53 protein-coding genes, 1 rRNA gene and 3 pseudogenes (1 of these 57 only partly in view) are annotated in these 55,353 nt (G+C 71.5%); 24 read left to right on the top strand and 33 right to left on the bottom strand.

What is annotated here, in order from left to right:
• On the top strand, positions 1 to 37 hold the end of the coding sequence (locus AC07AZ_RS06005) for a DUF7848 domain-containing protein (RefSeq protein WP_478844281.1). It extends 608 nt beyond the left edge of the window; the window shows 37 of its 645 coding nt (coding positions 609-645); its start codon lies off the left edge, out of view; it ends in the stop codon at positions 35 to 37.
• A 7-nt stretch (positions 38 to 44) separates the two neighbouring features.
• Here AC07AZ_RS06005 and AC07AZ_RS06000 read toward each other — a convergent pair whose 3' ends face one another.
• On the bottom strand, positions 45 to 812 hold the full coding sequence (locus AC07AZ_RS06000; RefSeq protein WP_478844279.1) for a CDP-alcohol phosphatidyltransferase family protein: 768 nt from the start codon (positions 810 to 812) through the stop codon (positions 45 to 47).
• A gap of 331 nt (positions 813 to 1,143) precedes the next feature.
• Here AC07AZ_RS06000 and AC07AZ_RS05995 point away from each other — a divergent pair, with 331 nt between their 5' ends.
• From AC07AZ_RS05995 to AC07AZ_RS05985, 3 genes and pseudogenes are all read left to right on the top strand, one after another.
• Positions 1,144 to 1,602 carry a nucleoside deaminase gene (locus AC07AZ_RS05995; RefSeq protein WP_478844277.1) on the top strand — a complete coding sequence of 153 codons (459 nt, stop codon included), beginning with the start codon at positions 1,144 to 1,146 and terminating at the stop codon, positions 1,600 to 1,602.
• Positions 1,601 to 1,738: pseudogene (locus AC07AZ_RS05990) on the top strand (isopenicillin N synthase family dioxygenase); the annotation flags it as partial. The gene AC07AZ_RS05995 and the pseudogene AC07AZ_RS05990, both read left to right, overlap by 2 nt.
• Positions 1,738 to 2,007 (top strand): annotated as a pseudogene (locus AC07AZ_RS05985) (hypothetical protein); the annotation flags it as partial. The pseudogenes AC07AZ_RS05990 and AC07AZ_RS05985, both read left to right, overlap by 1 nt.
• 76 nt (positions 2,008 to 2,083) lie before the next feature.
• Here AC07AZ_RS05985 and ccsB read toward each other — a convergent pair.
• From ccsB to hemL, 7 genes are all read right to left on the bottom strand, one after another.
• A complete protein-coding gene (gene ccsB, locus AC07AZ_RS05980; protein WP_478844275.1) occupies positions 2,084 to 3,178 on the bottom strand; it encodes a c-type cytochrome biogenesis protein CcsB in 1,095 nt (364 codons plus the stop codon).
• Positions 3,175 to 4,944: a cytochrome c biogenesis protein ResB gene (gene resB / locus AC07AZ_RS05975; protein ID WP_478844836.1), complete on the bottom strand. Its 1,770-nt coding sequence runs from the start codon at positions 4,942 to 4,944 to the stop codon at positions 3,175 to 3,177. The genes ccsB and resB overlap by 4 nt, the downstream gene beginning before the upstream one ends.
• Positions 4,945 to 4,959: 15 nt before the next feature.
• The gene (locus tag AC07AZ_RS05970) at positions 4,960 to 5,724 is read right to left on the bottom strand and encodes a cytochrome c biogenesis CcdA family protein (RefSeq protein WP_478844273.1); all 765 of its coding nucleotides are present in this window, start codon (positions 5,722 to 5,724) and stop codon (positions 4,960 to 4,962) included.
• A 1-nt stretch (position 5,725) separates the two neighbouring features.
• Positions 5,726 to 6,367 (bottom strand): TlpA family protein disulfide reductase, encoded by a 642-nt coding sequence (locus AC07AZ_RS05965; RefSeq protein ID WP_478844271.1) that lies wholly within the window; start codon positions 6,365 to 6,367, stop codon positions 5,726 to 5,728.
• Between the two features lie 66 nt (positions 6,368 to 6,433).
• Positions 6,434 to 7,723 (bottom strand): polysaccharide deacetylase family protein, encoded by a 1,290-nt coding sequence (locus AC07AZ_RS05960; RefSeq protein WP_478844269.1) that lies wholly within the window; start codon positions 7,721 to 7,723, stop codon positions 6,434 to 6,436.
• A 199-nt stretch (positions 7,724 to 7,922) separates the two neighbouring features.
• The gene (locus AC07AZ_RS05955) at positions 7,923 to 8,642 is read right to left on the bottom strand and encodes a histidine phosphatase family protein (RefSeq protein WP_478844267.1); all 720 of its coding nucleotides are present in this window, start codon (positions 8,640 to 8,642) and stop codon (positions 7,923 to 7,925) included.
• On the bottom strand, positions 8,639 to 9,958 hold the full coding sequence (gene hemL, locus AC07AZ_RS05950) for a glutamate-1-semialdehyde 2,1-aminomutase (protein ID WP_478844265.1): 1,320 nt from the start codon (positions 9,956 to 9,958) through the stop codon (positions 8,639 to 8,641). Before hemL ends, AC07AZ_RS05955 begins: the two co-directional genes overlap by 4 nt.
• Before the next feature lie 314 nt (positions 9,959 to 10,272).
• Here hemL and AC07AZ_RS05945 point away from each other — a divergent pair, with 314 nt between their 5' ends.
• From AC07AZ_RS05945 to AC07AZ_RS05920, 6 genes are all read left to right on the top strand, one after another.
• Positions 10,273 to 10,899, top strand: a complete 627-nt coding sequence (locus tag AC07AZ_RS05945) for a hypothetical protein (protein WP_478844263.1) — start codon at positions 10,273 to 10,275, stop codon at positions 10,897 to 10,899.
• Positions 10,900 to 11,018: 119 nt separating this feature from the next.
• On the top strand, positions 11,019 to 11,441 hold the full coding sequence (locus AC07AZ_RS05940; RefSeq protein WP_478844261.1) for a DUF6153 family protein: 423 nt from the start codon (positions 11,019 to 11,021) through the stop codon (positions 11,439 to 11,441).
• Positions 11,442 to 11,531: 90 nt separating this feature from the next.
• The gene (locus AC07AZ_RS05935; protein WP_478844259.1) at positions 11,532 to 12,170 is read left to right on the top strand and encodes a DUF305 domain-containing protein; all 639 of its coding nucleotides are present in this window, start codon (positions 11,532 to 11,534) and stop codon (positions 12,168 to 12,170) included.
• A gap of 150 nt (positions 12,171 to 12,320) precedes the next feature.
• Positions 12,321 to 12,797, top strand: a complete 477-nt coding sequence (locus AC07AZ_RS05930) for a DUF4396 domain-containing protein (protein ID WP_478844834.1) — start codon at positions 12,321 to 12,323, stop codon at positions 12,795 to 12,797.
• A gap of 192 nt (positions 12,798 to 12,989) precedes the next feature.
• Positions 12,990 to 13,595, top strand: a complete 606-nt coding sequence (locus AC07AZ_RS05925; RefSeq protein ID WP_478844257.1) for a LuxR C-terminal-related transcriptional regulator — start codon at positions 12,990 to 12,992, stop codon at positions 13,593 to 13,595.
• 243 nt (positions 13,596 to 13,838) lie between these two features.
• Entirely contained in the window at positions 13,839 to 14,216 is a 378-nt protein-coding gene (locus AC07AZ_RS05920) for a hypothetical protein (RefSeq protein ID WP_478844255.1), read from the top strand.
• 49 nt (positions 14,217 to 14,265) lie between these two features.
• Here the strand turns inward: AC07AZ_RS05920 and AC07AZ_RS05915 are convergent, their stop codons facing one another.
• The 4 genes from AC07AZ_RS05915 to AC07AZ_RS05900 all read right to left on the bottom strand — a co-directional run bounded on the left by AC07AZ_RS05915 (position 14,266) and on the right by AC07AZ_RS05900 (position 18,302).
• Positions 14,266 to 15,693, bottom strand: a complete 1,428-nt coding sequence (locus tag AC07AZ_RS05915) for a HAMP domain-containing sensor histidine kinase (RefSeq protein ID WP_478844253.1) — start codon at positions 15,691 to 15,693, stop codon at positions 14,266 to 14,268.
• Positions 15,694 to 16,458, bottom strand: a complete 765-nt coding sequence (locus AC07AZ_RS05910; RefSeq protein WP_478844251.1) for a response regulator transcription factor — start codon at positions 16,456 to 16,458, stop codon at positions 15,694 to 15,696.
• Positions 16,459 to 16,575: 117 nt separating this feature from the next.
• Complete coding sequence (locus AC07AZ_RS05905) at positions 16,576 to 17,211, bottom strand: CE1759 family FMN reductase (RefSeq protein ID WP_478844249.1); 636 nt, start codon at positions 17,209 to 17,211, stop codon at positions 16,576 to 16,578.
• Positions 17,208 to 18,302, bottom strand: coding sequence for an LLM class flavin-dependent oxidoreductase (locus AC07AZ_RS05900; RefSeq protein ID WP_478844247.1), 1,095 nt, complete (start codon positions 18,300 to 18,302; stop codon positions 17,208 to 17,210). Before AC07AZ_RS05900 ends, AC07AZ_RS05905 begins: the two co-directional genes overlap by 4 nt.
• 171 nt (positions 18,303 to 18,473) lie before the next feature.
• Here AC07AZ_RS05900 and AC07AZ_RS05895 point away from each other — a divergent pair, with 171 nt between their 5' ends.
• The 3 genes from AC07AZ_RS05895 (at position 18,474) to AC07AZ_RS05885 (ending at position 19,839) form a co-directional block, all read left to right on the top strand.
• Positions 18,474 to 18,809 (top strand): YnfA family protein, encoded by a 336-nt coding sequence (locus AC07AZ_RS05895; protein WP_478844245.1) that lies wholly within the window; start codon positions 18,474 to 18,476, stop codon positions 18,807 to 18,809.
• Positions 18,810 to 18,916: 107 nt separating this feature from the next.
• A complete protein-coding gene (locus AC07AZ_RS05890; protein ID WP_478844243.1) occupies positions 18,917 to 19,693 on the top strand; it encodes an SDR family NAD(P)-dependent oxidoreductase in 777 nt (258 codons plus the stop codon).
• On the top strand, positions 19,597 to 19,839 hold the full coding sequence (locus AC07AZ_RS05885) for a hypothetical protein (protein ID WP_478844832.1): 243 nt from the start codon (positions 19,597 to 19,599) through the stop codon (positions 19,837 to 19,839). The genes AC07AZ_RS05890 and AC07AZ_RS05885 overlap by 97 nt, the downstream gene beginning before the upstream one ends.
• Before the next feature lie 24 nt (positions 19,840 to 19,863).
• Here AC07AZ_RS05885 and AC07AZ_RS05880 read toward each other — a convergent pair whose 3' ends face one another.
• Positions 19,864 to 21,057, bottom strand: a complete 1,194-nt coding sequence (locus AC07AZ_RS05880; RefSeq protein WP_478844241.1) for an RtcB family protein — start codon at positions 21,055 to 21,057, stop codon at positions 19,864 to 19,866.
• Positions 21,058 to 21,285: 228 nt separating this feature from the next.
• Between AC07AZ_RS05880 and AC07AZ_RS05875 the strand changes: the two genes are divergently transcribed.
• The 3 genes from AC07AZ_RS05875 (at position 21,286) to AC07AZ_RS05865 (ending at position 24,762) form a co-directional block, all read left to right on the top strand.
• A complete protein-coding gene (locus AC07AZ_RS05875) occupies positions 21,286 to 22,173 on the top strand; it encodes a DUF3558 domain-containing protein (protein ID WP_478844239.1) in 888 nt (295 codons plus the stop codon).
• Positions 22,174 to 22,306: 133 nt separating this feature from the next.
• The gene (locus AC07AZ_RS05870; protein ID WP_478844237.1) at positions 22,307 to 23,257 is read left to right on the top strand and encodes a DUF3558 family protein; all 951 of its coding nucleotides are present in this window, start codon (positions 22,307 to 22,309) and stop codon (positions 23,255 to 23,257) included.
• Positions 23,258 to 23,439: 182 nt separating this feature from the next.
• A complete protein-coding gene (locus tag AC07AZ_RS05865) occupies positions 23,440 to 24,762 on the top strand; it encodes a DUF2637 domain-containing protein (protein ID WP_478844830.1) in 1,323 nt (440 codons plus the stop codon).
• A 103-nt stretch (positions 24,763 to 24,865) separates the two neighbouring features.
• Here AC07AZ_RS05865 and lysS read toward each other — a convergent pair whose 3' ends face one another.
• Positions 24,866 to 26,629, bottom strand: coding sequence for a lysine--tRNA ligase (gene lysS, locus AC07AZ_RS05860; RefSeq protein WP_478844235.1), 1,764 nt, complete (start codon positions 26,627 to 26,629; stop codon positions 24,866 to 24,868).
• A gap of 146 nt (positions 26,630 to 26,775) precedes the next feature.
• Here lysS and argS point away from each other — a divergent pair, with 146 nt between their 5' ends.
• On the top strand, positions 26,776 to 28,542 hold the full coding sequence (gene argS / locus AC07AZ_RS05855; RefSeq protein ID WP_478844828.1) for an arginine--tRNA ligase: 1,767 nt from the start codon (positions 26,776 to 26,778) through the stop codon (positions 28,540 to 28,542).
• Between the two features lie 74 nt (positions 28,543 to 28,616).
• A complete protein-coding gene (locus AC07AZ_RS05850; protein WP_478844233.1) occupies positions 28,617 to 29,507 on the top strand; it encodes a DUF4253 domain-containing protein in 891 nt (296 codons plus the stop codon).
• A 56-nt stretch (positions 29,508 to 29,563) separates the two neighbouring features.
• On the opposite strand, the gene AC07AZ_RS05845 is transcribed toward AC07AZ_RS05850, so the two are convergent.
• Entirely contained in the window at positions 29,564 to 30,772 is a 1,209-nt protein-coding gene (locus tag AC07AZ_RS05845) for an aminotransferase-like domain-containing protein (RefSeq protein ID WP_478844231.1), read from the bottom strand.
• Positions 30,773 to 31,239: 467 nt separating this feature from the next.
• Here AC07AZ_RS05845 and AC07AZ_RS05840 point away from each other — a divergent pair, with 467 nt between their 5' ends.
• The gene (locus AC07AZ_RS05840; RefSeq protein WP_478844229.1) at positions 31,240 to 32,688 is read left to right on the top strand and encodes an FG-GAP and VCBS repeat-containing protein; all 1,449 of its coding nucleotides are present in this window, start codon (positions 31,240 to 31,242) and stop codon (positions 32,686 to 32,688) included.
• A gap of 29 nt (positions 32,689 to 32,717) precedes the next feature.
• Here the strand turns inward: AC07AZ_RS05840 and AC07AZ_RS05835 are convergent, their stop codons facing one another.
• The 3 genes from AC07AZ_RS05835 to AC07AZ_RS05825 form a co-directional block, all read right to left on the bottom strand.
• Positions 32,718 to 33,620, bottom strand: a complete 903-nt coding sequence (locus AC07AZ_RS05835; protein WP_478844227.1) for an SAM-dependent methyltransferase — start codon at positions 33,618 to 33,620, stop codon at positions 32,718 to 32,720.
• A gap of 465 nt (positions 33,621 to 34,085) precedes the next feature.
• Positions 34,086 to 35,084, bottom strand: coding sequence for a porphobilinogen synthase (gene hemB / locus AC07AZ_RS05830; protein ID WP_478844225.1), 999 nt, complete (start codon positions 35,082 to 35,084; stop codon positions 34,086 to 34,088).
• Positions 35,085 to 35,138: 54 nt separating this feature from the next.
• Complete coding sequence (locus AC07AZ_RS05825; RefSeq protein ID WP_478844223.1) at positions 35,139 to 36,272, bottom strand: helix-turn-helix domain-containing protein; 1,134 nt, start codon at positions 36,270 to 36,272, stop codon at positions 35,139 to 35,141.
• 328 nt (positions 36,273 to 36,600) lie between these two features.
• On the opposite strand from AC07AZ_RS05825, the pseudogene AC07AZ_RS05820 reads away from it, so the two are divergent.
• Positions 36,601 to 37,071, top strand: a pseudogene (locus tag AC07AZ_RS05820) (DUF5753 domain-containing protein); the annotation flags it as partial.
• Positions 37,062 to 37,274, top strand: a complete 213-nt coding sequence (locus AC07AZ_RS05815) for a DUF397 domain-containing protein (RefSeq protein ID WP_478844221.1) — start codon at positions 37,062 to 37,064, stop codon at positions 37,272 to 37,274. The pseudogene AC07AZ_RS05820 and the gene AC07AZ_RS05815, both read left to right, overlap by 10 nt.
• A 282-nt stretch (positions 37,275 to 37,556) precedes the next feature.
• Here the strand turns inward: AC07AZ_RS05815 and AC07AZ_RS05810 are convergent, their stop codons facing one another.
• The 5 genes from AC07AZ_RS05810 to AC07AZ_RS05790 form a co-directional block, all read right to left on the bottom strand.
• Positions 37,557 to 39,260 carry a bifunctional uroporphyrinogen-III C-methyltransferase/uroporphyrinogen-III synthase gene (locus AC07AZ_RS05810; RefSeq protein ID WP_478844219.1) on the bottom strand — a complete coding sequence of 568 codons (1,704 nt, stop codon included), beginning with the start codon at positions 39,258 to 39,260 and terminating at the stop codon, positions 37,557 to 37,559.
• The gene (hemC, locus tag AC07AZ_RS05805; RefSeq protein ID WP_478844217.1) at positions 39,257 to 40,294 is read right to left on the bottom strand and encodes a hydroxymethylbilane synthase; all 1,038 of its coding nucleotides are present in this window, start codon (positions 40,292 to 40,294) and stop codon (positions 39,257 to 39,259) included. Before hemC ends, AC07AZ_RS05810 begins: the two co-directional genes overlap by 4 nt.
• The gene (locus AC07AZ_RS05800) at positions 40,291 to 42,018 is read right to left on the bottom strand and encodes a glutamyl-tRNA reductase (RefSeq protein ID WP_478844215.1); all 1,728 of its coding nucleotides are present in this window, start codon (positions 42,016 to 42,018) and stop codon (positions 40,291 to 40,293) included. The genes hemC and AC07AZ_RS05800 overlap by 4 nt, the downstream gene beginning before the upstream one ends.
• A complete protein-coding gene (locus AC07AZ_RS05795; RefSeq protein ID WP_478844213.1) occupies positions 42,015 to 42,776 on the bottom strand; it encodes a redox-sensing transcriptional repressor Rex in 762 nt (253 codons plus the stop codon). The genes AC07AZ_RS05800 and AC07AZ_RS05795 overlap by 4 nt, the downstream gene beginning before the upstream one ends.
• Before the next feature lie 340 nt (positions 42,777 to 43,116).
• Positions 43,117 to 43,407, bottom strand: a complete 291-nt coding sequence (locus AC07AZ_RS05790; protein WP_478844211.1) for a glutaredoxin family protein — start codon at positions 43,405 to 43,407, stop codon at positions 43,117 to 43,119.
• A gap of 175 nt (positions 43,408 to 43,582) precedes the next feature.
• Between AC07AZ_RS05790 and AC07AZ_RS05785 the strand changes: the two genes are divergently transcribed.
• From AC07AZ_RS05785 to AC07AZ_RS05775, 3 genes are all read left to right on the top strand, one after another.
• The gene (locus tag AC07AZ_RS05785) at positions 43,583 to 44,509 is read left to right on the top strand and encodes an HAD family hydrolase (protein WP_478844209.1); all 927 of its coding nucleotides are present in this window, start codon (positions 43,583 to 43,585) and stop codon (positions 44,507 to 44,509) included.
• Between the two features lie 519 nt (positions 44,510 to 45,028).
• Positions 45,029 to 45,799, top strand: coding sequence for an ECF subfamily RNA polymerase sigma factor, BldN family (locus AC07AZ_RS05780; RefSeq protein WP_478844207.1), 771 nt, complete (start codon positions 45,029 to 45,031; stop codon positions 45,797 to 45,799).
• Between the two features lie 233 nt (positions 45,800 to 46,032).
• Positions 46,033 to 47,268 (top strand): DUF5667 domain-containing protein, encoded by a 1,236-nt coding sequence (locus AC07AZ_RS05775; RefSeq protein ID WP_478844205.1) that lies wholly within the window; start codon positions 46,033 to 46,035, stop codon positions 47,266 to 47,268.
• A gap of 121 nt (positions 47,269 to 47,389) precedes the next feature.
• On the opposite strand, the gene AC07AZ_RS05770 is transcribed toward AC07AZ_RS05775, so the two are convergent.
• The 10 genes from AC07AZ_RS05770 to rrf all read right to left on the bottom strand — a co-directional run.
• Positions 47,390 to 48,463: a lysophospholipid acyltransferase family protein gene (locus AC07AZ_RS05770; RefSeq protein WP_478844203.1), complete on the bottom strand. Its 1,074-nt coding sequence runs from the start codon at positions 48,461 to 48,463 to the stop codon at positions 47,390 to 47,392.
• 14 nt (positions 48,464 to 48,477) lie between these two features.
• A complete protein-coding gene (locus AC07AZ_RS05765; RefSeq protein WP_478844201.1) occupies positions 48,478 to 49,539 on the bottom strand; it encodes an NAD-dependent epimerase/dehydratase family protein in 1,062 nt (353 codons plus the stop codon).
• 237 nt (positions 49,540 to 49,776) lie between these two features.
• Positions 49,777 to 49,875: a 30S ribosomal protein bS22 gene (locus AC07AZ_RS05760; protein WP_003948845.1), complete on the bottom strand. Its 99-nt coding sequence runs from the start codon at positions 49,873 to 49,875 to the stop codon at positions 49,777 to 49,779.
• A gap of 156 nt (positions 49,876 to 50,031) precedes the next feature.
• Positions 50,032 to 50,244, bottom strand: coding sequence for a helix-turn-helix domain-containing protein (locus tag AC07AZ_RS05755; RefSeq protein WP_004984898.1), 213 nt, complete (start codon positions 50,242 to 50,244; stop codon positions 50,032 to 50,034).
• 129 nt (positions 50,245 to 50,373) lie between these two features.
• On the bottom strand, positions 50,374 to 51,189 hold the full coding sequence (locus AC07AZ_RS05750) for a phosphatase (protein WP_478844199.1): 816 nt from the start codon (positions 51,187 to 51,189) through the stop codon (positions 50,374 to 50,376).
• A gap of 145 nt (positions 51,190 to 51,334) precedes the next feature.
• Positions 51,335 to 52,507: an acetoin utilization protein AcuC gene (locus tag AC07AZ_RS05745; RefSeq protein ID WP_478844197.1), complete on the bottom strand. Its 1,173-nt coding sequence runs from the start codon at positions 52,505 to 52,507 to the stop codon at positions 51,335 to 51,337.
• Positions 52,458 to 53,672, bottom strand: coding sequence for an MFS transporter (locus tag AC07AZ_RS05740; RefSeq protein ID WP_478844195.1), 1,215 nt, complete (start codon positions 53,670 to 53,672; stop codon positions 52,458 to 52,460). The genes AC07AZ_RS05745 and AC07AZ_RS05740 overlap by 50 nt, the downstream gene beginning before the upstream one ends.
• Before the next feature lie 66 nt (positions 53,673 to 53,738).
• Complete coding sequence (locus AC07AZ_RS05735; protein WP_478844193.1) at positions 53,739 to 54,452, bottom strand: VC0807 family protein; 714 nt, start codon at positions 54,450 to 54,452, stop codon at positions 53,739 to 53,741.
• A gap of 93 nt (positions 54,453 to 54,545) precedes the next feature.
• On the bottom strand, positions 54,546 to 55,190 hold the full coding sequence (locus tag AC07AZ_RS05730) for an HAD family hydrolase (RefSeq protein WP_478844191.1): 645 nt from the start codon (positions 55,188 to 55,190) through the stop codon (positions 54,546 to 54,548).
• Positions 55,191 to 55,262: 72 nt separating this feature from the next.
• Positions 55,263 to 55,353 (bottom strand): 5S ribosomal RNA (gene rrf, locus AC07AZ_RS05725); the annotation flags it as partial.

Raw genomic sequence — 55,353 nt, 5'->3', positions numbered from 1 at the left:
CTTCGCGGACTACGCCGTACTGGAGCGGATGGGGTGAGCGCGGCTCACCGCAGCCGGGACGACGACAGGATCGACAGCAGGTGCGCCGGGACCATCACCCAGGTGATGACCGCGAGCGCGCCCAGCGCCCAGCGGGTGGGCTCGATGCCGCCGGTGACCTGGTCGGCGACGGCGGCGACGAGCAGCACGAGGGACGCCTCGATGCCGTTGGTCACGCGGTGGATCCTGAACGCGGCGGCGAGGCGCCGGACGGTGGCGACGCCCTGCGAGCGGGGCCGGGTAGCCTCGTCGCCGACGACGGTCAGTCCGCGGCGGGCGCGGGCCACGTCCACGAGGTCGGTCGACGCCTTCAGCAGGACCACGCCGAGGGAGGTCGCGACACCGATCGACAGCCATCCGCCGACCCCGGATTCGGCGGCGCGATAGCCGGCCCCGGCCAGCAGGGCCGCGTCCGCGAGGTAGGCGCCGAGCCGGTCGACGTAGATGCCGGCGGCGCTGTTCTGCCCCTTCCAGCGGGCGACCTCGCCGTCCACGCAGTCGAAGAGGAGGAAGAGCTGCATCAGGACGACGGCCAGTACGGCGCCGGTGAGGCCGGGGATCATCAGGGCGGCTCCGGCCGCGACCCCGCACACCACCATGGTCCAGGTCAGCTGGTCGGGGGTGACCGGGGTGCGGACCAGCTGGCGGGTGGCCCGCAGCGAGATCCTGCGCATGTAGAGCCGGCCCGCCCAGTGTTCTCCGTTGCGGCTCGCGAGCTTGGCCTGCGGCTGGCAGACCTCCCGCAGCTCCTCCAGAACCGGAGCAGCACCCATGACCTGTCCTTCCGCCCGAGGCTCAACTGCCGCGCGCGCGGCGGTGATCGGCACAGGCTACAGAGCCGGTCGGCGGACCCGTCCCGCAGGCCACCGTCCGCGGTCCGCCGGGGACCGCGGCCGCCGTGCCGCGCACGACCCGGTGGGCGCAGGCCGCCGCCGGCGAGCAGTCCGGGCTCGGCGGCACACACAGGATCGAGGACCAGGACTTCACGGAGGGTGAGTGCGGCACGGGAACCTCCAGGGCGCCGGCGGTTCGTCCGGCTGCGGGTTGCCGGGAGAGTGCTCTCCGCACGTTGCCCTCGTGTTCCGGCCACCCCAGAGTGGGACCATGCAGCACATCGACCGGGCACAGGCACGCGCATGGCTCGCCACCGCCGTCGCCGAGGCCCGCACGGGTCTCGCCGAGGGCGGCATCCCCGTCGGCGCCGCCCTCTACGGCCCCGACGGCACCCTCCTCGGGCGCGGGCACAACCGCCGCGTCCAGGACGACGACCCCTCCACGCACGCGGAGACGGCGGCCTTCCGGGCGGCCGGACGGCAGCGGTCGTACCGCGGGACGACCATGGTCACCACGCTCTCGCCGTGCTGGTACTGCAGCGGGCTGGTCCGCCAGTTCGGCATCTCGCGGGTGATCGTCGGCGAGGCGGCCACCTTCCACGGAGGGCACGACTGGCTGGCCGGGCACGGCGTGGAGATCGTGCTGCTCGACGACCCCGGGTGCGCCGCGATGATGCGCGACTTCATCGGGAAGAACCCCGCACTGTGGAACGAGGACATCGGTGACTGACGCCCCCGCCACCCCCGCGCCCCGCATCCCGACCGTCGACCTGGCCCGCTGGACCGGCGACCGCTGGCGCTCGGGCCGGCACCGGGTGCTGCCGCCGCCCGCGGACGCCCCGGCCGAGGAACTGATGTCCCTGGTCGGCTGGCCGTGCACGGCATCCGCGAGGCCACACCGGAAGGCCGGACCGTCCCGCCTCTCGCCGTCGTGGGCCTGCAGTGGCCGCAGGTCAAGGGCTCGCTGCGGGTGGACGGGGCGAGCGGCTGGATCTGCCTGGACGTGCACGGCAACCCCTACGACAAGGCCGTACCGATCGTGGAACTGAGCCCGGAGGGCGGCTCCCGCTTCGTCAGGATCGCCTGGCCGGAGGGCAGGCCGCCGGCCGGGGAGTGCCTGCCGCCGTCGTCATAGGCCGTGCGACGGCGAAGGCCGGTTTCCGTGACCCGGGTCACGGAAACCGGCCTCACCGTACATGCACGTACGAGGGTTACACGCCCGCGTACGAGTGCTTGCCGGAGACGAAGATGTTGACGCCGTAGTAGTTGAACAGCCAGCAGCCGAAGGCGATCAGGGCCAGGTAGGCGGCCTTGCGGCCCTTCCAGCCGGCCGTGGCGCGGGCGTGCAGGTAACAGGCGTAGGCGACCCAGGTGATGAACGCCCAGGTCTCCTTCGGGTCCCAGCCCCAGTAGCGGCCCCAGGCGTCGCCCGCCCAGATCGCGCCCGCGATGATCGTGAACGTCCACAGCGGGAAGACGGCCGCGTTGACGCGGTAGGAGAACTTGTCGAGGGACGCCGAGGAGGGCAGCCGCTCCAGGAACGAGGTGGCGAACCTGCCGGGCACGCCGCCGCCCGCCAGCTTGTTCTCGTACGAGTCCTTGAACAGGTAGAGGATCGTGGCGACCGCGCCGACGTAGAAGACCGCGCCGCACAGGATCGCCGTCGACACGTGGATGTACAGCCAGTACGAGTGCAGCGCGGGAACCAGCTGGTCGCTCGCGGTGTACAGGACGGTGACGGCGATGCCGAGGTCGAGCAGGACCGTCGTGATCAGGAACAGGCCGAGCCAGCGCACGTTCTTCCGCAGCGCCAGCAGCGTGAGGTACACGCCGACGGCGACCGTGGAGAAGGTGATGTTGAACTCGTACATGTTGCCCCACGGCGCCCGCTCCACCGAGGCAGCGCGGGCGACGACCCCGGCCAGCTCGACGAGGAAGGCGAGCACGGTGAGGGACACGGCGATCCGGCCGTAGAGGTCACCCTGTTCGTCGCCGCCGTGCGCGCCGGGTCCGTCGGGCACGTCCCGCGCGCCGGCCGCCGCCCGCACGACGACCTTCGGCCGCTCCAGCACGGTGGTGCCGCCGGCCTTCTGCACGGTGACGGCCGGGCCCTTGGCCTTCTGTGCCGGGGTCAGCGCGGCGGCGGTGCGGCCGATCCTGCTGCGGCTACCGAAGATCCATTCGGTGATGTACGCGAAGAAGGCCAGGGTGTAGACGGCCATCGCGGAGTAGATGAGCGTGTTGCTCAGGCTCGCCAGATGTTCGTTGGTCGCGACGGCGAGGTCGGTCACGGCGGCGGAAGTCACTTCGTCTCAGCCCCTTCGGAGGGTGCCACTGGGGGTTCGGGAACGGGGGTGTCGTCGCCCGGCTCCGAAGCGGGGTCGGGGGAGTCCGAGGAGTCGGTGTCGGGTTCGGGGGCGCCCGGTGCCTGGTCGTAGAGGATGCCGGCGAGGTCGCCGAGCTCCTCGGGCACCTTGGCGGACTCGCTGCGGCCGAGGCCACCCATCTCCACGAGGGTGACGCCGTCGGCGCCCCGGACCGCCCGCACCCACACCCGGCGGCGCTGGATGAACAGGGACGCGGCCAGACCGAAGATCGCGGTGACCGCGCCGCCCAGGGCCCAGCCGCTGCCCGGCTGCCGGGTGACCTGGAACCCGGCCCACTCCTCGACCTTGTCGAAGGTGACCGAGCCGGCGCCACCGGGGAGCTTCATGGTCTCGCCCGGCTTCAGGTTCTCCCGCAGCTGCTGGCCCCTGGAGTTCCTGAACCCCTTCAGGTTGGTCTTGTCCAGCTGGTACACGCTCTGCGGGATGCCCGAGTCGACACCGAGGTCACCGTGGTACGCCGCCAGGTTCAGGACCGGGTTCAGCAGCGCCGGGAACTGCGAGACGACCGCGGTGTTCGCGCCGCCGTACGTCGGCAGGAAGGCCGCCTGGAAGCCGAGCTGTTCCTTGACGCCCCGCGCGTCGCGGTAGCCGTCCATGACCTTGGCGGCGCCGGTGGAGGTGACGTTGGCGTCCAGCGGCAGCAGCGGTACGGCGTCGTGGTAGACGATCTTGCCCTTGCCGTCGCGGACGGTGAGCACCGGCGCGTAGCCGTGGCTGACGAGGTAGACCTTCGAGTCGCCGATCCGCAGCGGCTCGTTGACCTTGATGGTGGTCCGCCTCTCCTTGCCGTAGGCGCCCTCGCTGTAGGAGAGGTCGGCCTGGAAGGTGCGCGGGGTGCCCCGGTTGGGGCCGGTGAGCTCGTAGGTCCCGGTGAAGTTCCTCAGGGTGAAGCTGAAGGGGTCCAGGTCGTCCTGGCTGAAGAGGCTGCCGGACTTGAAGTCGTCGTACTGGGTGAGGGTGTTGGAGAACCCGTCGCCCTCCACGATCAGCTTGTCGCCCTCCGACTTGTACAGCTGGCCCCAGGCGAACGCCGTCAGCATCACGATGAGCGCGATGTGGAAGGCGAGGTTGCCGACCTCGCGCACATAACCCTTCTCGGCGGCGACGGCGTCACCGGCGAGGTGCGCCCGGAAGCGGCGCCTGCGCAGCAGCGTGAGCGCCGCCTCACGGACCTGCTCGGGTTCGGCCGCGGTGCGCCAGGAGGTGTAGGCGGGCAGCCGGGTCAGGCGCCGCGGGGCGCCCGGCGGACGGCCGCGCAGCTGGCCCACGAACTGCCAGGTGCGGGGCACGATGCAGCCGATGAGCGAGACGAACAGCAGGATGTAGATCGCGGAGAACCACACCGAGCTGTAGACGTGGAACAGGCCCAGCTTGTCGTAGACGGGCGCGAGGAAGGTGTGCCGGTTCTCGAAGTCGGCGACCTTCGAGGCGTCGACGTTGGTCTGCGGGATCAGCGAGCCGGGGATCGCGCCGAGCGACAGCAGCAGGAGCAGCAGCAGCGCGACCCGCATCGAGGTCAGCTGCCGCCAGAACCAGCGGAGCCAGCCGACGAACCCGAGAGCGGGCACGCCCGCCGTCTCCTCCTGGGGGGCGGTGGACAGCTGGGAACCGGCGGCGCCGAGGTCCTGCTCGTCGGCCCGCTCCGCCGCCGCGTCGGCGTCGGCAGCGCCGGGGCCTGTCTTCATCGTCCCGCTCATGGTTCAGATCCCCACAGTGAAGCCGTTGGACCAGGTCTGCATCTCCTGGACGATCCGGTCCCACGCGCCGGTCAGCAGCAGCACGCCGGTCAGGATCATCATGGTGCCGCCGATGCGCATGACCCAGACATAGTGGCGCTTGACCCAGCCGAACGCTCCGAGCGCCTTGCGGAAGGCGACCGCGGCGAGCACGAACGGCAGGCCGAGGCCCAGGCAGTACGCGACCGTCAGTATGGCCCCGCGGCCCGCGCTGCCCTCGTTGAAGGAGAGCAGCTGCACGGAGGCGAGGGTCGGGCCGATGCAGGGTGTCCAGCCGATGCCGAACAGGGCGCCGAGCACGGGAGCGCCGGCCAGGCCGGCCACCGGCCGCCGGTGGAAGCGGAACTCGCGCTGGGTGAGCCAGGGCATCAGGCCCATGAAGAACACACCCATGAGGATCATGAGCACGCCGAGCACGGTGGTCAGGGTGCCCTTGTACTCCTGGAGCGTCTGCCCGAAGTAGCCGAAGAAGGCGCCGCCGGAGACGAACACGGCGGTGAAGCCGAGGACGAACAGCGAGGCACCGGCGACCATGCGCCCGCGGCGGGCCTCGGCCAGGTCGGTGCCGCTGACGCCGGTGACGTAGGACAGGTAGCCGGGCACGAGCGGCAGGACGCACGGGGAGAAGAAGGAGACGAGACCGCCGAGCAGGGCCAGGGGGAAGGCCACCAGCAGGGCCCCGTTGAGGACTGTCTGGTTCTCCGCGGCGAGCGTGGACACTGCGCTCACGTCACTTCTCCGCGAGGACGGGCTTGAGCATGGCGCGCAGTTTCTCCTCGCTGAGCGCCTGGAGCGCACGCGCCGCGACCTTGCCGTCCCGGTCGATGACGAGCGTGGAGGGGATCAGCTGCGGATTCAGCGTGCCCTTCCTGAAGCGGAGCATCAGCTTGCCCGTCGGGTCGTACAGGCTCGGGTAGCTGATCCCGTAGTCGGTCTCGAACGCCTTGGCCGGACCGACGCTGGTGTCGCGGGTGTTGAGGCCGACGAACTGCACACCCTGGCCCCTGACGTCCTTGTAGACCGTCTCGAAGTTCTTCGCCTCGGCGCGGCAGGGCGGGCACCAGGAGCCCCACACGTTGAGGACGACGACCTTGCCCCTGTAGTCGGCGACATCCAGCCGGCTGCCGTCGACGGTCGGCCCGGACAGCTCGGGGGCGACGGCCCGCCCGTCCCTGGCGACGGTCGCGATGCCGTTGGTGCCGGTGACGAAGTTGGTGTTGCCGGAGCCACCGGACGTGCCGCCGGAACCGCACGCCGACAGCGTCAGCGTGGCGACCGCGGCACCGGCGGTGAGCAGGGCGGCGCGGTTACGCGTACGCGTCGGACGGTTCGTGCTGTTCAAGCGCAGGGAGGCGCGGCTGGCGGCACTCATGTGAAAAGTTTCGCATGTCCGTTCCGGGGATCTTGCGCACCCCCCTTGCGGACGGAAACCCGCATATCAGGCGGCCTGCCCGGAGCCCTTTCCGGAGCTCTGCCCGGCCTTCGGAGTCGCCCGCAGGAACTCCTTCCAGCCGCCGGCCGGCTGCTGCCCGACGTCGAGGGTGCGCAGTTTGGCGAGCACCTCGGGGCGCTGCACGTCCAGCCAGTCCGTGAACTGCCGGAAGGAGACGAGCCGTACGTCCTCGCCCTTCTCCTTCTCCCGCGCGATGTACTTGAACGCCTCCTCGACGGCGTCCATGTAGATGCCGCCGTTCCAGTGCTCGAAGTGGTTGCCGACGAAGAACGGTGCCCGGTTCGTCTCGTATGCCCGCTTGAAGCCTGCTATGTAGGTCTGGGACGCCTGCCGCCGCCAGGCCGGGTAGTTGTAGGCGGGCGCGTTCGTCGAGTTGACCGACTGGTTGGCCAGCATGTTGTAGTCCATCGACAGGACCTCGAAGCTGTGGCCGGAGAACGGTATCGCCTGCAACGGCAGGTCCCAGATCCCCTGCCGCTTCTCCGGCCAGGTCTGCCGGCCGCCGGGCGAGGAGGCGTCGTAGCGCCAGCCGAGCTCGCGGGCGGTGGGCAGCAGGTTGTTCTGGCCGAGGAGACAGGGCGTACGGCCGCCGACGAGCTCCTTGTCGTAGTCGAAGGGCAGGGGCGGCAGATCGGTCCACCCGGTGTTGGTGCGCCACTGCTTCACGAACTTCTTGGCCTGGTCGATCTCGCTGCGCCACTGCTGGGGCGTCCAGTTGCCGACGGTGCCGTAGCCGGAGCAGAAGTGGCCGTTGAAGTGCGTGCCTATCTCGTGCCCTTCGAGCCAGGCCCGCCGCACGTTCGTCAGGGTCGCCCTGACGTGCTCGTCGGTGAGGTAGCCGATGTCGGAGGCGCCGCGCGGGTTGTTGGGCGGGTCGTAGAGGCGCTTCTTCGACTCGGGCAGCAGATACAGCCCGGAGAGGAAGAAGGTCATGTGCGCCTCGTGCTGCCTGGCGAGGTCCAGGAAGCGCGGGAAGAGACCGTTGCCGACCTCGCCGGCGCCGTCCCAGGAGAAGATCACGAACTGCGGCGGGGTCTGTCCCGGCTCCAACGGCTCGGGCTTTCCCGGCTGGTGGGGCTGCTTGCCGGTGAACGAGGTCGAGCCGTCCCCGAGCGGGCGGGCGGGATGCGGCGTGCTGCTGGGATGCCGGCCACCGGAACCTCCGGCACGCTTCGGCCCGTCCGACGGGTTGAGGGAGCCGCACCCCGCGAGTCCTGCGGCGGCCGCGGCGCCGGCGCCCAGACCGAGCGCTCCCCTTCGGGTAAGAGTGCTCATGGCATCCCCGTTCGTCACGTTCCCTGGTGGTCACCCATTCAGAGGACATGACGAACAGGAAGGTTCCCGTCGAACACGTGTATTCCGCAACGAATGTCACGGACGTGTCATGAAGGAGTCCGGGGCGGGCGGGAGGCGCCCGCACGGACGCGTTCCCGCCGCCTCACCGGCGCCTCACCGGCGCCCTCGCGGCGCCCTCTCAGGCACCGAACGCCTTGCCCTGGCCCTTCACCGGCCGGGCGCCCGCGAGGAGATGGGCCGGCACCAGATCACGGGCCGGCTCGGTGTAGCCGACGGCCACGATCCTGTCACCGTGGTACGTGAAGGTCGTCAGCGAGGCCAGCGTGCACTGCCGCTTGCGCGGATCGTGCCACAGCCGCCGCCCCTCGACCGCGCTGCGCACGATCCAGATCGGCAGCTGGTGACTGACCAGCACCGCCTCGTGCCCGCGCGCCGCGTCCCGGGCGGCGTCCAGCGCCCCCCGCATCCGGGCGACCTGCTCGACGTACGGCTCGCCCCACGACGGCTTGAACGGGTTGACCAGGTGCTTCCAGTTCTCGGGCCGGCGCAGCGCGCCGTCCCCCACACCGAAGGTCTTGCCCTGGAAGACGTTCTCGGCCTCGATCAGCCGCTCGTCCGTCCCGATGTCCAGGCCGTGCGCCTTCGCGATCGGCGCCGCCGTCTCCTGCGCACGCTCCAGCGGGGAGGCCACGACATGCGTGACGTCCCGGGGCGCGAGGTGCTCGGCGACCCGGTCGGCCATCCGCCGCCCGAGGTCGGAGAGGTGGTATCCGGCGAGCCGGCCGTAGAGCACCCCGTCCGGGTTCGCCACCTCACCGTGCCGCATGACGTGGACGACGGTGACCTCGCTCTCGGGGACGCTGTCGCCGTTGTCGATGCCGCTGTTCAGGGTGCTCATGCCGCCGTGGCCTCCGCCGCCGCTCGGGCCGCCGCCGGAAGGGCGTCGGCGATGCGCTGAACGGCCCGCTCGTCGTGGGCCGTGGACACGAACCAGGACTCGAAGGACGAGGGCGGCAGATAGACGCCGTCCGCGAGCAACGAGTGGAAGAAGGCGGTGTAGCGGAACGACTCCTGCTTCTTCGCGTCCTCGTAGTCACGGACCGCGCGGTCCGTGAAGAAGACGGAGAACATGTTGGAGGCGTTCTGCACCCGGTGCGCGACACCCTCCTTGGTGAGAGCCTCACCGACCAGGGACCGGATCTGCGCGGATACCGCGTCGACCGTGTCGTACGCGGCCTGGTCGAGCAGCCGCAGCTGGGCGAGGCCGGCGGCGGTGGCGACCGGGTTCCCGGAGAGGGTGCCCGCCTGGTAGACCGGCCCGACGGGCGCGAGGTGCTCCATGATGTCGGCCCGGCCGCCGAAGGCGGCGGCGGGGAAGCCACCGCCCATCACCTTGCCGAAGGTCATCAGGTCGGGCCTGACCCCGTCGACGCCGTACCAGCCGGCCCGGCTGGTACGGAAGCCGGTCATGACCTCGTCCGAGATGAAGAGCGCGCCGTTCTTGCGGCACGTGTCCTTCAGTCCCTGGTTGAACCCGGGCAGCGGCGGCACGACCCCCATGTTGCCGGGCGAGGCCTCGGTGATCACACACGCGATCTCGCCGGGGTGGCGGTGGAACGCCTCCTGCACGGCCTCCAGGTCGTTGTACGGCAGCACGATGGTGTCGCCGGCCTGGGCACCGGTGACACCCGGCGTGTCCGGCAGGGCGAACGTGGCGACACCCGAGCCGGCCGCGGCGAGCAGCGAGTCGACGTGACCGTGGTAACACCCGGCGAACTTGATCACCTTGGTGCGCCGGGTGAACCCGCGCGCCAGCCGGATCGCCGACATGGTCGCCTCGGTGCCGCTGGACACGAGCCGCACCTGCTCCAGCGGCTCGATGCGGTCGACCATCTCCTCCGCGAGCGCCACCTCGCCCTCACCTGGCGTACCGAAGGACGTGCCTCGCGAGACGGCCTCCTGCACGGCCGCGATCACCTCGGGCCGCGCGTGCCCGAGGATCATGGGCCCCCAGGAACACACCAGGTCGACGTACTCGCGCCCGTCGGCGTCGGTCAGGTACGGGCCGGTGCCGGACACCATGAACCGGGGCGTGCCGCCGACGGCGCGGAAGGCTCGTACCGGGGAGTTCACGCCACCGGGTGTGACGGCCGCCGCACGGTCGAACAGTGTCTGCGACACGGGCGCTTCGTATGAATAAGGCAGTTCGCTCATGACCTGCGACTTCTCCGACTTCTCGGACTCCGGTTGCCAGTGACCTCCTCAGAGTAGGCCAGCGGCGGCGGGCGTCCGGGAGCGGCCGCGGCCCCTCCGCCGACCGGACTCACCGCCCCGGTTCTGCGCTATCTGCGAAACTGGGCCCCGATAGGCGCAGCTCACAGGGACCATGGTGCCGAGGGGCTGCGAAGATCCTGCGGGCAGGTGTTTCAACGCACGTTTCGGCGGGCGGCCGTGGGGGAGGTCACTGACACGATGATCGGGTTGCGCGGCGGGGGCCACGCGTCCTAGAAAAGCAGTCGGGTGGAGATATGCATCGCGGTGGCGGACTGGGCGAGGGGACTGACGACCTGGGTCCTCGACGTGCCAGGCGGGGACGGCACCGGCGCGAGGCTGAGGAAGCCGCCGAGGCCCGACAGGGACACGGCGTACCGAGTGAGTCCGAGCGGCTCGACCGACGGGTCGAACAGCTGAGGGCCGGGAGCAGGAATGGTGGTCGGGTGGGGGTGACGTACAAGTACTTCGGCGCACCTGACGGCGCGACCGCGGCCCGCGTCCCGATCTCGATGCGTCCCGAGGAACTCGGCGGCGACGAGCTCGGCATGAACGGCATGTTCACCAAGATCAAGCCGGAGACGATGGCCGCCATGGTACTCACCGGCATAGAGGGCGTCCCGCTCAACAAGGTCCCGCCCCTGGAACTGGTCGTCCTGCATCCCGACTACGCGGTCGTCAAACTCCCGATGACGGTCGTCGACCCGCTGCGCGGCATCGGCGAGGAAGCGGTCGGCGCGGCCGCCTTCATCTGGTCGACGGTCCCGGACCGCGGCGGCCCCCGGGACGCGTTCAACGTCTACCAACTCCTGCACGAATGGCAGGACTTCAGCCACCGCCTGCATGAGGCCGGCCACCAGCCGTACTGCCTGGTCTGGCCCTGAACCGGCTCCGAGCGGTTCACCGGCGGCGGTGAACACCAGCGCCTTCGCGCGCGTACGAACGGGGGACACGGCTCCCGGGCCGGAGTCGCCCGCGCCTTCCCCTGTCTAGGATCAGTCCGATGACCAGCCCGCAGCAGCGCCCCGCACGATCGCCCGCCGGGCGGTGGCGTGCGCTGCTCGTGCTGGGTCTGCTGGCCGGCCTGCTGGCCATGCACGCGCTGGCCCCCGGCGGCACGGTCCACGAACACGCCGGGTCCCGGAACATGACGGCGGCCGCGCCGGGCTCGACGGCCGCGACCGCCTCGCTCACCTCCGCCGACGGCTGCCACGGTGACGGGGACTGCGGCGGCGGCCACCTCCACCACGCCGACTCCACCTGCCTGTCGGGTGCGGTCGGCGGTGGACCGCTGCTGCCGGCTCTGGTCCCCGACCCGGTCGCCGCGCCCGCTCGCGCCGACGCCCCGCGCTCCTGCGCGGCCACGGCCCCCGACGGCGCCCGCGCGCCTCCCTCACTCGCGGAACTGCAACTCCTGCGGATCTAGACACCCTCCCGCACCCCGCCCCGGTCCGGTGGCGCGGTGCGCCTCGGCACGTCCAGATCCCGTACGACCTTCCACACCAGGAGTTCCAGCATGCGCACCACCCGTACCCTGATCCGCCGCGCGGCCCTCGTCACGGTGTCGGCGACCGCCGCGCTCACCCTCACCGCCTGCGGCGGCGACAGCGGCGACAGCGCCTCCTCCGGTCCCGCCTCCGCCTCCTCCACGGCGGGCGCCGGCACCACCGCCGGAGCGCACAACGCCCAGGACGTGACCTTCGCGCAGGGCATGATCCCCCACCACCGGCAGGCCCTGGCGATGGCCGCCCTGGCCGCCGACCGGGCCTCCTCCGCCCAGGTCAAGGACCTCGCCGCCCGGATCGAGAAGGGCCAGGACCCCGAGATCAGGACGATGAGCGGCTGGCTGACGGCCTGGGGCGAGGACGTGCCGGCGTCCGCCGGCTCGATGCCCGGCATGGACCACTCCGACGGGTCCGGCATGGCCGGGATGATGGACGACAAGGACATGGCCGAGCTGAGGAAGATGTCCGGCACGGACTTCGACACCATGTTCCTGACCATGATGATCAAGCACCACAAGGGTGCCGTCACGATGGCCGGCACCGAGAAGGACAAGGGCGAGTACGGTCCCGCCACGGCCATGGCCGACGACGTCGTCACCGCGCAGACCGCCGAGATCGCCGAGATGAACAAGCTCCTCGGCAGGATCTGACGATCCGGGGGCCGGTGTCCGCACCGGCCCCCGCTGCCGCACGCGCCTTCGCTCCCCGCCTCGGCCTCTGGCTGCCTTCACCCCCTTGCTTCACATACCCCCTGGGGGTATACAGGGAGGGAGACGAGACGGAGGCGGGTCATGGATCACATGGATCACACCCAGCACGCGATGGCTCACACGGACCACGGGGCGGTCACCTGGTCCACGGCGGTCAGGGCGACCCTGCACTGCCTGACCGGGTGTGCCATCGGCGAGATCCTCGGCATGGTCGTCGCCACCGCCCTGGGCTGGGGCAACGTAGCGACCACGGTCCTCGCCATCGCCCTGGCCTTCGTGTTCGGCTACTCGCTGACCCTGTTCGCCGTGCGCCGGGCCGGACTGGACCTCGGGGCCGCGGTCAAGGTGGCGCTGGCCGCCGACAGCGTGTCGATCGCCGTCATGGAACTGGTCGACAACGGCATCGTCGTGCTCACCCCGGGCGCGATGGAGGCCCAGCTGTCCGACGGACTGTTCTGGTCGACCCTGCTGGGCGGTTTCGTGATCGCCTTCCTGATCACCACGCCCGTGAACCGCTGGATGATCGGCCGCGGCAAGGGACACGCCGTCGTGCACGCCTACCACTGAACCTCGCGGCCCGACCGGCCCCGGACGGGCTAGTCCGGCGCGCGGGGGTCACCCGTGCCGCCGAGGCTGAGGGCTGGGTGCCCGCGCGAGATCGGAGACGTCCATGAGTTGCGCTGAGCCGTCGGTCACGACCGGGCCCGAGCCGGGCGGACCGCGCCGGCCCCCCGCTCCCCACGACACCGGCCTACGCCCGTGAGCACCGCGCCGGTACGCATCGCGGTCATCGGCGACTGCCCCGTCTTCCAGCACGGTGTCACCCAGCTGATCGACACCACCCCGGACCTCCGTCTGGTCGTGGCCGCGCGTTCGATCGAGAGCGCGGACGGCGGACTGCGGACGGCGGAGGTCGTGGTGATGGACCTCCAGCTGTCCGCGCCGAAACTCGCCGCGGGCGTCACGAAGCTGCGGGAGCGGGGTCACGCCGTCATCGTCATGTCGTCGTCTCCGCAGATCGACGCCGTGCAGGTGATCCGGGCCGGTGCGAGCGGCTACCTGAGCCGGCAGGCCGAGGGCGACGAACTACTGAGGGCGATCCGCGTCGTGGGCTCGGGCCGCAGTTACGTGTCGGCGCCGGCCAGCTACCTGCTGGACCGGTCCCCGCACTTCACGGACCGCGAGCAGGACGTCCTGAAACTCCTCGCCAACGGCGCCACCGACCACGAGATCGCGCGGGAACTCCGCATCAGCAAGCACACGGTCCATTCACACCTGGACCGCATCGGCGAGAAGACGGGGTCCCGGCGCCGGTCGGATCTCACCCGCCTCGCGGTCGAGCACGGGCTCACCGACAGGGCGTAGACCTGCGGCGATACGGCGTTCGGTGGGTAGTCCTACCCCGCCGGCCGTGGGTAGCGGTTCCCCTTGACCCAAACGCGTCAAACCCGGACGTTGGGTGAAGGAAGTTCACATCACCGCATCTGTCGGACAGCGAAACGGCACTGATCCCGCGGCACGCCGAGCGGTGATGGCCGACGGGGACACCGAGGGACCCACCCGCGTTCCCACCGCAGCCGTTCGCGCCCCGACAAGCTAGGAGAAACCATGCGCAAGCGCGTCACCATGCTCGCCATCGCTGCGGTGCTCCCCCTGACAGGCGCGGCCTCGCTCGCGGCGGTGAGCCAGGCAGCGGCCGACCCAGCCAGCAAGACCGTCGTCGTGAAGGGTTCGGTGGACGACTGCGACAACGGATCCGGTGCTCGTCAGGTGACGATCACGACCAACAAGGAAAGCCGGACCGACAAGGGAACCGACGTCGAGGACTCCGGCGAGTACTCGATCACCCTCAAGAACGTCCCCTCGAAGAGCCAGAAGGCCAAGGTCACTGTGACCTGCGAGGACAAGACCACCTACACGGACTCGTTCACGCTGAAGCGGCCGTCCGGCAAGTCGACGACCCTGCCGGTCGACATCGCACCGTAGGCCCCCGCGCGACCGCCGGCCGGGTCTCGCGGAAGGCGGGACCCGGCCGTCACAAGCCGCCCCCCACCGTGAACCCGATCACCGCCCCGCCCCCCTCCCGCCCCCGGGCGAACGGGGCTCCGCCGTGGGCGAGGGCCACCTCGCGCACGATGGACAGGCCGAGGCCCGAGCCGGGCAGGGAGCGGGCGTCGGCGGCGCGGTAGAAGCGGTCGAAGATGCGGACGAGGTCGCCGTCGGCGACGCCCGCGCCCCGGTCGAGGACCTCGACGCGGACCGGTCCGGCGGCCGGCCGGGAGCTCGCCGGTCCCCTGACGGCGATCTCGATGGGCGCGGTGCCCTCGCGGTCGAACTTCGCCGCGTTCTCCACCAGGTTGGACACCGCCCGCTGGAGCATGGCGGGGCGACCGTCGGTCATGGTGTCGCCGCGCGCGTGCACCAGGATCACCCGCCCGCTACGGCGCCGGGCCACGGACGCCACGTCCTCGGCGATGTCGGCGAGGTCGACCCGCTGCGGCGGTTCGTTGTCGGACTGGCCGGCCGCGAGGTCGACGAGCTCGTTCACCAGGTCGGTCAGTTCGCGGGCCTCCTGGGTGAGGTCGGCGACCAGCTCCTCACGGGTGCCGGGCGGCAGTTCGTCCATCCTCCGCAACAGCGAGATGTTGGTGCGCAGCGAGGTCAGCGGCGTACGCAGCTCGTGCCCCGCGTCCTGCACCAGGCGCCGCTGGTCCTCCTCGGACTGGGCGAGACGGCCGAGCATCCGGTCGAAGGCGCGGCCGAGACGGCCCACCTCGTCGTAGCCGGTGACGGGCACGTCGATGCCGAGGCGGCGGGTGCGGGCGACGTCCTCGGCGGCCGAGGTGAGGATCACCAGGCGCCGCGTGATGCGCCGGGCCAGCCACCAGCCGAACAGGCCCGCCGCGACGACCACCGCGGCCATCAGGATCAGCGTGCGCCGCTGGAGCGCCCGCAGCAGGTCCTCGGTGTCGCTGAACTCCTGGGCGACCTGCACCGCGCCCCGGCCGCCGCCCAGGGAGACGGTCGCGATGCGGTAGACGTCGTCGCCGACGTCGACGTCCTTGTGTTCGGTCATGCGCCCGGCGCCGGACGCGACCGCGTGCGACCGGTCGGCGGCGGTGACCGGCAGCGGCGGGCTGCCGGGATCGACGACCCCGCCGCCGGGCCCGAGCACCTGCACGTCCGTACGGGCCGGCCGCACGATGTCGTGCCCGGGGGCCGCCGAGGAGAAGTCGTCCGGCGCCATCCGGTGCTGTCGGACCTCGTCGCGCAGGTCCTGCACGACCTCGTCGAACACGGACTCCTGGTCGACGCGGACGAGCCGGGCCGCGGCGCTGTAGGACAGGACACCGACGAGGACGGTGACGGCGGCGGTGACGGCCGCGAAGGACACCACGAACGTGGTCCGCAGCGACAGCAGCCGGGGCCGCCTTCTGCCGAGCAGCCGCCTCAGGCGGCCCACTCAGTCCTCCCGCAGCACGTAACCCACACCGCGCACCGTGTGGATCAGCTGCGGGGCGCCCGGCTCGTCGAGCTTGCGGCGCAGGTAGCCGACGTAGACGGCGAGGTTCTTGGAGCCGGGGCCGAAGTCGTAGCCCCAGATGCGGTCGTAGATCGTGGAGTGGTCGAGGACGATGCCCGCGTTGCGCACCAGCAGTTCGAGCAGCTCGAACTCGGTGCGGGTCAGTTCCAGCTCGCGCCCGCCGCGCCAGCCCCGGCGCGCCTGCGGGTCCATCCGCACCCCGGCCGCCTCCAGGTACCGTTCGGGCGCGGGCCTCGGTCCGTCGGCGGAGGCGGCGCTCCCGGCCGGCGCGGCGGCCACCGCTCCGGCGGCCGGGCCGGCGGCCTGGGAGGGCACCGGGCTGGTCCGGCGCAGCAGGGCCCGCAGCCGGGCGAAGACCTCCTCGACGTCGAACGGCTTGACGACGTAGTCGTCGGCGCCCGCGTCGAGGCCCGCGATGCGGTCCGCGGTCTCCACGAGCGCCGTCAGCATGAGGATCGGTGTGCGGTCCCCCTCGGCGCGCAGCACCCGGCAGACCTGGAGACCGTCGATCCCGGGCATCATCACGTCCAGCAGGAGCACGTCCGGCGGGGTGCGGTGCGCCTGTGCCAGTGCCTCGACGCCGTCGGCGACCGCGGTGACCCGGTAGCCCTCCAGCGTCAGGGCCCGCTCCAGGGCGTGACGGATGGCGCGGTCGTCTTCGGCGAGCAGCACAGTTGGGGACACTGCTTCAGTGTGCCAAGCACTCACAGTCGTACGACGTGATGAGCAGCTCACCGGCCGTCCTTCTTACTGGCCTCTCACCCGTGCGGACGCAACCCGGCCGGCGCGCCCACCGCCCTCTCACCCTGCCGCCCCCAGCGCGGCGAGCTGCTGCGCGAAGGGCACGACCTCCAGGTCTCCCGCCGCGGGCCTCCCGGCCGCCTCGGGCCGGTCCGTCCCGGCGGGTGCGCCGGCCAGGCCGGCCATCAGCCTGGTCAGCTCCCCCGCGGCCCGCTCGACGCGGCCCTCCAGTCCCTCCGCGCCCCAGTCCTCCGAGGCGGCGTACACGGCGGTCGGGACGACCACCGCCCGCAGGTGGGAGAAGAGCGGGCGCAGGGCGTGCTCCAGGACCAGCGAGTGCCGGGCGCTGCCGCCGGTCGCGGCGATCAGCACCGGCTTGCCGGTGAGCGCGTCCGGGTCGAGCACGTCGAAGAACGACTTGAACAGTCCGCTGTACGACGCCGAGAACACCGGGGTGACGACGACCAGGCCGTCCGCCGCCGTCACCGCGTCGAGCGCGGCGGACAGGGCCCGTCCGGGGAAGCCGTTGGTGAGGTTGTGGGCGATCTCGACGGCGAGTTCGCGCAGCTCCACCACCTGGACGTCGAGCGGGGCGCCGGCCGGGGCCTGCCGGCCGGCCGCGGCCGCCAGCCGGTCGGCCAGCAGCCGCGTGGACGACGGGACGCTCAGTCCCGCCGAGACGACGACGAGCTTCATACGACGGTCTCCTTGTCCTTCTCGGCGGCCGCGAGCAGGGACGCGTGGGTCGGCGCGTCCGGCACGTCGGCCGGGCGGTTCTTGGCGAACTCCGCGCGCAGCACCGGCACGACCTCCTCGCCGAGCAGGTCGAGCTGCTCCAGCACGGTCTTCAGCGGCAGCCCGGCGTGGTCGACCAGGAACAGCTGGCGCTGGTAGTCACCGGCGTACTCGCGGAAAGCGAGTGTCTTCTCGATGACCTGTTGCGGGGAGCCGACGGTCAGCGGGGTCTGGTCGGTGAAGTCCTCCAGGGACGGGCCGTGCCCGTACACGGGGGCGTTGTCGAAGTACGGCCGGAACTCGCGCACCGCGTCCTGCGAGTTGTGCCGCATGAAGATCTGTCCGCCGAGCCCCACGATGGCCTGCTCGGGCGTGCCGTGCCCGTAGTGCGCGTACCGGGCCCGGTACAGCTCGACCATCCGCTTGGTGTGGTCGGCCGGCCAGAAGATGTTGTTGTGGAAGAAGCCGTCACCGTAGTACGCGGCCTGCTCCGCTATCTCGGGCGAGCGGATCGAGCCGTGCCAGACGAACGGCGGTACGCCGTCCAGCGGGCGGGGCGTGGACGTGAAGCCCTGGAGCGCCGAGCGGAACTTCCCGTCCCAGTTCACGACGTCCTCGCGCCACAGCCGGCGCAGCAGGGCGTAGTTCTCGATGGCGAGGTTGATGCCCTCACGGATGTCCTGCCCGAACCAGGGGTAGACCGGGCCGGTGTTGCCGCGGCCCATCATCAGGTCCACCCGCCCGTCGGCCAGGTGCTGGAGCATCGCGAAGTCCTCGGCGATCTTCACCGGGTCGTTCGTGGTGATGAGCGTGGTGGAGGTGGAGAGGATCAGCTTCTCGGTCCGCGCCGCGATGTGGCCGAGCATCGTGGTCGGGGACGACGGCACGAACGGGGGGTTGTGGTGCTCGCCGGTCGCGAAGACGTCGAGACCGACCTCCTCGGCCTTCAGCGCGATGGCGACCATGGCCTTGATGCGCTCGCGCTCGGTCGGCGTACGGCCCGTGGTGGGGTCGGCCGTGACGTCACCGACGCTGAAGATCCCGAACTGCATGATCGCTCACCCTCCAAGTTGTTTACGATTCAACTATACCCCTCCAACGGGGCCCCGCACCCCGGTATTCCCGCCCCCGGTGCCCAGGCGTTCTCGCACCGGGAGCGCATCCCCCGGGATGCGGACACCGGGCGCTCCCCGGCAGGCCACGCGCGTGAAAGGCTGGCCCGCATGCTCGTCCTGCGCTCCGCCGCCCTCTTCGTCGTCGCCGCGCTGTTCGAGATCGGCGGTGCCTGGCTGGTCTGGCAGGGCGTGCGCGAGCAACGCGGGTGGCTCTGGGCCGCCGGCGGTGTCCTGGCCCTCGGGGCGTACGGCTTCGTCGCCACGTTCCAGGCGGACGCCCACTTCGGCCGCGTCCTCGCCGCGTACGGCGGGATCTTCGTGGCCGGTTCGATCCTGTGGGGCACGGTGGCGGACGGCTACCGCCCCGACCGCTGGGACATCGCGGGCGCGCTGATCTGCCTCGCCGGCATGGCGGTGATCATGTACGCGCCGCGCGACACCTGAGGGGACCCGCCCCGGCCGCAGACCGGGCGCCGGACCGGAAGCCGCCCGGACCGCCTGCCCGCCTATCCTGGCCGGACAAGGTTCTGATCACCTCCGAGGAGCAGCCCATGGCCCCCGCCGCCCCGTCCGCCGCCTCCCGCATCGCGATAGTCACCGGTGCGAGCGGTGGCATCGGCGCCGCCACGGCCCGACAGCTCGCCGCGGCCGGCTACCGCGTCGTCCTCACCGCCCGCCGCAAGGACCGGATCGATGCGCTGGCCAAGGAGATCAACGCGGCGGGCCACCAGGCGACCGCGTACCCCCTCGACGTCACCGACCGGGCCGCGGTCGACGAGTTCGCCACCGCCTTCCGGACGGTCGGCGTGCTGGTGAACAACGCGGGCGGCGCCCTCGGTGCCGACCCCGTCGCGTCCGGCGACCCGGCCGACTGGCGCCAGATGTACGAGACGAACGTCATCGGCACCCTCAACCTCACGCAGGCCCTGCTCCCCGCCCTCACGGCGAGCGGCGACGGCACGGTCGTGGTCGTGTCCTCCACGGCCGGGCACGGCACGTACGAGGGCGGCGCCGGCTACGTCGCCGCCAAGCACGGCGCGCACGTCCTGGCCGAGACGCTCCGCCTGGAGATCGTCGGCACCCCGGTCCGCGTCATCGAGATCGCCCCCGGCATGGTCAGGACGGACGAGTTCGCCCTCACCCGCTTCGGCGGCGACCGGGAGAAGGCGGCGAAGGTCTACCAGGGCGTGGCCGAGCCGCTGACCGCCGACGACGTGGCCGACACGATCACCTGGGCGGTGACCCGCCCCAGCCACGTCAACATCGACCTCCTGGTGGTGCGCCCCCGCGCGCAGGCGTCCAACTCGAAGGTGCACCGGGAGCTGTGACGCCGGACGACAGGTGGGAACAGCGGCGCCTGGCCGAGGAGTCGAGGAACGAACGTAAAATGTGGTGGTTCCTCGGCTACTTCCTGTTCGGCATCCACGTCGTGGCCTTCGTCATGATCTACGCGGTGCGCCACGCCCCGAAGTGACCCGGGGCGTGGCGCACCCGCGCCTCAGCCCTTCACGCAGACGACCTGCTTCAGCTTCGCCACGACCTCCACGAGGTCGCGCTGCTGCTCGATGACCTGCTCGATCGGCTTGTAGGCGCCGGGAATCTCGTCCACGACGCCGGAGTCCTTGCGGCACTCCACACCTCGCGTCTGGTCCTCCAGGTCCTTCGCCGTGAAGCGGCGCTTCGCCGCGCTGCGGCTCATGCGCCGACCCGCGCCGTGCGACGCCGAGTTGAAGGACTTCGCGTTGCCGAGTCCCTTCACGATGTACGAACCGGTGCCCATGGAGCCGGGGATGATGCCGTACTCGCCGGAGCCGGCCCGGATCGCGCCCTTGCGGGTCACGAGCAGGTCCATCCCGTCGTAGCGCTCCTCGGCGACGTAGTTGTGGTGCGCGCTGATCTCCGGCTCGAAGAGCGGCTTCGCCTTCCTGAACTCCTTGTGGACCACGTCCTTCAGCAGCGCCATCATCAGCGAGCGGTTGTGCTTGGCGTACTCCTGCGCCCAGAAGAGGTCGTTGCGGTACGCCGCCATCTGCGGGGTGTCCGCCACGAACACGGCGAGGTCGCGGTCGACCAGGCCCTGGTTGTGCGGGAGGTTCCGGGCGATGCCGATGTGGTGCTCGGCCAGTTCCTTGCCGATGTTCCGGGAACCGGAGTGGAGCATCAGCCAGACAGCACCGGTCGTATCGGTGCACACCTCGACAAAGTGGTTGCCGGATCCAAGCGTTCCCATCTGCTTCGTGGCGCGTTCCAGGCGGAACTTGACCGCTTCGGCCACCCCGTCGAACCGCCCCCAGAAGTCGTCCCAGCCGGACGTGGCCAGCCCGTGGAAACGCCCGGGTTCCACGGCGCTGTCGTGCATCCCCCGTCCCACCGGGATCGCCTGCTCGATCTTCGACCGCAGCCGGGAGAGGTCGCCGGGCAGGTCGTTCGCCGTGAGGGACGTCTTCACCGCCGACATCCCGCAGCCGATGTCCACGCCCACCGCCGCCGGACACACGGCCCCGCGCATGGCGATGACCGAGCCGACGGTCGCCCCCTTGCCGTAGTGGACGTCCGGCATCACGGCCAGACCCTCGATCCACGGCAGGGTCGCCACGTTCCGCAGCTGCTGGAGCGCGCCCTCCTCGACCGTCGCCGGGTCGGCCCACATACGGATCGGGACCTTCGCGCCCGGCAACTCCACGTACGACATGTCGCCCTCATTCCCCCGGAAAACAAACAGAAGTCCTAAATCGCAAAACCGGCGCCAAGGGTCGACGAATGGGACGGCGGACCGGCGTTCACGGCAGTGCGTGCGATACACATTGTCTCCAGTTGGCGCCCCCGTGCGGCAAGCGAATAACCGGCGGGGACACTGTGATCACCACTGTTTCCCCCGGCGTTCCGCCCGGGGGCGGACCCCGTCGAGAGGAGCCCGACCGTGCAGCGGAAGGCCTACGTACCCGGCGTCGCCGCACTCCTCGCGGCACTGCTGGCCGGCTGCACGGGCAGCTCCGGCGGCGGCGACACGACGGACGACGCGAACCCGGGCCAGGCCGGCGCGGCGTCCGCGGTGGCCCAGCCGGGCAGGTACCGGGACCTTCCGGAGCCGTGCGGGGCGCTGAGCCACGACACCCTCGACTCGCTGCTGCCGGGCATCAGGCAGCTTCCCGACGAGCAGCAGCAGGAGGCGGCGTACGCGGGCGAGGCGACCCTGACGTACGACACCGACCGCAAGGTGGGCTGCCGCTGGAAGGTGGAGTCGACGGACGCCACCGACCACCTGCTGGTCGACTTCGAGCGGGTGGTGTCGTACGACAACTCCGTGAGCGACGACAGCGAGGCACAGACCCTCTTCGCGACGAGGCAGACGGCCGCGGACCTGCCGGAGCCGACCGCCTCCCTGTCCGGCGACGCGAGCTCCGACGACGCCGGCTCCAGCGGCGCGAGCCCCTCCGACACCGGCTCCCCCGCCGCGAGTTCGACCGGTGCGGGTTCCTCCGTCGCCCCCACCGGCTCCCCGTCCGGACCGGCCACCACACCCTCCGCGACCCCCTCCGCCTCCGCCTCCGCCACGTCCTCCGCCGACCTCCAGCCCCGCGTCCTCACCGACCTCGGTGACGAGGCTTTCCTGAACGACGTGTTGAGCGGTTCGGGTTCGACGGCCCAGCAGCGCACCGTGACTGTGGCGTTCCGCACGTCGAACGTCATCGTGACGATCGAGTACGAGGAGCAGCCGGCCTCCGTCGGCGTGGTCCCGGACAGCGCGGAACTGCAGGACAGGGCCCGGAAACTGGCCGCCCGGCTGGCCAACTCGCTCGCCGGTTAGCGCCCCTTCACGACTCCCGCGGGCCGGGGCGCACAGGGGACGAAGAACGACCGCACAGCCCGCTCACCGCGTACCGTGGCCCCTCGGACCCGATCCGACGGCAGGAACCACGAGCGTCATGAGTGAAGGAACCATGCAGCGACCAGCACAGCGAGACCTGGGGGCACCTCCCGCGCCGGTGAGGCAGGGGGGGAACGTCGAGCGAGCCGGGCGGCGGGGCCGCGTCCTTGTCTGCCTGGCCGCCGTCCCCGTGATGCTGCTGGCCGCCGGCTGCTCCTCGGACTCCGGCTCGACGGAGGACGCCGCGAGCAAGAGCACGGCGGCCAGCGGTGGCGGGACGTCCCCCTCCGCGAGCCCGTCGCCGACGGTGCAGGCGGCGGCGTACCGGAATCTCCCGGACTCCTGCGGGGTGCTGTCGAAGAAGACACTGGGCGAACTGGTACCGGAAGGTGCCAAGTCCGGCAAGAAGGGCACGTCGGACGACGCGGCCTCGCGCGGGAGCTGCTCGTGGAGCAGCCTGGACAACAACGGTGTGAAGGGTTCGCAGTTCCGCTGGCTGAACGTGTCGCTGCTGCGCTTCGACTCGGACACCACGCGCGGCTCCGGCGACAAGCAGGCGCAGGCGTACTACGCGAAGCAGATCCAGGACGCGCAGTCGGTGGACGGCGCGAAGAACGCCGCGGCGCAGCCGGTCGCCGGCACGGGTGACCAGGCGACGCTGGTGCGGTACGACCTGAAGAAGAAGGAAGGCGCCTTCAAGCAGCAGACGCTCGTGGCGCGCGTCGAGAACGTCGTCGTCACCGTCGACTACAACGGCGCCGGCCTGGCGGGCGAGAAGACGCCGAGCACCGCCACCCTGACGAAGGCGGCGGAGAAGGCCGCGAAGGAGGCCGTGGCCGCGGTGGCGTCGGCGAACGGCGACGGCACGGGCACGGGAGCCGGCTCGGACGCGGGCACGGCGAGCTCCGCCCCGTCGGCGTCGGCGTCGAAGTCGCCGGCCTCGAAGTCCTCCGCCTCCCCGTCGAAGTCGGCGTCGAAGGCCGCCGGCGCGTCCCCGTCCAGCTCAGCGTCGAAAAAGGGCTGACTGTCACACCGGGGCGGTAACACACAGCTCAGGGAAGGCATTTGCGGCGGCCCGGCCCCCTCGGGGACCGGGCTGCCGGCGTACCGGCGACGCGCCCCCCGTACACATGTGCCACCCTGATGCGCGCAACAACACGCAAGGGGAGGGGAGTACGGGTGAGCGCGCCAATGCAGCTGACTCGGATGCACCGCATTCTCATCGGCGTGGTCGTGGCCGGCGCGGTCGTCATCGCCGGCATCGGCTTCGCGGGTTCGTACGCGGCGGTCCGCGAGCTGGCCCTGAAGAAGGGCTTCGGGAACTTCTCGTACGTCTTCCCGATCGGCATCGACGCGGGCATCTGCGTGCTGCTGGCCCTGGACCTGCTGCTGACCTGGATCCGGATCCCCTTCCCGCTGCTGCGCCAGACGGCGTGGCTGCTGACGGCGGCGACGATCGCGTTCAACGGCGCCGCGGCCTGGCCCGACCCGCTGGGCGTGGGCATGCACGCGGTGATCCCGATCCTGTTCGTGGTCTCCGTCGAGGCGGCCCGGCACGCGATCGGCCGGATCGCCGACATCACCGCCGACAAGCACATGGAGGGCGTCCGCCTCACCCGCTGGCTCCTCTCCCCGCTGCCGACCTTCCTGCTGTGGCGCCGGATGAAGCTGTGGGAGCTGCGCTCCTACGAACAGGTCATCAAGCTGGAGCAGGAACGTCTCGTCTACCAGGCCCGGCTCCGCTCCCGCTTCGGCCGGGCCTGGCGGCGCAAGGCCCCGGTGGAGTCCCTGATGCCGCTGCGCCTGGCCCGCTACGGCGTCCCCCTGGCGGAGACCTCGCCCTCCGGGCTGGCGGCGGCGGGCATCGAGCCGGCGCTGCTGCCCCCGGCGCCGCGGCCGGAGGTCACGGTGGGCGGCCGGCCCGAGGAGGCCGCGCCCGCCGCGCAGCGCCCGGCGGCGCCCGGTGAGCAGCGCCTCGAACTCGCCGGCATGCCGGGCGCCGAGCGTGCGGACTCCGCGCCGCGGCAGCCCGCGCGGGAACCCGAGCCGGAGCAGAGCCCCTGGTTCAACACCCCGCCCCCGCAGGAGACGGTCTACGAGGGCGGCTACGACCCGACGTACGACCCGGAGCAGGACGCGCAGTGGTACGAGGAGCAGCAGCGGGCCGAGCAGTACGGCCCGTACGAGCAGTACGAGCAGTACGAGCGGTACCGGGAGCCGGCCGCCGAGGCCGAGCCGGTGCGGGAGTCCCCCTCGGAGGAGACCGGCACCTTCCCCATCCCGTCGGGCCCCAACCGGACCCGTCAGCTCGGTGAGGGCGGCGGCACCCCGCCCGTCGAGCCGGACGAGGAGTCGTACTACCAGGTGTTCCGTCAGTCGATAGACGGCAGCTATCCCACGCCCCGCGTCCTCGGCGACAACATCGAGGCGACCTACGGGACGGCGCTGAGCCCCAGCGCGCTGAAGAACCTCGCCGAGCGCTTCCAGCAGCGTCACACGGCGGAGATGGAAGAGGACCACATCGCCTGAGCGGACAACGGGCCACGCATGACGAGAGGCCCTCGTACGGAACCGTCACGGAACCGTACGAGGGCCTCTCGCGTGCCCGGGCCGGGAGTGACCCGGCCCGGGGTCACTCCCCGAGCAGGGTCCGCACCCGCTCCTGCCCCACCGCGAGCAGCAGCGTGGGCAGCCGGGGACCGGTGTCACGGCCCACCAGCAGGTGGTAGAGCAGCGCGAAGAACGTCCGCTGGGCCGTCTTGATCTCCGGCGGCAGCTCCTTCGGCGTGGCGTCGGCGGAGAAGCCGGCCTGGACCTTGGGCACGCCGTAGACGAGGTGGCTGAGCCCGTCGAGCGACCAGTGGTCGGCCAGTCCGTCGAGCAGCAGGCGCAGCGACTGCCGGGACGGCTCGTCGAGCGACTTCAGCAGCTCCGCGTCGGGTTCGGCGCGGACGATGGTGCGCTGGTCGGCGGGGACGTGGGTGTTGATCCACGCCTCGGCCCGGTCGTAGCGCGGCCGGGCCTCGTCGAGGGAGCCGAGCGGGTGCTGCGGGTCGAGGTCGCTGAGGATGCGCAGCGCCTGGTCCTGGTGCCCGGCGGTGATGTCGGCGACGGACGCCAGGGTGCGGTACGGCAGCGGCCGCGGTGTGCGCGGCAGCTCACCGCCGGCGGTGCCGACCGCGCGGGAGTGCGCGGCGACGTCGGCCGGGAGCGCGGAGCCGTCGGCGACCTTCGCCTCCAGCTTGTCCCACTCGTCGTACAGTCGCTGGATCTCCTGGTCGAAGGCGATCTTGAACGACTGGTTGGGCCGGCGCCGGGCGTACAGCCAGCGCAGGAGCTGCGGCTCCATGATCTTCAGCGCGTCGGCGGCGGTCGGCACCCCGCCCTTGGACGAGGACATCTTGGCCATGCCGCTGATGCCCACGAACGCGTACATGGGGCCGATGGGCTGCTTGCCGCCGAAGATCCCGACGATCTGCCCGCCGACCTGGAAGCTGGAGCCCGGGGAGGAGTGGTCGACGCCGCTCGGCTCGAACACCACGCCCTCGTAGGCCCAGCGCATCGGCCAGTCGACCTTCCACACCAGCTTGCCGCGGTTGAACTCGTTCAGCCGGACGGTCTCGGAGAAGCCGCAGGCCGTGCAGGCGTACGTCAGCTCGGTGGTGTCGTCGTCGTAGGCGGTGACGGTGGTGAGGTCCTTCTCGCAGTTGCCGCAGTAGGGCTTGTACGGGAAGTAGCCGGCGGAGCCGGAGCTGCCGTCGTCCTCGCCGGCCGCGCCGGAGCCCTCGGCGGCCTCCAGCTCGGCCTCGTCGGCCGGCTTCTGCTGCTTCTTCGCCGGGGCCTTCCTCGTGCGGTACTGGTCGAGGATCGCGTCGATCTCGCCCCGGTGGCGGACGGCGTGCAGGATCTGCTCGCGGTAGACCCCGGAGGTGTACTGCGCGGTCTGGCTGATGCCGTCGAACTCGACGCCCAGCTCGGCCAGCGACTCGACCATCGCGGCCTTGAAGTGCTCGGCCCAGTTGGGATGCGGCGACCCCGCGGGGGCGGGCACCGAGGTCAGCGGCTTGCCGATGTGCTCGGCCCACGAGCCGTCGATCCCCGCGACACCGGCCGGCACCTTGCGGTAGCGGTCGTAGTCGTCCCAGGAGATCAGGTGGCGGACCTGGTGGCCGCGGCGCCTGATCTCGTCGGCGACGAGGTGCGGGGTCATGACCTCGCGGAGGTTGCCCAGGTGGATCGGGCCGGACGGCGAGAGGCCGGACGCGACGACGATCACCGGTGCGGCGGCACCAGGGTGTTTCGCGCCCGGGGCCCGACGCTCCGACTCCTCGATGACCTCGTCCGCGAAACGGGAGACCCAGTCGGTGGTCTCGGTGCTCTGAGCCACGATCGGCACGTCCTTCTTTCTCATACGCCAGTACGGCTGACCGCACCATTCTCCCAGCTCGGACCGGAAGAGCGAAAACGGCTTTTCACCGCATGGGATACTGGGTTTCCTGTACTCAGAAACTCCCGGAACCCGAGCAGAACGGCACCCATTCCATGGCCTCGGTCACGTCCCTCAGCGACTCCGTCCAGCAGCGCCTCGCGGCGGCTCTCTCGGCAGCCCTGCCGGAGGCCGGCTCCGCCGACCCGCTGCTGCGACGTAGCGACCGGGCCGACTTCCAGGCCAACGGCATCCTCGCGCTCGCCAAGAAGGCGAAGGCCAACCCGCGCGAGCTCGCGGCCCAGGTGGTCTCCCGGGTCGAGTCGGGTGACGTGATCCGGGAGATCGAGGTGTCCGGCCCCGGCTTCCTGAACATCACACTCAGCGACAAGGCGATCGTCGAGAACCTCGCCGCGCGCTACGCGGACCCGGCCCGCCTCGGCGTGCCCCTCGCGGAGCACCCGGGCACCACGGTCATCGACTACGCCCAGCCGAACGTGGCGAAGGAGATGCACGTCGGCCACCTGCGCTCCGCGGTGATCGGCGACGCGGTGGTCCAGCTGCTGGAGTTCACCGGCGAGAGCGTGGTGCGGCGCCATCACATCGGCGACTGGGGCACCCAGTTCGGCATGCTCATCCAGTTCCTCGACGAGCACCCGCACGAGCTGGACCACAAGGACACCCGGGTCTCCGGCGAGGAGGCGATGTCGAACCTCGACCGCCTCTACAAGTCGGCGCGCAAACTCTTCGACTCCGACGAGGAGTTCAAGACGCGGGCCCGCCGCCGGGTGGTCGACCTCCAGGCCGGTGACCCGCACACGCTCGCCGTCTGGCAGAAGTTCGTCGACGAGTCGAAGATCTACTTCTTCTCCGTCTTCGAGAAGCTCGACATGGAGATCCGGGACGCGGACATCGTCGGCGAGTCCGGCTACAACGACATGCTCGCGGAGACCTGCCGGCTGCTGGAGGAGTCGGGCGTCGCGGTCCGCTCCGAGGGCGCCCTCTGCGTCTTCTTCGACGACGTCAAGGGCCCGGACGGCAATCCGGTCCCGCTGATCGTGCAGAAGTCGGACGGCGGCTACGGCTACGCGGCCACCGACCTGTCGGCGATCCGGGACCGCGTCTTCAACCTGAAGGCGAACACGCTGGTCTACGTCGTCGACGCGCGCCAGTCGCTGCACTTCAAGATGGTCTTCGAGACCGCGCGCCGGGCCGGCTGGCTGGGCGAGGACGTCAAGGCCCACCAGCTCGCCTTCGGCACGGTCCTCGGCAAGGACGGCAAGCCGTTCAAGACCCGTGAGGGCGAGACGGTCAAGCTGGTCGACCTCCTCGACGAGGCGGTGGAGCGGGCGACCGCCGTCGTCCGGGAGAAGGACGTCCAGCGGCAGCTGTCCGACGAGGAGACCGCCGAGCGCGGCACGCAGGTGGGCGTCGGCGCGGTGAAGTACGCGGACCTGTCGACGTCGGCGAACCGCGACTACAAGTTCGACCTGGACCAGATGGTCTCGCTGAACGGCGACACCAGCGTGTACCTCCAGTACGCGTACGCCCGTATCCAGTCGATCCTGCGCAAGGCCGGGGAGGTACGCCCCGCCGCCCGCCCGGAGCTCGAACTCGCCGAGGCGGAGCGCGCGCTGGGCCTGCACGCGGACGCCTTCGCGGAGACCGTCGCGGACGCGGCCGCGGAGTACGCACCGCACAAACTGACCGCGTACCTCTACCAGTTGGCCTCGCTGTTCACCACGTTCTACGACAAGTGCCCGGTGCTGAAGGCCGAGACGCCCGAGCAGGTGCAGAACCGCCTGTTCCTGTCCGACGTGACGGCCCGCACGCTGCACCGGGGCATGGCGCTGCTGGGCATCCGGACGCCCGAGCGGCTCTGAGAGGCCCGACCGCTCCGACCGGCCGTGGGGGCCGCGCCGACCGATTGTCAGTGGCGGCCCCTACAGTCACCGGCATGGCCACACTTCCCAACCCGCTGCCCACACTGGCGGCCGACCCGAGCGGCCGCTCCCTCGGGCTGCGACTCCCGCTCGGCACCCTGACCGACGCGACCGACGAAGGCCCCTGGCACGAACCGCTGTTGTGGTACGCCGGGCAGCCGGCGTCCAGCGGCAACTGGGCGGCGCTCGGCACCCCCGCCGCCCGGGCCGGTCTGCTCCCGGTGCTCATCGACGTGGGCGGCGCCCAGGGCGGCCCGGAGGACTGGGAGTTGATGCCGGGCGAGACGTCGTACCCGGGGGACCACGACGCCGAGGAGGTCCTGGCGGAGTACTGGCAGGACAACGCGGAGGACGAACTCGCCCCCGACGACACGGACGGCGACGACTCGGGCGCCGGCGCCCCGTCCGCCGGCCCCGGCGCCCAGGACCGCGCGCCGGTCCTCGCCCCCTTCGGCCACGACTGGCCCGGACTCGCCCCGGCCGCCGCCCGCTTCACCGCAGACCCCGACACCCGGGCCGCCCAGGTCGCCGACTCGCTGACCGGCGGCCCGCGTTCCTGGCTCAAGGAGCCGCGCCTCGCGCTGGTGCCGGCCCGCCGCTCCGCCGACATCCCCGCGGCCATCGGCTGGAGCGGCCCGCTGAACTACGAGGACGACGTGGCGAGGCTCTGCGCGGTGCTGCGCTCGTGGGAGGACCGCTTCGGGATACGGGTCGTCGCGCTCGGCTTCGACACCCTCGTGGTGTCCGTGGCCGCCCCGCCCACCACCCCGGAGGAGGCCGAGGCGGTGGCGGCGGAGCACTTCGCGTTCTGCCCGGACACCGTCCTGCAGGAAGGCCCGGACACCCTGCGGGCCTACGCCGGGGACCTCGTCGGCGAGCACACCTGGTCCTTCTGGTGGGACTGACCCCCGTCTCCTGAGCGGCCGGGTCGGGGCTCAACCCGGCTGTTCGCAGGCCGGGTTCAGTCCCGCAGGCCCTGTCGCAGCCTGCGCAGCCCCTCCGCGATCTCCTCCGGCGTCTGGGTCACGAAGCACAGCCGCAGCGTCGAGCGGTCGGGGTCGGCGGCGTGGAAGGGCGCGCCGGGGACGTACGCCACCTGCCGGCCCACCACGCGCGGGAGCAGGGCCGTGGTGTCGTACGACCGGGGCAGGCGGGCCCACAGGAACATGCCGCCCTCGGGGCGGTCCCAGGCGGAGCCCTCGGGGAGCGCGTCGGCCAGTCCGGCGAGCATGGCGTCCCGGCGCTGTCGGTACACGCCGGCGACCCGGGCGACGTGTGCGTCCAGGTCCCGGTCCGCGAGGTACCGCGCGGCGGCGAGCTGGTTGAGGGTCGGGGTGTGCAGGTCGGCGGCCTGCTTGGCGACCACGCAGGCCCGGCGCAGTTCGGCCGGTGCCCGCAGCCAGCCCAGCCGCAGCCCCGGGGCCATCACCTTGGAGAACGAACCGAGCAGCACGACCCGGTCGCCGGCCCCCTCCTGCGCGGCGATCCACGGAACCCGCGCGCCTTCGAAGCGGAGCTCGCCGTACGGGTCGTCCTCGATGATCCACAGGCCCCGGCGGGCCGCGACGGCGGCGACGGCCGCCCGGCGCCCGGCGGGCATGGTGCGGCCGGTCGGGTTCTGGAAGGTGGGGACGGTGTAGAGGAGTTTGGGCCGCTCGCGCACCACGAGGTCCTCCAGCGCCTCGGGGTCGACGCCGTCCGCGTCCCCCGGCACCGGCACGACGCGCGCGCCCGCGAGGCCGAACGCCTGGAGGGCGGCCAGATAGCAGGGGTTCTCCACGAGAACCGTGTCCCCGGGCTCGAGCAACGCGGTGGCCAGCAGCGACAGCGCCTGCTGGGAGCCGGTGGTGACCAGGATGTCGTCGGCGGTCGTCGGCAGCCCGCGCGCGGCGGTGCGTCCCGCGAGGGCGCCGCGCAGGGCCGGTTCGCCCTCGGTCGTGGAGTACTGCAGGGCCCGCTCGGGCATCTCGGCGAGGACCGCCCGGTACGCGGCAGCGATCCCCTCGGCGTCGAACAGCTCCGGTGCCGGCAGCCCGCCCGCGAAGTTGATGACCTCGGGGCGGGCGGTGACGGCCAGGATGTCCCGTACCGGCGAACCCCCGGTCGAACGGGTCCGCGCGGCCAGGGGCGGCACGGGGGCGTGGACGGGCGCGGGCTCGATGGCGGTCATGACCGGCTCCTTCGGCTGCGGGGACGCGCGTGCCCCGCAGCCTAGAGAAGTAGGTGCCACCTACAAGCAGGTTTCCGCGATACGGACGGATGGGAGCGGGGCGGGGCCGGGGGGCGGCGAGTGGCGGTCACGGATGCCGCGAGTACGGCCGGTCCGGCCGGTCCGGCCAGTCCGGCCAGGCCGACCCCTCCGACCGGACGACCGGCTGACCGGCTGACCGTCTGACCGGAGGCCGTGCAGCCGGATGACCGGACCCGGGCGCATCCCCCGGTCCGACCCGCCCGGCAGATCCGCTCGTACAACCTTGCGACCGGCTCGCAGGTCTGGGGCTGGTGAGGGATGGACGTGCCGGTCCGACGCCCGTGAGCAGTCGCTCGCGCGTCCGGCGTGTGCGCGGGTGCCACGCCCTCCGCACGCCCTTCCGCACAGCCCAACCCCGCATGGCACAGCACAGCACAGGAGACCGAATGACCGAGCGAGTACGTCGTAGCACCGTGGCCGTCGCCGTCGTGATGGCCGTCGCGGCGGTCGTCACGCCCACCGGAGCGGAGGGCACCGCGGCGGCGGCGAGCGGAGCCGCGGTGCTCCAGGACGACTTCGACGGCGACGGCTACCGCGACGTCGTGGCCGGCGCGCCGGCCAGGTCGGTCGACGGCAAGGTCGGCGCCGGGGCGGTCACGGTCTCGTACGGGGCGAAGTCGTCGGTCCTGAAGACGGCGCGCAGGCAGACCCTCACCCAGGACTCGCCCGGCGTCCCGGGCGGCGCCGAGGTCTCCGACTGGTTCGGCGACCTCGTGACCAGCGCCGACCTCGACGGGGACGGCTACGCGGACCTCGTCGTCGGCTCGCCCGGGGAGGATGTGGACCCCGTCCGGGACGCGGGCAGCCTGACGGTGCTGTGGGGAGGCCCGAGGGGTCTGTCCGGGGGTTTTGTGGTCAAGGGCACGAAGGGGTCCGGGGAACTCGGCAGGGCCCTGACCACCGGGGACTTCGACGGTGACGGCCACCAGGACATCGCCACCGACGCCACGGTCTTCCACGGCCCGTTCACCCGTAGCGGCGCCGCTGCACGTCAGACAGCACTGGACCTGGGATCGTACGACGGCAGGGAGGACGCCGGCTGGTCCGATGTCCGGCTCGCGTCGGGCGACACGGACGGGGACGGGATCAGCGACCTGGTGGCGGCCGCCACGTCCGGTCCCGGGGAGAACGAGGAGGATCCCGGCCGTCGGCTCCTCCAGTACTTCGCGGGTACGCGGGCCGGCCTGTCGACGGCCGTCACGCTCACCGTCGGTGCCACCCCGTTGGACGGGGGCGCGGACGTCGCCCTGGGCGACCTGGACAACGACGGGTACGACGAGATCGTGGTCGGGGATGTGGCGAACGCGGCGTCCGACAAGCGGGGCGGGGTGATCGGTGTCCTCAGCGGCTCCGCCGGCGGGCCCAACACCACCGGCCTGCGCACCATCGGCCAGGACACCCCGGGCGTTCCGGGCACCGCCGAGGCAGGCGACGGCTTCGGCGGTGCCGTCTCGGTGGGCGACGTCGACCACGACGGCTACGCCGATGTCGCGATCGGCGTACCCGAGGAGCGCGTGGGCACGACATCCCGCGCGGGCAGCCTGGTCGTCCTCAAGGGCGGTGCCCGCGGGCTGACGTCGACCGGCGCCCGGCTCTTCACGCAGGACACCGCGGGCGTGCCCGGCACGGTGGAGTCCGGCGACCTGTTCGGCCGTGCCGTAGGCGTCGTGGACGTCACCGGCGACGGCAAGGCGGAACTCGTCGTCGGCGGGCCTGGCGAGAACGGCGGTGGCGGCGGGGCGTGGGTGCTGCGCGGCTCCACCGCCGGAGCCACCGCCACCGGTTCGTTCGCCTACGGCATCGGCACGCGGATCGGCTCGGTGTTCGGCCGCTGACGGCTGGGCGGGGCCTCCCGGAGAGCCACTCAGACCTTGCTGCCGACCGCCGCGTACACGTTGATGTCGGCGTCCGTGACGTCGTTGATGTCCCGGTAGCGGACCTTCTCGATGTCGTCGAGGGTCGCGAGGTAGGCGGCCTCCGGCTGCTCCGGCACGGGCGCCGCGTTGTCGGGCCGCCAGTGGTGCGCCGGGACGACCCCGGGCTCGGCGAGTTCCAGCCCGCTGGCGGTGAAGAACCGCTCGACCTCCGCCCTGGACCGCAGCACGAAGGTGAATCCGCGCTCGGTGTAGGTGCGTTGGACCGCGCGGATGTTCTCCGCGTTGAGGTCCTCGGTGAGATGACTGAGGACGACGCGGCTGCCGGCGGGCAGCACCTCCACGAGGTCACGCACGATCGGGTACGCCTCCTCGTCCTCGACGAAGTGCAGGATCGCGACCAGGCAGAGTGCGATCGGCCGGTCGAAGTCCAGGGTTTTGGCGGCCTGTTCGAGGATCTGCGCCGGGTTCCTGAAGTCGGCGTCGATGTAGTCGGTGCGGCCCTCGGGCCCGCTGGTGAGCAGGGCACGCGCGTGGGCGAGGACCACCGGGTCGTTGTCGACGTACACGACCCGGGTGTCGGGGGCGATCCGCTGGGCGATCTGGTGGACGTTGTCCGCGGTCGGCAGGCCGGTGCCGATGTCCAGGAACTGGTGGATGCCGTCCTCGCGCGCCAGGGTGGTGACGGCCCGGCGCAGGAAGTCGCGGTTGTGGCGGACGTCGAGATAGCCGCGCGGGTTGGCGGCGAGCGCGGCGGCGGCGGCCGCGCGGTCCACGGGGTAGTTGTCCTTGCCGCCGAGGAAGACGTCGTAGACGCGGGCCGGATGCGCCCTGGTGGTGTCGATCCTCCTGCTCAGCTCGGTGGGATCTTGACTGAGGGCGTCACCGGACATGGGCGTCTCCCGATCAGGGCTCGACAGGCGGGTCAACAGGGCGGGTCAACAACCTAACTGCTGACGGCACTTGATGGTGCCCGGAGTTCCGCTTCACCGCCGGCGCACCCCCCGGGCGTCCCGCGCCGACGCCGCGGGACGGAACATCACCGCAGCTCAGCGACCGTCCCGCGAGACCGGCGTCCCGGATTCCGCGGCGACCGTGGCGCGCGGGAGGGCTCCCCGCGCAGGCTGGGCTCCGCACCCGCCCCCACCGTTCACGAAGAGGCCGTACGACCATGTCCGCGCAGCCCGCCCGCACCCGCCCAAGGCTCCTCGCCGCCGGCCTCCTCGCGCTCACCGCGCTCGTGCTCACAGGCTGCGAGGACGGACAGGGCGTACGGGACGAGGGGCCGGCCGCGGTGGGGCGACCGGGTGGCCGCCCCAGCGGCCCGGACGGTCACGCGGTACCGGTGGAGCGGGGGTCTAGCGAGCGGCCAGGTTCTGGGCCACCTCGGTGGCCCAGTAGGTGAGGATGTTGCGGGCGCCCGCCCGCTTGATGCCGGTCAGCGACTCCAGGATCGCCCGGTCGCGGTCGATCCAGCCCCGCTCGGCGGCGGCCTCGATCATCGCGTACTCGCCGGAGATCTGGTACGCGGCCACCGGCACGTCGACGGTGTCGGCGACCCGCGCCAGGATGTCGAGGTAGGGCCCGGCGGGCTTGACCATCACCATGTCGGCGCCCTCCACCAGGTCCAGGGCCAACTCCCGCATGGACTCCCGCTGGTTGGCGGGGTCCTGCTGGTAGGTCTTCCGGTCGCCCCTGAGGGAGGAGCCGACGGCCTCACGGAACGGGCCGTAGAACGCGGACGCGTACTTCACGGTGTAGGCGAGGATCGCCACGTCCTCGCGCCCGATCTGGTCGAGCGCGTCACGGACGACGCCGATCTGGCCGTCCATCATCCCGCTGGGGCCCACGACATGGGCGCCCGCGTCGGCCTGGACCTGGGCCATCTCGGCGTACCGTTCGAGCGTGGCGTCGTTGTCGACGCGCCCTTCGGCGTCCAGCACCCCGCAGTGCCCGTGGTCGGTCGTCTCGTCGAGGCACAGGTCGGACATGACGAGCAGGTCGTCCCCGACCTCGGCCCGCACGTCGCGGAGGGCGACCTGGAGGATGCCGTCCGGGTCGGTGCCCGGCGTCCCCAGTGCGTCCTTCTTCGACTCCTCCGGCACACCGAACAGCATGATCCCGGAGATCCCGGCCTCGACGGCCTCCACGGCCGCCTTCCGCAGGCTGTCCCGGGTGTGCTGCACGACCCCGGGCATGGTCGCGATCGGCACGGGCTCGGCCACGCCCTCCCGCACGAAGGCGGGAAGGATGAAGTCCGCGGGGTGCAGCCGGGTCTCGGCCACCATGCGCCGCATGACGGGAGTGGTCCGCAGCCGCCGCGGCCGCGTGCCGGGAAAAGATCCGTACGTCGTCATACCACCTACGCTACGCCCGCCCCGGCACCACCTTTGCCGACGCGACGTCGGCCCCTAATCCGGCCCGCCATCGACGAGGCGCAGGCCGGCCTCCGGCGCGGACTCACCGACCTCGAAGGCGGCGTCACGCCAGTTGACGACCTGGGCCACCGCCTTGCGGGCCCGGCACTCGCGGCAGCACTTGTCGGGCGCCGACATCCGGAAGACACGCGTACAGCCGCCCTCACAGTCCGTCCAGGGGTCCGACCAGGGGTGCGGCGGAGCTGTCCGGACGGGGTTCGGAAGCGGTGCCTGTGTGAGTTCCGGGGAAGGCGGCAGGGGCGGCGGTAGCCCTTCTCGAAGACGGTGGGCGAGGAACCTGGCCGGACACCTCAGGGGAGTGGGGACGTCGGCGGTCATGGCATGGATCACGGCGGCCCGCGAAGCGCCGTTGTCGAACCAGGCGGCGACGGCGGGGGTGAGGCGTTCCACGTCCTTCCGGGAGAGAGTGAAGCGGTCGTCGGCGCGTCGCAGACCCGCGAGCAGGGCTACGGCTTTGTCGTGGTGCTCGCCACTGGACGGCTGCTGTACTGAGGATTCCTCTTCCGGGGGTTCCGGTTCGGAGGGTTCCCGTTCTGAGGGTTCGGCGGGCAGCGGCGCGGGCTCTTCCGGGGCGGGGTCGCTCTCCACCTCGGCTTCTACGGCTTCTACGGCTTCTACGGCTTCTACGACGCCGAACGGCGCGGGCGGGGCCACGGGAACGGGGGGTGCGGTCGGCGCGACCCTTGCGGCGGGAACGACGGACCGGTTCGGGACCTCGGGCGCCTCCGCTCGGCCCCGGGTGAGCGCCGGGGCGTTGTGCGCGTACGTCCGCGTGACGAAACGGCCCCCGTCCGTGCGCTCGCGCACCCGCTCCAGATAGCCGTGCGCCTCCAACTCCCGCAGTCCGAACGAGATGCGGTCCCGCCCTTCGGGGAAGCGGTCGGCGAGGCTGCGGATGTCGACCGGGGCGCCCTGCGGCAGCGACAGGATGTGCGTGGCCAGCCCGATGGCGGTCAGCGACAGCGCCCGGTGCTGAGCGAGGTGGTTACCGATGATCGTGTAGTGGTTCGACTGGTACGCACGTACGTGGGTGACACCGGAGGGTGTGGCACTCCGTCGAACGCCCGGTGCCGGGCGCGGGGCAGCGATAGGCTTCGTAACAGCCATGGGGAAGACTTGCTCTCTTCCTGGATGGTCAGGCCCTCGCACTGGGATTGCCGTCCCGGCGGGGGCCGAAGCATGTGTGGGGTTGTCCGTGCCGAGCGTGCACGGCGGGATGCCGCACACGCCAGCCACAACAGCCCGTTTCACCCACCCGAGTGACAAACACGGGGTTTGGTTTGGTTGGAAGGGTTTTTTCCCAGGTTCCTTTGGTCTTTTACCGCCCACAGCACCGGCCTTCGCACCACCGGATCCCGTGTTCCCGGGCTCCGGTGCTCAGTTCACCGACGCGCCTCGATATCGAGTTCCGCCCACACCGTCTCGCACGGCACCGGCCCGCACAGCAGGCGGAGAGCGCTACGGAGAACTGGTGGAGCGGAGCGCGCACAGTTTGCTGGCACCCCGTGTGTCACGCCAGAAGATCGTCGATGAGACGACGGCGCGACCCTTCTTCAGTTTTGTCCAGTGCGAGCCGACCCTCCGGAGACCCATCGGGGGCCACATGGTGATGCGGCGTCAGCTCGAACCCCTCATGGAGGTAGCGGAGTTCCGGAACGTCGATCTCCAGGTTCTCCCGCTGAGCCGCGAGGTGAACTCCGGTCTGGCCGGTTCCTTCAGGCTGCTCAGGCTCAGGGACGGCACCACCGTCGGGCATGTCGAGGTGCAGCACGTCAGCCGTGTGATCACCGACCCGAAAGAGGTTCAGCTTCTCGACATGCGCTACGGGACCATCCGGGCACAAGCTCTCGACCCCCGAGAGTCAACAGCCCTCATCGAGAAGGTGCTTGGAGAGACATGCCTCTGAAGCCGTACAGCGAAGCCAGCCCCGGCCAGGAGTGGATAAAGAGCAGCTACAGCACGTCCGACGGGCCCGACTGCGTCGAGGTCGCCACCGCCACCGCCCCCGCCCACATCCTGGTCCGCGACTCCAAGCGCCCCCAGGGCGCCCGCCTCACCGTCGCCCCCACTGCGTGGGCGGCCTTCCTGCCGTACGCCTCCGAGCACTGACTCCACCACCGGCCGGGCTCCCGCCCCACCGCCCCGGACGCGAGCCCGGCCGGACGCTCAGGCGGGGCTCCGTCGACCCCGGTCAACGACCACCGAACTGAAAACCGCAACGGCCTCCCACCGCTCATGCGCATGGCAACGCCCCGCAGCCCCTGAAGAGGCGGCGGGGCGCGCACAGCGCGTCCAAGGCTGGAGGTTACGGAGGCTGCCGCGCTCCCCCGGCCGACACCCGCTCGGTCGGCGGAGCGCCCCGCCCCTCATTTCACAGGTCCCGCGGGTCCCTCAGGTCGTCGAGCGACGACGCCGCGCTCCCGGCCGCCGCTCGCTCGGACGCGTCACCGCGTCGCCCGCCTCCCGGGCCGCGGCTCTGCGGCGCAGACCGAAGTCGGCCAGAGCCTCCGCGAGCTTGTGCACGGACGGCTCGGGCGCCATGACGTCGACCCGGAGCCCGTGCTCCTCCGCGGTCTTGGCCGTGGCCGGGCCGATGCACGCGATCACGGTCACGTTGTGCGGCTTGCCGGCGATGCCCACCAGGTTCCGCACGGTGGAGGACGAGGTGAACAGCACGGCGTCGAAGCCGCCGCCCTTGATCGCCTCGCGGGTCTCGGCCGGCGGCGGCGAGGCCCGCACCGTCCGGTAGGCCGTGACGTCGTCGACCTCCCAGCCCAGCTCGATGAGCCCGGCGACGAGCGTCTCGGTCGCGATGTCGGCGCGCGGCAGGAACACCCGGTCGATCGGGTCGAAGACCGGGTCGTAGGGCGGCCAGTCCTCCAGCAGCCCGGCGGCCGACTGCTCACCGCTCGGCACCAGGTCGGGCTTCACGCCGAAGGCGATCAGCGCCTTCGCGGTCTGCTCGCCCACCGCGGCGACCTTGATGCCGGCGAAGGCGCGGGCGTCGAGCCCGTACTCCTCGAACTTCTCCCGGACGGCCTTGACGGCGTTGACCGACGTGAAGGCGATCCACTCGTACCGTCCGGTGACGAGCCCCTTGACCGCCCGCTCCATCTGCTGGGGCGTGCGCGGCGGTTCGACGGCGATCGTCGGCACCTCGTGCGGCACCGCGCCGTAGGAACGCAACTGGCCGGAGAGCGAGGCCGACTGCTCCTTCGTCCGCGGTACGAGGACCTTCCAGCCGAACAGCGGCTTGGACTCGAACCACGAGAGCTGCTCACGCTGAGCAGCGGCGGACCGCTCACCGACCACGGCTATCACCGGCCGGCCGCCGTCCGGGGACGGCAGCACCTTGGCCTGCTTCAGCGTCTGGGCGATCGTGCCGAGCGTGGCGGTCCAGGTCCGCTGCCGGGTGGTGGTGCCGGCGATCGTGACGGTCAGCGGCGTGTCCGGCTTGCGCCCCGCCGACACCAGTTCGCCGGCGGCCGCGGCCACGGAGTCGAGCGTCGTGGAGACGACGACCGTGCCGTCCGACGCCCCGACCTCGGTCCAGCAGCGGTCCGAAGCCGTCCGGGCGTCGACGAACCGTACGTCAGCGCCCTGCGCGTCACGCAGCGGCACACCCGCGTAGGCGGGCACGCCGACGACCGCGGCGACACCGGGCACGACCTCGAAGGGCACACCCGCGGCGGCGCAGGCGAGCATTTCCTCGGCGGCGTACGTATCCAGTCCTGGGTCCCCGGACACCGCGCGCACGACCCGCCTGCCGCCCCGCGCGGCCTGCATGACAAGATGTGCCGCATCCCGCACAGCGGGTACCCCGACGGTTGTTGACGTGCTGTCAACCACCGTGAGTTGGGGCGTGCCCGGGCCCGGCAACGGGTCAGCGGGGCTCGTGTCCGTGTTCACCTCGGACACACCCGGCTTGGCATGCAAACGTACGACGTCGAGCACCTCGTGCTCGGCGACGAGAACGTCCGCGCTCGCCAGCGCCTCCACGGCGCGGAGAGTAAGTAGTCCCGGATCCCCGGGTCCGGCACCGAGGAAGGTGACGTGCCCGTGTTCCGGACCGGCGGGAAGAGTGGTGGGGCTCACTGTGTTCGCTCCCCCATCAGACCGGCCGCGCCCTGGGCCAGCATCTCGGCCGCGAGTTCACGGCCGAGCGCCATTGCCTGGTCGTACGTCCCGGGCACGGGACCGGTGGTGGACAACTGCACCATGCGCGAGCCGTCGGTCGTGCCGACGACGCCCCGCAGGCGCAATTCCTTGACAATCTGCCCGTCGGCCTGGGGGTCCCCCCGCTCGAGCGAAGCCGAGAGTGGGGAAAGGTCGGCCAGCGCGCCCACAGGGGCGCTGCAGCCGGCCTCCAGGGCGGCGAGCAGGGACCGCTCGGCGGTCACGGCGACCCGGGTGAACGGGTCGTCGAGCTCTCCGAGCGCGGCGATCAGGTCCGCGTTGTCCGCGGCACACTCGATCGCGAGTGCCCCCTGGCCGGGGGCGGGCAGAACCGTGTCGACCGACAGGAAGTCGGTCACCTCGTCGGCCCGGCCTATCCGGTTCAGTCCGGCGGCGGCCAGGACGACGGCGTCCAGCTCACCGTCCCTGACGTACCCGATCCGGGTGTCGACGTTGCCGCGGACGGGCACGGTCTCGATGTCGAGGCCGTGGCCGCGCGCGTACGCGTTGAGCTGCGCCGTGCGGCGCGGCGAACCGGTGCCGATGCGGGCCCCCCGCGGGAGGTCGGTGAACTTCAGGGCGTCGCGGGCGACGAGCACGTCACGCGGGTCCTCGCGCACCGGTACGGCCGCCAGGACCAGGTCCGCGGGCTGCGTGGTCGGCAGGTCCTTCAGCGAATGAACCGCGAAGTCGACCTCCCCGCCGAGCAGCGCGTCCCGCAGGGCCGTGACGAACACACCCGTGCCGCCGATCTGCGCGAGGTGCTCGCGGGAGACGTCGCCGTACGTGGTGATCTCGACGAGCTCGACGGCCCGCCCGGTCACCTTCCGCACGGCGTCCGCCACCAGCCCGGACTGGGCCATGGCGAGTTTGCTCCGCCTGGTCCCGAGCCTCAGTGCCCGTTGTTCGTCTGGCCGCCCACGGGCGGGCGCTCCGGCCGGTGCCTCAGTCATGCTGGCCCTCGGTTCTTGCTGTTCTTCTCGGGCTTGTCGATGTCGTCCTCGGCGCGCGAGACGGCGGCCACCGTCTCGGGGTCGAGGTCGAACAGGGTGCGCAGCGCGTCCGCGTACCCGGCGCCGCCGGGCTCGGCCGCGAGCTGCTTGACCCGTACGGTCGGCGCGTGCAGCAGCTTGTCCACCACGCGCCGCACGGTCTGGGTGATCTCGCCGCGCTGCCTGTCGTCCAGGCCGGGCAGCCGGCCGTCGAGCCGGGCGATCTCGTTCGCCACGACATCGGCCGCCATGGTGCGCAGCGCGACGACGGTGGGGGTGATGTGCGCGGCCCGCTGGGCCGCCCCGAAGGCCGCGACCTCGTCGGAGACGATACGGCGGACCTCGTCGACGTCGGCCGCCATCGGCGCGTCCGCGGAGGCTTCCGCGAGCGACTCGATGTCGACCAGCCGGACGCCGGCCAGCCGCTGCGCGGCCCCGTCGACGTCCCGCGGCATGGCCAGGTCGAGAAGGAAGAGGACCGGCTCGGGCCGGGGCGCCACGGCGGCCGGTTCCGGCCTGCGCCGCTCGGGGACGCGGCCGGCGGCGGTCGCGGTCGCGGCGAGCGCGGTGATCAGTTCGGCGTCGGCCTCGGGCCGGCGGGCACTCTCCCGGCGGTCGACGGTACCGCCCACCACCCAGGCCGCGTGCTGCTCCAGCGTGGCCGCGTCCATCCCGGCCACGGCGTCCTCCCCGGCCACCGAGAACCCGGTCGCGCCCTGCACCGCGGACAGGTCGGGCGGGCAGCCCTCCTCGGTCCCGACGGAGGTGGGCGGCAGGTCGTGCGCGGGGTGTGCGCGTACGTCGTCCCCGGGCGCCGGGCGCCCCGACACGGCACCGGCGGGCAGCCGGCCCCCGACCGCGGCGGCGACGTCCTCGGCGCTCAGCACGAGTCCCGTCGCCCCCGTACAGGAGACGGCGACGTCGGCACGTGTCAGCTCGGCCGGCACCGCGTCCATCGGTACCGCGCGGACCGGCACGTCCGTGTCGTCGCCCTCGGTGAGGATCCGCGCGAGCCGCTCGGCCCGGTCGTGGGTGCGGTTGGCGATGACGATCTCGGCGACCCCGGCGCGCGCGAGCGTGGCGGCGGCCAGCGAGGACATCGAGCCGGCGCCGATCACCAGCGCCCGCTTGCCCTCGGCCCACCGGGCGACCGGCGTGCCGGCGGACAGCTGCTCCAGGCCGAAGGTGACCAGGGACTGCCCGGCGCGGTCGATGCCGGTCTCGGAGTGGGCGCGCTTGCCGACCCGCAGCGCCTGCTGGAACAGGTCGTTCAGCAGGCGGCCGGCGGTGTGCAGGTCCTGCGCCCGGGCGAGGGCGTCCTTGATCTGGCCGAGGACCTGGCCCTCGCCGACGACCATGGAGTCCAGCCCGCACGCCACCGAGAACAGGTGGTGGACGGCCCGGTCCTCGTAGTGCACGTACAGATAAGGAGTGAGTTCCTCCAGGCCGACGCCGCTGTGCTGGGCGAGCAGCGTGGACAGCTCGGCGACACCCGCGTGGAACTTGTCCACGTCGGCGTACAGCTCGATGCGGTTGCAGGTGGCGAGGACGGCGGCCTCGGCGGCCGGCTCGGCGGCGACGGTGTCCTGCAGCAGCTTGGTCTGGGCGTCCGCGGACAGCGTGGCCCGTTCCAGGACGCTGACCGGGGCGCTGCGATGGCTCAGCCCGACGACGAGGAGACTCATGCCGGCATCACGGCGGGTACGTCCCCGTCGGGTCCCTTGTCGGTGGACTCCTCGCGGGGGGCGGCGACCGGGGCGGCGCCGGCCGCGGCGGCCTCCTCGCCGGCCTTGCGCTGCTCGTGGAAGGCGAGGATCTGCAGCTCGATGGAGAGGTCGACCTTGCGGACGTCGACGCCGTCGGGGACGGTCAGCACGGTCGGCGCGAAGTTCAGGATGGAGCTGACCCCGGCCGCGACGAGCCGGTCACAGACCGGCTGGGCGGCGCCGGCGGGGGTCGCGATCACGCCGATCGACACCCCGTTGTCCTTGATGATCTTCTCCAGCTCGTCCGTGTGCTGGACCGGGATACCGGCGACGGGCTTCCCCGCCATCGTGGGATCGGCGTCGATGAGGGCGGCGACCCGGAACCCGCGGGAGGCGAAACCGCCGTAGTTGGCGAGCGCGGCACCGAGGTTTCCTATACCGACGATCACCACGGGCCAGTCCTGGGTGAGGCCCAGTTCGCGGGAGATCTGGTAGACGAGGTACTCGACGTCGTACCCCACGCCACGGGTCCCGTAGGAACCGAGGTAGGAGAAGTCCTTGCGCAGCTTCGCGGAGTTGACCCCCGCGGCGGCCGCGAGCTCCTCGGAGGAGACCGTGGGCACCGAGCGCTCCGACAGTGCGGTCAGCGCACGGAGGTACAGCGGAAGGCGGGCGACGGTGGCCTCGGGAATCCCTCGGCTACGGGTCGCCGGTCGGTGAGTTCGGCCAGTTGCCACGGTGCTCCTGCGGGTAGAGCGGGGCTGCAGGCGGTCACACTTTCCCGGACCGCCCCGTCGAAAGCAGGCTATGTCTTTGTGAACGCGTGCACAAAGATGGTGTCCGATTTGCCCGGGCAACGTGACCGGGGTCACGCGCCCCCGGCGCGCGCGCACGGAACCGGCGCGCCCGCGCCGTCGTTCCTCTTGTCCTGGGGGCAAAACCGACACTTCCCTCAACGATCCACGCCCCCGAGACTCCGTCACCATCGATCCTAAGCGACTTCCCGGACCAGTTGGACTGTCCGGTCAGTGCCCCTCGACGGGTCGCGGGGCCTGGGACGGTGTCCGGAAACGGAGCTCAGTCGGCGGTCAGTGCCCTGCGCAGTCGCGCCTCGTCCACTCGCCAGAACGTGTGCTGTTCGCCGTCCACGAGCACCACCGGAATCTGTTCCCAGTACTCCCGGTGCAGCTCGGCGTCCTCGCTGATGTCCTTGCCCTCCCAGGGCACCCCCAGGTCGGCGCAGACCTTCTCGATCACGGCCTGCGCGTCGTCGCACAGATGACAGCCCGGCTTGCGGATCAGCGTGACGAGCCGGTCCCCGGGAACGCGGGCGGGCTTGCGGCGGAAGATGGGACTCATGCCGGCCATTCTCGCGCCGGACGCGCCCACCCGGGACCCTCGGGGGCACGCCCGGGCAACACGCCCGGGCGACGCACGTCCCTGACGGGGCGGACCGCTCCTTTAACGGCGCGGTCGCGGAGTGTTCACAGCCTCCAAACCTCGCGACTCCGGAACTTCCGAACAGACTGGCTATGCTCACGCCATGGCCGCTCTTGGATGGCTCACCCCCCGTAGGCGCTCCGCCACGGCGCGGAGCGTGTTGGCAGGCGAGGCCTCGGCGGAGGCCGCGCGCAAGTCGTCGCAGGAGGTCGAGGAGGCTTCCGGCGCAGCCGCGGAACCGGTCTTCCCGGTCCTCGGCGACGACCGGGCCGCCGCCTTCTTCGACCTCGACAACACCGTCATGCAGGGCGCCGCGTTGTTCCACTTCGGCCGCGGCCTGTACAAGCGGAAGTTCTTCGAGACCCGTGACCTCGCCAAGTTCGCCTGGCAGCAGGCGTGGTTCCGGCTGGCCGGCGTCGAGGACCCCGAACACATGCAGGAGGCCCGCGACTCGGCCCTGTCGATCGTCAAGGGCCACCGCGTCGCCGAGCTGCAGTCCATCGGCGAGGAGATCTACGACGAGTACATGGCCGAGCGCATCTGGCCGGGCACCCGCGCGCTCGCCCAGGCGCACCTGGACGCCGGGCAGAAGGTCTGGCTGGTGACGGCGGCCCCCGTGGAGATCGCGACGGTGATCGCCCGGCGGCTCGGTCTGACCGGCGCCCTCGGCACGGTCGCGGAGTCGGTGGGCGGGGTCTACACGGGCAAGCTGGTCGGCGAACCGCTGCACGGCCCGGCGAAGGCGGAGGCGGTCCGCGCGCTGGCGTCCGCCGAGGGCCTGGACCTCGGCCGCTGCGCCGCCTACAGCGACTCCCACAACGACATCCCGATGCTGTCCCTGGTCGGACACCCCTACGCCATCAACCCGGACTCCAAGCTGCGCAAGCACGCCCGCCGACTCGAGTGGCGGCTGCGCGACTACCGCACCGGCCGCAAGGCGGCCAAGGTCGGCATCCCGGCGGCGGCAGGCGTCGGCGCGGTGGCCGGCGGCACGGCGGCGGCGATCGCCCTGCACCGCCGCCGCCGCTGACACCGACCGGCGCGACGCCCGCACGCGGCCGGCCCGACACACCACCCGACCGGCGCGACGCCCGCACCCGACCGGTCCGGAGTCCGCACCCCCCGGCCCCAGCTCCGCCCGGCCGGTCCCCGTTCCGCACCGGCCGGCCCGAGTTCCGGGCCCCGTGCGCCGGTGGCGGGCGCCGTGATCGATCCGGCCACTCCGGCGGTTCCGCGCGGCAAACCCGGCCAATCCACGGGTCCTTCCCCGACGACTCGCTGTCCAGTCATGTTGGCTGCACACGGCCACAACACGCCCCGGACCATGACGGAACGTGACTCGTTCCGATCACCAAGTGGTCACTCTGTGGCGCCTGATGGGGCACCAATCGGTTACAGAAGCGACGTAATCGATGATTTGAGCAACTGGGTGTAGCAGCGCCTGCACTAAGCGTTATTCTCCTCAGACGCACACCGGTACCCATCCGTCGCTACGACGGGTGAACGGTTCCGCACTGCACGTGATGGAAGCTCTGCCTCTGGGAGTCCCGTGTACCCACACGTCGGGGTTGACGCCTCGGGCCTGGCTACGCTGCGCGCAACGGTCCAAGACCTGTTGCGCGGCTTCGTCCCCACCGCGTACGCCGTCCCCACCCTCGCCGTAGCCACCGAGCCTGTCGGCCCGTGCTACGCACTTGCCGAAGGCGCCGCCGTCGGCAGACGAGGGCGCTCTACCGGCGCCGCCACCGCCCGCCGTCCCGCCGCGGACAGCGACAGCGCCCGCATGATGGATTTGGTCGAACGCGCCCAAGCGGGCGAGTCCGACGCCTTCGGGCGCCTTTACGACCAGTACAGCGACACCGTGTACCGGTACATCTACTACCGCGTGGGGGGCAAGGCGACCGCCGAGGACCTCACGAGTGAGACGTTCCTGCGCGCCCTGCGCAGGATCGGCACCTTCACCTGGCAGGGCCGCGACTTCGGCGCGTGGCTGGTCACCATCGCCCGCAACCTGGTCGCCGACCACTTCAAGTCGAGCCGCTTCCGGCTGGAGGTGACGACCGGCGAGATGCTCGACGCCAACGAGGTCGAGCGGTCACCCGAGGACTCCGTCCTGGAGTCCCTCTCCAACGCCGCCCTCCTCGATGCCGTACGGCGGCTCAACCCGCAGCAGCAGGAGTGCGTGACACTCCGCTTCCTCCAGGGCCTCTCCGTAGCGGAGACCGCCCGGGTGATGGGCAAGAACGAGGGTGCCATCAAAACCCTCCAGTACCGGGCCGTGCGCACCCTCGCCCGGCTCCTCCCGGACGACGTCCGCTGACAGACAACGCTCGGTAACCTTCAACTCGCTTACGGTGAAAGTCCGTTGACTCCCCCATCCGATCATCCGTCGTCCGTAACCCAAGTGCCGCGCCACTCGTTGTGCGGGATGCAGGCTCCCTGTGGTCACCCCCCGGCCGCGTTCGATCACTCGATCGAACGCGTTCGGTCGGGGTGTGCGACCCTCAGGACCCCCTGGGGAGTCGACCGTCATGACGAGAGGAGGTGCCGCCAGTGATCGCGAACGTATCGGCGCACCGGCGGGCGAACGCCTTCGCCCAGGCCCTGGACGAATCCGACCGGGGCCCGGCGGCCGAGCAGTCCGAAGGACCGGCACCGTCCCCGGCTGCTGCGGAACAGACCGAGCGGGGCCGCATGCTGGCCTTCGCGCAAGGTCTCGGCGAGTTGCCCAAACCCGAGCTGGACCCCGAGGTCAAGGTCGTCCAGCGGGCTCAGCTGGTGGCCATGTTCGAGGCCATGATGCTGGAGGGCACCGCCGCGGGCGAGGCCGCGGACCTGTCCGTGCCCGAACAGCGCTCCCGTGGCCGAGGCGCGCACCGGGCGTCCCCGCTGGGCAGACTGCGACCGCGTTCGCGCCTGACCAAGGGCCTCGCCGCGGGCGGGCTCAGCGTCGGCGTCGCCGCGAGCGCCTTCGGCGGGGTCGCAGCCGCCAGTTCGGACGCCCTGCCGGGCGACTCGCTGTACGGCCTCAAGCGCGGCATCGAGGACTTCAAGCTCACCTACCTGTCCGACGGGGACGACGAGCGCGGACAGGCCTACCTCGACCAGGCCTCCACCCGCCTCAGCGAGGCCCGCCGGCTGATCGAGCGCGACCGCGGCGGCCCCCTCGACCACGAGTCCCTGGGCGAGATCCGCCGCACCCTCTCCGGCATGCAGTACGACGCCGCCGAGGGCCACCGGCTGCTGCACGAGGCGTACCGGCGCGACCCGGACTCGCTGAGCCCCATGCGGGCCCTCTCCGCCTTCACCCAGTCCCACCGGGACGCCTGGGGAGCCCTGCGGGACCGGCTCCCCGTGCAGCTCGGCGACGTGAGCCGGCAGGTCTCGTCGGTGTTCGACGCCATAGACCAAGAGGTCGCCCCGCTGCAGTCCATGCTTCCGCAGCCGCCCGCCCGCAGCGGCGGCACCGGTCAGCGCAAGGGCTCCGGCCCACCCTCCACCGGCTCCTCGGGCACCCAGCGGTCCACCACGCCCAGCTCCCACAGCGGCCCCTCCGACCAGGGACGCACGGGCAGTGGCGGCGGCGCCCCGAGCGACTCGGCGGGTGCGGCCACCGACGGCGCCGGACTGATCGGCGGCGAAACCGGCGGCCTGCTCGACCCGCCGCAGGACACCGGCACCGCGTCCCCGTCCGGCAGCACCCCGCCGGGCGAGCCGGACGTCACCCTGCCGCCGCTCCTCCCGGGCCTGCTGCCCGGCCTGGGCATCGACAGCGAGGACGCGGACTGACAGCCCGGCCCGTACGGCAGCGGGGGCGCCCCTTCACGAGGGGCGCCCCCGCTGCCGTACGCGACAAGGCTTCCGGTCCGCCGGCTGACCCAGAAGCCGGCTGACTCAGAAGCCGGCTGACTCAGAAGAAGACCGACCTGCGCTGCACCAGCAGCTTGTACAGGGTGTGCTGGATCTGTTCCCTGACCTGGTCGGTGAGGTTGAACATCAGCATCGGGTCCTCGGCCGCCTCGGGCGGATAGCCGTCCGTCGGGATCGGCTCGCCGAACTGGATGGTCCACTTCGTCGGCAGCGGGATCGCCCCGAGCGGGCCCAGCCACGGGAAGGTCGGCGTGAGCGGGAAGTACGGGAAACCCAGCACCCGGGCCAGCGTCTTGGCGTTGCCGATCATCGGGTAGATCTCCTCGGCCCCGACGATCGAGCAGGGGATGATCGGTGTGCCGTGGCGCAGGGCGGTGGAGACGAAACCGCCCCGGCCGAACCGCTGGAGCTTGTACCGCTCGTTGAAGGGCTTGCCGATGCCCTTGAAGCCCTCCGGCATGACCCCGACCAGTTCGCCCCGGCCGAGCAGCCGTTCGGCGTCCTCCGAGCAGGCCAGGGTGTGCCCCAGCTTGCGGGCCAGCTCGTTGACCACGGGCAGCATGAACACCAGGTCCGCCGCGAGCAGCCGCAGATGCCGCCCGGCCGGATGGTTGTCGTGCACGGCGACCTGCATCATCAGGCCGTCCAGCGGCAGCGTGCCGGAGTGGTTGGCGACGATCAGGGCGCCGCCGTCGGACGGGATGTTCTCGATGCCCTTCACCTCGACCCGGAAGTACTTCTCGTACAGCGGGCGCAGCAGGGACATCAGGACCTGGTCGGTCAACTGCTCGTCGTAGCCGAAGTCGTCGACCTCGTAGTCACCGGTGAGGCGGCGGCGCAGGAAGGCGAGACCGCCGGCCACCCGTCGCTCCAGCGCGCCCGGCCCGTCGGCGGGCTCGCCGGCCGACCGCGGCTGCCGGGGCGGCTGTTCCTCACTGGTCACAGGAACATCATCCTGCGCGGCCGCCGCGGTGGGCAGGGGCTGGACCTCGTGCATCACCGCGGGTTCCGTGCCCTTGCGACGGCTTCCCGTACTCCGGCGCCGCTGCGGCCGCTGCGCGGCACTCCCGCGGGACCGGTCGTCGTCGAACGGAATGACCTTGGCATCCGCCATCGTTGATGCGCTCCTCAGTTGGCGCTCTGCGTCGGGGGGTGGCCGCCGCCCGCGAGGGGCAGCGCGGCGATCCGGTCGACGGCCCCGGCCACGGCCTCGGGCGGCAGGAGTCCGGGGCCGTGGCTGCGCGCGAAGTCCGCGAAGGTCTCCGCCGTCGTGTACTTCGGCGTGAATCCGAGCGTCTCGCGCATCTGGTCCGTCGCCACCACCCGGCCGTGGGTGAGCAGCCGGATCTGTTCGGGCGAGAAGTCCGTCATACCCAGCGTACGCACCAGCGTGCCCGCCCAGGTCACCGCGGGAAGCAGCAGGGGCACGGTGGGGCGGCCCAGCCGCCGTGAGCACTGGGACAGCAGCAGCAGGCCGTCACCCGCGATGTTGAAGGTGCCGCTGTTGAGCGTGGAGCGCTCCGGGTCGTGCGAGGCGATCCGCAGCACCTCGATCACGTCGTCCTCGTGCACGAACTGCAGCCGCGGGTCGTAGCCGAACACGGTCGGCAGGACGGGCAGCGAGAAGTACGAGGCGAGCGGCGAGTCGGCGGCCGGGCCGAGGATGTTGGCGAACCGCAGCACGCTCACCGCGACATCGGGCCGACGGCGCGCGAAGCCCCGCACATACCCCTCGACCTCCACCGTGTCCTTGGCGAAACCGCCGCTGGGCAGGGACTTGGGCGGGGTCGTCTCGGTGAAGACGGCGGGGTCGCGGGGCGCCGAGCCGTAGACGTTGGTGCTGGACTTCACGACCAGGCGCTTGACGGTCGGCGACTTCTGGCAGGCGCCGAGCAGCTGCATCGTGCCGATGACGTTGGTCTCCTTGACCGTGGTCCGGCTGCCGCTGCCCAGCGCGGTCGCGGTCACGTCCATGTGGACGACCGTGTCCGCCGCCGTCTCGGCGAGCACCCGCGCGATGCCGGGCTGCCGGATGTCGGCCTGGACGAAGTCCGCGCCGCCCAGGTGGTGCTCGGGCGGGACCGCGTCCACGGCGATCACCCGGTCCACCTGCGGGTCACGCTGGATCCGTCGTACGAACCGGCCCCCCAGCCTGCGGGCCACTCCGGTCACGAGCACGACCTTGCCCAAGATCAGCGCCTTCCTTCCAGCCGCGCACCGCCGTCGTACGGCTCACGCACCGGCTCCTGTACGGCTCTTCCACTGCTCGTCACGTGCCGCGTTCCCCTGTGCGGCCAACTTAGCGGGTCGGTGTTGCGCTGTGATGACCACCCGCTGCGCGAAGTGACGACTTCCGGCCCGTACGTACGCGTGTGGCCCCCCACCATCATGGGTGGGGGGCCACAGAACACGCTCTCGCGTCGTCGCCTACTTCTTGTTGCGACGCTGAACGCGCGTGCGCTTGAGCAGCTTGCGGTGCTTCTTCTTGGCCATCCGCTTGCGCCGCTTCTTGATAACAGAGCCCACGACTACCCTCGCTCACTTCTCATCACTCGGTGTTTGGGCGCCATGGGCCCACACGACCTACGAGGGGCTAGCCTACCCGTCCGAGAGCTGAGGTCGTAATCGAGGGGACGGGGGAGGCCCGGGACTGCCCCTGGGTGTCTCCCCCCACCGCCACCGTCAGGCTGTCTCCACCCCCACATAGCTCTCGCGGAGGTACTCGTGAACCGCTTGCTCCGGGACTCGGAACGACCGTCCGACCCGGATCGCGGGCAGATGACCGCTGTGCACCAACCGGTACACGGTCATCTTCGACACTCGCATCACCGAGGCGACCTCCGCCACGGTAAGGAACTGAACCTCGTTCAGAGGCCTCTCGCCAGCTGCAGCCATGACACACCTGAACCTTCCGCACTCGACGGTCACCGGCTTCCCCTTCCGGTGACTCTTCGTCGTTGCGTGCTCACTCCCCAATGTAGGGGCGGGTGATGCAAGTGGGGAAGAGGTGCACCGATCGGCGGCCTACTGTGACAGACACGCTCGATTGAGTACGTAGCGGGTCAGCGGCCGGTAGTAAGCGGACCGCACGGCGTCGTCGACCGGAACGACGACGGACACGCGCCCCTCCGCCTCACCGACGAAGAGGGCCGGATCGTCGGTGTCGGCGAGACCGATGGCCTCGAACCCCAGTTGACCTGCTCCGCAGACCCATCCGTGATCCCCGATCACCAGCTCGGGCAGCGGTCCGCCGGCCTCCGCGGCCGCCGCCAGCGCGGTCCGAACCGGCAGCGGCGAGTGCGTGTGTGCGCCGGTCGCACTACCGGGGCGAGCGGCGCCTGGTTCGCGGACGAGCGCGACTCGCCGTACGTAGTCAAGGTTGTACGTGCGTAGACCGAACCGGGTCGTTATGTCGACACAGTGACCCTGCGACGGTGTGAGGACAGTACATCCCGCCGACGACATGGCGTCCGCGAGCGCGGCGTAGAAACCGAGCAGCCGGTGGGGGTGTCCGGTGCCGATGAGGACGGGGGCGCGGCGTTCGGCCGCCGCGGCGATCCGGTCCGCGAAGGCGTCAAGGGCGGCCAGCGTGCGCTCGGGATCGATCACGTCATGACCCGAGACACACTTCGGATCGGCCGAAACTCCACACTTGTCCGCCATGAGACCGATCACATCCCGCTGCCTCCACGTCCACTCCGGGTCAAGACCGATCAGCACGCGGGGGTCACGAGCGGCGAAGAGCCGATAGCTCCGCAGGCTCTCCTCCCGTGTGGTGGCCACCGGCCCGGCGAGGCGGGCGGCCAGGAGGTGGGCACGCAGCGCCCCGGTGCTCAACACGTGAGTGATGGTGACCGATGACACCGGCGGGCGGCAGGGGAACGCCCGGAACACCGCACGGTTGGCGTAACCACCGTTCCACCGGCGGTACGGCCGCCACCCGGCACACCGTCCCGGGCGGTGACCGTCGTACCGCCGCCGTCGGCTACGCGATCAGCCCCCGCAGCGGGAACACCGCCCGGCGGGCGGCCAACACGGCTTGGTCCAGCCGGTCCGCCGGGTCGTACCCCGCATCCCAGTCGGCGAAGGACACCGGCCACCGGCCGTCCGTCATCCGCATCGGCGCCAACTGCCGTGTCCGGGCGAACACCTCCTGCCGCCAACTCTCCGGGATCATGGTCTCGGGCGTCACCTCGCGGCCCGCCGCGATCCCCACCAGATGGGTCCACGACCGCGGCACGACCTCCACCACCGCGTATCCGCCCCCGCCGAGCGCGACCCACCGCCCCTCGGCGTACTCGTGGGCCAGGTCGTGACAGGCGACCTGCACCGCCCGCTGCGCGTCCAGCGAGACCGCCAGATGCGCCAGCGGGTCCTCGAAATGCGTGTCGGCCCCGTGCTGGGTCACCAGGACCTGCGGCCGGAAGTCGGCTATCAGCTCGGGCACGACGGCGTGGAAGGCCCGCAGCCAGCCCGCGTCCCCGGTCCCGGCCGGCAGCGCCACATTGACCGCGCCGCCCTCCGCGCAGTCCGCGCCCGTCTCCTCCGGCCATCCCGTCTGCGGGAACAGCGTCCGCGGATGCTCGTGCAGCGAGATCGTCAGGACCCGGGGGTCCTCCCAGAACGCGGCCTGCACACCGTCCCCGTGATGCACGTCGACGTCGACGTAGGCGACCCGCTCGGCGCCCAGCTCCAGCAGCCGGGCGATGGCGAGCGAGGCGTCGTTGTAGATGCAGAACCCCGAGGCGGCGCCGGGCATCGCGTGGTGCAGCCCGCCGGTGAAGTTCACCGCGTGCGGCGCGTCCCCCCGCCACACGGCCTCCGCCGCCCCCACCGACAGCCCGGCGATGAGCGCCGACACCTCGTGCATCCCCGCGAACGCCGGATCGTCCATCGTGCCCAGCCCGTACGACCCGTCGGCCGCCCCCGGGTCCGCGGAGGCCGCCTTCACGGCCTCGACGTAGTCGTCCCGGTGGACCAGCCGCAGGGTGGACTCCCCGGCGGGCTTGGCCGCGACGACGTCCACCTCCCGGTCCAGGCCGAAGGCGTCGACGAGCCTCCGGGTCAGGGCCAGCCGGACCGGGTCCATCGGATGGTCCCGGCCGAAGTCATAGCCCGTTACTGCCTCGTCCCACATCAGCTGTGTGCGGCCGCTCATGCCCGCCACCGTATCGGTCGGCCTTCGGGGCGAACGAGCGGGCGTACACGAGCGTCACCAGTACCAACACCATCGGCACGAGCATGGCCCCCCGGTAGGTCCACGCGTCCCCCAGCGCCCCCACCAGGGGCGAGCCGACCAGAAAGCCGACGTAGTTGAAGATGTTGAGCCGCGCGATGGCCGCGTCGGAGGCCCCGGGGAACAGCCGCCCGGCCGCCGCGAAGGTCTGCGGCACCAGAACGCACAGGCCCAGCCCCAGCAGCGTGAACCCGAGCATGCCCACCCACGCCCCGGGCGCCACGGCCACCACGGCGAACCCGAGCGCCGCGACCAGCGCCCCCAGCCGTACGACCGCCACCGCCCCGAACCGCCGCACCCCGACGTCCCCGATCGCCCGGCCGAGCAGCGTGGTCACCATGTACACGTTGTACGGCACCGTCGCCAGCTGCTCCGAACTCCCCAGCACGTCCTGCAGGTACTTCGCGCTCCAGTTGGAGACCGTCGAGTCCCCGATGTACGCGAACGTCATCACCAGGCACAGCGGCAGCAGCAGCTTGAACACCAGCGGCCCCGCCTCACCCCCGACTTCCTCCTGCGCGGCGCCGGCCTTGCCGTCGACGTACCACCGGCTGCCCACCAGCGCGGCCGGCAGAAGCGCCACCACGACCGGCAGATACGACACCCACAGCGCCAGGTGCCAGTGCGCCCCGGCCCAGGCGAGCGAGGCCCCGACGATCCCACCCAGGCTGTACACGGCGTGGAAACTCAGCATGATGCTGCGCCCGTACGTCCGCTGGAGCGAGACCCCCAGCATGTTCATGGACGCGTCGAGCGCCCCCACCGCGAGCCCGAACGCCCCGAGCGCCACCGCCAGTTCCACCACGGAGTCACCCGCCCCGACACCGAGCAGCGCCAGCAGCACGACGGGCTGGGACCAGCGCAGCAGCCGGCTCGGCCGTATCCGCTTGACCAGCTGCTCGGTCGTGACACTGCCGACGCCGGCGAGGATCGGTACGGCGGCCAGGAAGGCGGGCAGCAGCGCGTCGGAGACGCCGTACCGGTCCTGGATGGCCGGGATGCGTGTCACGAGCAGCGCGAAGGCGGCGCCCTGAGCGAAGAAGCTGAACGCCAACGAGGCCCTACCGCGCCGCAGCACATCTGTCATGGCGGCGAGCGTAGGGCCCCGGCGTACTCGTGGGTAGATCAAGCCAAAGATGAGTTTCCCTCAGCTTCAGCGGGCGAGGGCGACCTCGGGCGACCCGGCGGGCGTCAGGGACACCCGGCTGCCGTCCTCGGGCGCCTTCACCTCGGCGGCCAGCATCCCCGCCATGGGCGCCGCGGCCAGCGCCCCGCTGACGAGGAACCCCAGCACCATCGCCACGATCATGATCAGGGAGCCGAGCCACACCATCGTGTCGACCGGCAGCGTGTAGGCGCCCACCACCCGCACGACGCACTCGGTGAGCAGCACCACACCCCAGACCACGGAGAAGACCCGCTCGGCCCGCCGGAACCGGGGGGATCCGCTCGACAGCCGCTCCCAGGCGGCTTCCTTCGCCGCGTCGCCCTTCACCAGCCACGGCTTCATGGCCGCCGTCATCATCGGCCTGCCCATCGCCACCGAGACCAGCACGCCGATCCCGATCGCGCTGCTGACGCCGCTGTCCTTGGCGAGCATGAGCCGCGGGTCGCCGGCGACGAAGCTGAGCAGCAGCCCCACGACGTTCACGAAGAGGATCAGGGCGGCGAACCCGTTGACGCTGCGTTCCCGGAGGACGCCCCACCCGGTGCGCACGGCCGGCACCACGCTGCTCCATGCGAGGGCGGCGAGGGTGCTCGTCCCGAGTCCGTTCCTGAGCAGGTAGTACGACCCGATGGGTACCGCCACATCGATGAGCAGCGGAGCGAGGTGGTGCTTCGTGCCGGGCTTCCGGTTCGTCGTCATGTGCTCAGCTTCGCGGCTGGGACCCACCCGGCAGTAGAAACGATCGTCCGGAGCTCGGCATGACAAATGTCAGTGCCGGCACGGTGGCCCGGATCACCTGAGCAGGTCAGCCAACTCCGCCATGTCGTCGAAGAGTTGACCGGCGCCGGCGAGACGGTCCGCGGGCGTCATCGCGGTGAACCCGACGACGTCCATTCCGGCCGCCCCAGCCGCCCGCACCCCCAGTGGACTGTCCTCGACCACCACACACCGCGCGGGTGCGACCCCCATCCGCTCGGCCGCGTACAGGAACAGGTCCGGCGCCGGCTTTCCCCGCCCGACGTCCTGCGCGCTGAAGACGTGTGCGTCGTCGAACCACCGGTCGAGCCCGGTCGTCCGGTGCCCGACCCGGATCCGCTCGTGGCTTCCGGACGACGCCACGCAGTACGGCACTCCGTCGGCGGTGAGCTTCTCGAGGACGCCGACGACGCCGGGCACGGGCTTCAGCTCCCGCTCGAACGCGGCGAACACCCGCCTGTGGAAGGTGTCGTCGAAGTCGGCCGGCAGGCTCTGCCCGGTGCGTTCCTGGACGAGGTCGTGGATCCGGTGCATGGCGGACCCCATGTAGTCCCGGATGGAGTCCTCGTAGGAGGTGGGGTGCCCCAGCTCGGTGAGGTAGGCGGCCAGCAGCCGGTTGGAGATCGGTTCACTGTCGACGAGGACGCCGTCGTTGTCGAAGATAACCAGGTCGTATCGCATACCCCTGACGATAAACGACCCCGGAACGCAGAAAACCCCCGCACCAACGGTGCGGGGGTTTTCCCAAGAATTGTTCGGCGGTGTCCTACTCTCCCACAGGGTCCCCCCTGCAGTACCATCGGCGCTGTAAGGCTTAGCTTCCGGGTTCGGAATGTAACCGGGC

Source organism: Streptomyces sp. NPDC043878, from assembly GCF_056435735.1.
This window is presented reverse-complemented; position numbering and strand designations above follow the sequence as displayed.

What these genes read in the sequence shown, in the direction of transcription:
- AC07AZ_RS05865 (WP_478844830.1), top strand. Translation starts at nt 23,440, where the DNA reads ATGCACCGCATTCTCATCGGCGTGGTCGTGGCCGGCGCGGTCGTCATC.
- AC07AZ_RS05880 (WP_478844241.1), bottom strand. Translation starts at nt 21,057, where the DNA reads ATGTCGTACGTGGAGTTGCCGGGCGCGAAGGTCCCGATCCGTATGTGG.
- resB (WP_478844836.1), bottom strand. Translation starts at nt 4,944, where the DNA reads ATGAAGACAGGCCCCGGCGCTGCCGACGCCGACGCGGCGGCGGAGCGG.
- AC07AZ_RS05815 (WP_478844221.1), top strand. Translation starts at nt 37,062, where the DNA reads ATGCCTCTGAAGCCGTACAGCGAAGCCAGCCCCGGCCAGGAGTGGATA.
- AC07AZ_RS05785 (WP_478844209.1), top strand. Translation starts at nt 43,583, where the DNA reads ATGGCCGCTCTTGGATGGCTCACCCCCCGTAGGCGCTCCGCCACGGCG.
- AC07AZ_RS05755 (WP_004984898.1), bottom strand. Translation starts at nt 50,244, where the DNA reads ATGGCTGCAGCTGGCGAGAGGCCTCTGAACGAGGTTCAGTTCCTTACC.
- hemC (WP_478844217.1), bottom strand. Translation starts at nt 40,294, where the DNA reads ATGACTGAGGCACCGGCCGGAGCGCCCGCCCGTGGGCGGCCAGACGAA.
- AC07AZ_RS05770 (WP_478844203.1), bottom strand. Translation starts at nt 48,463, where the DNA reads ATGGCGGATGCCAAGGTCATTCCGTTCGACGACGACCGGTCCCGCGGG.
- AC07AZ_RS05905 (WP_478844249.1), bottom strand. Translation starts at nt 17,211, where the DNA reads ATGAAGCTCGTCGTCGTCTCGGCGGGACTGAGCGTCCCGTCGTCCACG.
- AC07AZ_RS05920 (WP_478844255.1), top strand. Translation starts at nt 13,839, where the DNA reads ATGCGCAAGCGCGTCACCATGCTCGCCATCGCTGCGGTGCTCCCCCTG.
- AC07AZ_RS05745 (WP_478844197.1), bottom strand. Translation starts at nt 52,507, where the DNA reads ATGAGCGGCCGCACACAGCTGATGTGGGACGAGGCAGTAACGGGCTAT.
- AC07AZ_RS05740 (WP_478844195.1), bottom strand. Translation starts at nt 53,672, where the DNA reads ATGACAGATGTGCTGCGGCGCGGTAGGGCCTCGTTGGCGTTCAGCTTC.
- AC07AZ_RS05895 (WP_478844245.1), top strand. Translation starts at nt 18,474, where the DNA reads ATGCTCGTCCTGCGCTCCGCCGCCCTCTTCGTCGTCGCCGCGCTGTTC.
- AC07AZ_RS05730 (WP_478844191.1), bottom strand. Translation starts at nt 55,190, where the DNA reads ATGCGATACGACCTGGTTATCTTCGACAACGACGGCGTCCTCGTCGAC.
- hemB (WP_478844225.1), bottom strand. Translation starts at nt 35,084, where the DNA reads ATGACGACGTACGGATCTTTTCCCGGCACGCGGCCGCGGCGGCTGCGG.
- AC07AZ_RS05955 (WP_478844267.1), bottom strand. Translation starts at nt 8,642, where the DNA reads ATGAGCACCCTGAACAGCGGCATCGACAACGGCGACAGCGTCCCCGAG.
- AC07AZ_RS05790 (WP_478844211.1), bottom strand. Translation starts at nt 43,407, where the DNA reads ATGGCCGGCATGAGTCCCATCTTCCGCCGCAAGCCCGCCCGCGTTCCC.
- AC07AZ_RS05900 (WP_478844247.1), bottom strand. Translation starts at nt 18,302, where the DNA reads ATGCAGTTCGGGATCTTCAGCGTCGGTGACGTCACGGCCGACCCCACC.
- AC07AZ_RS05845 (WP_478844231.1), bottom strand. Translation starts at nt 30,772, where the DNA reads ATGACCGCCATCGAGCCCGCGCCCGTCCACGCCCCCGTGCCGCCCCTG.
- AC07AZ_RS05840 (WP_478844229.1), top strand. Translation starts at nt 31,240, where the DNA reads ATGACCGAGCGAGTACGTCGTAGCACCGTGGCCGTCGCCGTCGTGATG.
- AC07AZ_RS05850 (WP_478844233.1), top strand. Translation starts at nt 28,617, where the DNA reads ATGGCCACACTTCCCAACCCGCTGCCCACACTGGCGGCCGACCCGAGC.
- AC07AZ_RS05825 (WP_478844223.1), bottom strand. Translation starts at nt 36,272, where the DNA reads ATGGCTGTTACGAAGCCTATCGCTGCCCCGCGCCCGGCACCGGGCGTT.
- AC07AZ_RS05945 (WP_478844263.1), top strand. Translation starts at nt 10,273, where the DNA reads ATGCATCGCGGTGGCGGACTGGGCGAGGGGACTGACGACCTGGGTCCT.
- AC07AZ_RS05890 (WP_478844243.1), top strand. Translation starts at nt 18,917, where the DNA reads ATGGCCCCCGCCGCCCCGTCCGCCGCCTCCCGCATCGCGATAGTCACC.
- AC07AZ_RS05965 (WP_478844271.1), bottom strand. Translation starts at nt 6,367, where the DNA reads ATGAGTGCCGCCAGCCGCGCCTCCCTGCGCTTGAACAGCACGAACCGT.
- AC07AZ_RS05870 (WP_478844237.1), top strand. Translation starts at nt 22,307, where the DNA reads ATGCAGCGACCAGCACAGCGAGACCTGGGGGCACCTCCCGCGCCGGTG.
- AC07AZ_RS05960 (WP_478844269.1), bottom strand. Translation starts at nt 7,723, where the DNA reads ATGAGCACTCTTACCCGAAGGGGAGCGCTCGGTCTGGGCGCCGGCGCC.
- AC07AZ_RS05835 (WP_478844227.1), bottom strand. Translation starts at nt 33,620, where the DNA reads ATGTCCGGTGACGCCCTCAGTCAAGATCCCACCGAGCTGAGCAGGAGG.
- AC07AZ_RS06000 (WP_478844279.1), bottom strand. Translation starts at nt 812, where the DNA reads ATGGGTGCTGCTCCGGTTCTGGAGGAGCTGCGGGAGGTCTGCCAGCCG.
- AC07AZ_RS05930 (WP_478844834.1), top strand. Translation starts at nt 12,321, where the DNA reads ATGGATCACACCCAGCACGCGATGGCTCACACGGACCACGGGGCGGTC.
- AC07AZ_RS05995 (WP_478844277.1), top strand. Translation starts at nt 1,144, where the DNA reads ATGCAGCACATCGACCGGGCACAGGCACGCGCATGGCTCGCCACCGCC.
- AC07AZ_RS05735 (WP_478844193.1), bottom strand. Translation starts at nt 54,452, where the DNA reads ATGACGACGAACCGGAAGCCCGGCACGAAGCACCACCTCGCTCCGCTG.
- AC07AZ_RS05940 (WP_478844261.1), top strand. Translation starts at nt 11,019, where the DNA reads ATGACCAGCCCGCAGCAGCGCCCCGCACGATCGCCCGCCGGGCGGTGG.
- AC07AZ_RS05935 (WP_478844259.1), top strand. Translation starts at nt 11,532, where the DNA reads ATGCGCACCACCCGTACCCTGATCCGCCGCGCGGCCCTCGTCACGGTG.
- hemL (WP_478844265.1), bottom strand. Translation starts at nt 9,958, where the DNA reads ATGAGCGAACTGCCTTATTCATACGAAGCGCCCGTGTCGCAGACACTG.
- argS (WP_478844828.1), top strand. Translation starts at nt 26,776, where the DNA reads ATGGCCTCGGTCACGTCCCTCAGCGACTCCGTCCAGCAGCGCCTCGCG.
- AC07AZ_RS05800 (WP_478844215.1), bottom strand. Translation starts at nt 42,018, where the DNA reads ATGAGTCTCCTCGTCGTCGGGCTGAGCCATCGCAGCGCCCCGGTCAGC.